The sequence below is a fragment of the Pedobacter planticolens genome (assembly GCF_014172375.1).
GTDB classification, from domain to species: Bacteria; Bacteroidota; Bacteroidia; order Sphingobacteriales; family Sphingobacteriaceae; genus Pedobacter; species Pedobacter planticolens.
In genome coordinates this window covers 1,671,426-1,729,096 of sequence record NZ_WNXD01000002.1, presented here as the reverse complement: position 1 = coordinate 1,729,096, position 57,671 = coordinate 1,671,426, and the positions used below count along the sequence as shown (strand labels likewise).

52 protein-coding genes (1 of these 52 only partly in view) are annotated in these 57,671 nt (G+C 35.0%); 27 read left to right on the top strand and 25 right to left on the bottom strand.

The genetic code is table 11. The features are described from left to right. Positions 1-322: 322 nt before the first annotated feature. From map to GM921_RS16415, 6 genes are all read left to right on the top strand, one after another. The gene (gene map / locus GM921_RS16440; RefSeq protein WP_182923720.1) at positions 323-1,087 is read left to right on the top strand and encodes a type I methionyl aminopeptidase; all 765 of its coding nucleotides are present in this window, start codon (positions 323-325) and stop codon (positions 1,085-1,087) included. Between the two features lie 5 nt (positions 1,088-1,092). Further along, positions 1,093-1,596: a GNAT family N-acetyltransferase gene (locus GM921_RS16435; RefSeq protein WP_182923719.1), complete on the top strand. Its 504-nt coding sequence runs from the start codon at positions 1,093-1,095 to the stop codon at positions 1,594-1,596. Positions 1,597-1,701: 105 nt separating this feature from the next. Further along, positions 1,702-2,319 carry a DKNYY domain-containing protein gene (locus GM921_RS16430; protein ID WP_182923718.1) on the top strand — a complete coding sequence of 206 codons (618 nt, stop codon included), beginning with the start codon at positions 1,702-1,704 and terminating at the stop codon, positions 2,317-2,319. Between the two features lie 177 nt (positions 2,320-2,496). Continuing rightward, positions 2,497-2,916 carry a VOC family protein gene (locus tag GM921_RS16425; RefSeq protein WP_235969854.1) on the top strand — a complete coding sequence of 140 codons (420 nt, stop codon included), beginning with the start codon at positions 2,497-2,499 and terminating at the stop codon, positions 2,914-2,916. Positions 2,917-2,940: 24 nt separating this feature from the next. Beyond that, complete coding sequence (gene arr, locus GM921_RS16420; RefSeq protein WP_182923716.1) at positions 2,941-3,378, top strand: NAD(+)--rifampin ADP-ribosyltransferase; 438 nt, start codon at positions 2,941-2,943, stop codon at positions 3,376-3,378. Positions 3,379-3,389: 11 nt separating this feature from the next. Continuing rightward, positions 3,390-3,578, top strand: a complete 189-nt coding sequence (locus GM921_RS16415; protein WP_182923715.1) for a hypothetical protein — start codon at positions 3,390-3,392, stop codon at positions 3,576-3,578. 593 nt (positions 3,579-4,171) lie between these two features. Here the strand turns inward: GM921_RS16415 and GM921_RS16410 are convergent. Further along, positions 4,172-4,780 carry a fibronectin type III domain-containing protein gene (locus GM921_RS16410; RefSeq protein ID WP_182923714.1) on the bottom strand — a complete coding sequence of 203 codons (609 nt, stop codon included), beginning with the start codon at positions 4,778-4,780 and terminating at the stop codon, positions 4,172-4,174. Positions 4,781-5,796: 1,016 nt separating this feature from the next. Between GM921_RS16410 and GM921_RS16405 the strand changes: the two genes are divergently transcribed. From GM921_RS16405 to GM921_RS16385, 5 genes are all read left to right on the top strand, one after another. After that, entirely contained in the window at positions 5,797-7,854 is a 2,058-nt protein-coding gene (locus GM921_RS16405) for a TonB-dependent receptor (RefSeq protein WP_182923713.1), read from the top strand. Between the two features lie 197 nt (positions 7,855-8,051). Next, a complete protein-coding gene (locus tag GM921_RS16400) occupies positions 8,052-8,441 on the top strand; it encodes a DUF1801 domain-containing protein (protein WP_182923712.1) in 390 nt (129 codons plus the stop codon). A gap of 160 nt (positions 8,442-8,601) precedes the next feature. Beyond that, complete coding sequence (locus GM921_RS16395; protein WP_182923711.1) at positions 8,602-8,964, top strand: DUF2200 domain-containing protein; 363 nt, start codon at positions 8,602-8,604, stop codon at positions 8,962-8,964. Between the two features lie 999 nt (positions 8,965-9,963). After that, on the top strand, positions 9,964-11,418 hold the full coding sequence (locus GM921_RS16390) for a glycoside hydrolase family 30 protein (RefSeq protein ID WP_182923710.1): 1,455 nt from the start codon (positions 9,964-9,966) through the stop codon (positions 11,416-11,418). Positions 11,419-11,671: 253 nt separating this feature from the next. Then, positions 11,672-12,142 (top strand): hypothetical protein, encoded by a 471-nt coding sequence (locus GM921_RS16385; protein WP_182923709.1) that lies wholly within the window; start codon positions 11,672-11,674, stop codon positions 12,140-12,142. Positions 12,143-12,305: 163 nt separating this feature from the next. Here GM921_RS16385 and GM921_RS16380 read toward each other — a convergent pair whose 3' ends face one another. Continuing rightward, positions 12,306-13,001 carry an RluA family pseudouridine synthase gene (locus tag GM921_RS16380; RefSeq protein ID WP_182923708.1) on the bottom strand — a complete coding sequence of 232 codons (696 nt, stop codon included), beginning with the start codon at positions 12,999-13,001 and terminating at the stop codon, positions 12,306-12,308. Positions 13,002-13,183: 182 nt separating this feature from the next. Further along, on the bottom strand, positions 13,184-13,999 hold the full coding sequence (gene panB / locus GM921_RS16375; protein WP_182923707.1) for a 3-methyl-2-oxobutanoate hydroxymethyltransferase: 816 nt from the start codon (positions 13,997-13,999) through the stop codon (positions 13,184-13,186). Between the two features lie 356 nt (positions 14,000-14,355). Between panB and carA the strand changes: the two genes are divergently transcribed. The 5 genes from carA to eno all read left to right on the top strand — a co-directional run bounded on the left by carA (position 14,356) and on the right by eno (position 19,681). Continuing rightward, complete coding sequence (gene carA / locus GM921_RS16370; RefSeq protein WP_182923706.1) at positions 14,356-15,468, top strand: glutamine-hydrolyzing carbamoyl-phosphate synthase small subunit; 1,113 nt, start codon at positions 14,356-14,358, stop codon at positions 15,466-15,468. A gap of 247 nt (positions 15,469-15,715) precedes the next feature. Further along, positions 15,716-16,483 carry an ABC transporter ATP-binding protein gene (locus GM921_RS16365; protein WP_182923705.1) on the top strand — a complete coding sequence of 256 codons (768 nt, stop codon included), beginning with the start codon at positions 15,716-15,718 and terminating at the stop codon, positions 16,481-16,483. A gap of 60 nt (positions 16,484-16,543) precedes the next feature. Continuing rightward, on the top strand, positions 16,544-17,638 hold the full coding sequence (locus GM921_RS16360) for an ABC transporter permease (protein WP_182923704.1): 1,095 nt from the start codon (positions 16,544-16,546) through the stop codon (positions 17,636-17,638). 27 nt (positions 17,639-17,665) lie between these two features. Continuing rightward, positions 17,666-18,229: an NADPH-dependent FMN reductase gene (locus GM921_RS16355; protein WP_182923703.1), complete on the top strand. Its 564-nt coding sequence runs from the start codon at positions 17,666-17,668 to the stop codon at positions 18,227-18,229. A 156-nt stretch (positions 18,230-18,385) separates the two neighbouring features. Further along, positions 18,386-19,681 carry a phosphopyruvate hydratase gene (eno, locus tag GM921_RS16350; RefSeq protein WP_182923702.1) on the top strand — a complete coding sequence of 432 codons (1,296 nt, stop codon included), beginning with the start codon at positions 18,386-18,388 and terminating at the stop codon, positions 19,679-19,681. Positions 19,682-19,747: 66 nt separating this feature from the next. Here eno and GM921_RS16345 read toward each other — a convergent pair whose 3' ends face one another. After that, positions 19,748-21,901, bottom strand: a complete 2,154-nt coding sequence (locus GM921_RS16345; RefSeq protein ID WP_182923701.1) for an alpha-N-acetylglucosaminidase — start codon at positions 21,899-21,901, stop codon at positions 19,748-19,750. Positions 21,902-22,091: 190 nt separating this feature from the next. On the opposite strand from GM921_RS16345, the gene GM921_RS16340 reads away from it, so the two are divergent. Both GM921_RS16340 and GM921_RS16335 read left to right on the top strand, forming a co-directional pair. Continuing rightward, positions 22,092-22,391 carry an FtsB family cell division protein gene (locus tag GM921_RS16340; protein WP_182923700.1) on the top strand — a complete coding sequence of 100 codons (300 nt, stop codon included), beginning with the start codon at positions 22,092-22,094 and terminating at the stop codon, positions 22,389-22,391. A 92-nt stretch (positions 22,392-22,483) separates the two neighbouring features. After that, the gene (locus GM921_RS16335) at positions 22,484-22,981 is read left to right on the top strand and encodes a hypothetical protein (RefSeq protein WP_182923699.1); all 498 of its coding nucleotides are present in this window, start codon (positions 22,484-22,486) and stop codon (positions 22,979-22,981) included. A gap of 76 nt (positions 22,982-23,057) precedes the next feature. Here the strand turns inward: GM921_RS16335 and GM921_RS16330 are convergent, their stop codons facing one another. Both GM921_RS16330 and GM921_RS16325 read right to left on the bottom strand, forming a co-directional pair. Beyond that, complete coding sequence (locus GM921_RS16330; RefSeq protein ID WP_182923698.1) at positions 23,058-23,669, bottom strand: trimeric intracellular cation channel family protein; 612 nt, start codon at positions 23,667-23,669, stop codon at positions 23,058-23,060. After that, on the bottom strand, positions 23,669-25,753 hold the full coding sequence (locus tag GM921_RS16325) for a hypothetical protein (protein WP_182923697.1): 2,085 nt from the start codon (positions 25,751-25,753) through the stop codon (positions 23,669-23,671). Before GM921_RS16325 ends, GM921_RS16330 begins: the two co-directional genes overlap by 1 nt. Before the next feature lie 69 nt (positions 25,754-25,822). Between GM921_RS16325 and GM921_RS16320 the strand changes: the two genes are divergently transcribed. Then, positions 25,823-26,560 (top strand): L,D-transpeptidase family protein, encoded by a 738-nt coding sequence (locus tag GM921_RS16320; RefSeq protein ID WP_182923696.1) that lies wholly within the window; start codon positions 25,823-25,825, stop codon positions 26,558-26,560. Between the two features lie 73 nt (positions 26,561-26,633). Here the strand turns inward: GM921_RS16320 and fabG are convergent, their stop codons facing one another. The 11 genes from fabG to sucD all read right to left on the bottom strand — a co-directional run bounded on the left by fabG (position 26,634) and on the right by sucD (position 39,555). Further along, complete coding sequence (fabG, locus tag GM921_RS16315; protein ID WP_182923695.1) at positions 26,634-27,377, bottom strand: 3-oxoacyl-[acyl-carrier-protein] reductase; 744 nt, start codon at positions 27,375-27,377, stop codon at positions 26,634-26,636. A gap of 112 nt (positions 27,378-27,489) precedes the next feature. Continuing rightward, positions 27,490-28,563 carry an agmatine deiminase family protein gene (locus GM921_RS16310; protein ID WP_182923694.1) on the bottom strand — a complete coding sequence of 358 codons (1,074 nt, stop codon included), beginning with the start codon at positions 28,561-28,563 and terminating at the stop codon, positions 27,490-27,492. Beyond that, entirely contained in the window at positions 28,553-29,428 is an 876-nt protein-coding gene (locus tag GM921_RS16305) for a carbon-nitrogen hydrolase (RefSeq protein WP_182923693.1), read from the bottom strand. The genes GM921_RS16310 and GM921_RS16305 overlap by 11 nt, the downstream gene beginning before the upstream one ends. 169 nt (positions 29,429-29,597) lie before the next feature. After that, complete coding sequence (locus GM921_RS16300) at positions 29,598-29,822, bottom strand: cysteine-rich CWC family protein (protein ID WP_182923692.1); 225 nt, start codon at positions 29,820-29,822, stop codon at positions 29,598-29,600. 114 nt (positions 29,823-29,936) lie between these two features. Further along, a complete protein-coding gene (locus GM921_RS16295; protein ID WP_182923691.1) occupies positions 29,937-31,316 on the bottom strand; it encodes a TlpA family protein disulfide reductase in 1,380 nt (459 codons plus the stop codon). 154 nt (positions 31,317-31,470) lie between these two features. Further along, a complete protein-coding gene (locus GM921_RS16290; RefSeq protein ID WP_182923690.1) occupies positions 31,471-33,855 on the bottom strand; it encodes a ribonucleoside-diphosphate reductase subunit alpha in 2,385 nt (794 codons plus the stop codon). 159 nt (positions 33,856-34,014) lie between these two features. Continuing rightward, the gene (locus GM921_RS16285) at positions 34,015-34,992 is read right to left on the bottom strand and encodes a ribonucleoside-diphosphate reductase small subunit (protein ID WP_182923689.1); all 978 of its coding nucleotides are present in this window, start codon (positions 34,990-34,992) and stop codon (positions 34,015-34,017) included. A 447-nt stretch (positions 34,993-35,439) separates the two neighbouring features. Continuing rightward, positions 35,440-35,826, bottom strand: coding sequence for a septal ring lytic transglycosylase RlpA family protein (locus GM921_RS16280; protein ID WP_182923688.1), 387 nt, complete (start codon positions 35,824-35,826; stop codon positions 35,440-35,442). 97 nt (positions 35,827-35,923) lie between these two features. Continuing rightward, positions 35,924-37,456 (bottom strand): arylsulfatase, encoded by a 1,533-nt coding sequence (locus tag GM921_RS16275; protein ID WP_182923687.1) that lies wholly within the window; start codon positions 37,454-37,456, stop codon positions 35,924-35,926. Between the two features lie 195 nt (positions 37,457-37,651). Then, positions 37,652-38,131 carry a methionine-R-sulfoxide reductase gene (locus tag GM921_RS16270; protein ID WP_182923686.1) on the bottom strand — a complete coding sequence of 160 codons (480 nt, stop codon included), beginning with the start codon at positions 38,129-38,131 and terminating at the stop codon, positions 37,652-37,654. Between the two features lie 551 nt (positions 38,132-38,682). Then, on the bottom strand, positions 38,683-39,555 hold the full coding sequence (gene sucD, locus GM921_RS16265) for a succinate--CoA ligase subunit alpha (RefSeq protein ID WP_182923685.1): 873 nt from the start codon (positions 39,553-39,555) through the stop codon (positions 38,683-38,685). Positions 39,556-40,102: 547 nt separating this feature from the next. Here sucD and GM921_RS16260 point away from each other — a divergent pair. Then, on the top strand, positions 40,103-40,540 hold the full coding sequence (locus GM921_RS16260; RefSeq protein ID WP_182923684.1) for a cupin domain-containing protein: 438 nt from the start codon (positions 40,103-40,105) through the stop codon (positions 40,538-40,540). 43 nt (positions 40,541-40,583) lie between these two features. On the opposite strand, the gene GM921_RS16255 is transcribed toward GM921_RS16260, so the two are convergent. Together GM921_RS16255 and GM921_RS16250 are read right to left on the bottom strand one after the other, a co-directional pair. Next, positions 40,584-41,261 (bottom strand): hypothetical protein, encoded by a 678-nt coding sequence (locus tag GM921_RS16255; protein WP_182923683.1) that lies wholly within the window; start codon positions 41,259-41,261, stop codon positions 40,584-40,586. Positions 41,262-41,560: 299 nt separating this feature from the next. Then, positions 41,561-42,835: a dicarboxylate/amino acid:cation symporter gene (locus GM921_RS16250; protein WP_182923682.1), complete on the bottom strand. Its 1,275-nt coding sequence runs from the start codon at positions 42,833-42,835 to the stop codon at positions 41,561-41,563. Between the two features lie 151 nt (positions 42,836-42,986). Here GM921_RS16250 and GM921_RS16245 point away from each other — a divergent pair, with 151 nt between their 5' ends. Next, positions 42,987-43,421: a hypothetical protein gene (locus tag GM921_RS16245; RefSeq protein ID WP_182923681.1), complete on the top strand. Its 435-nt coding sequence runs from the start codon at positions 42,987-42,989 to the stop codon at positions 43,419-43,421. 293 nt (positions 43,422-43,714) lie between these two features. Here GM921_RS16245 and GM921_RS16240 read toward each other — a convergent pair whose 3' ends face one another. After that, positions 43,715-45,505 carry an ABC transporter ATP-binding protein gene (locus GM921_RS16240; protein WP_182923680.1) on the bottom strand — a complete coding sequence of 597 codons (1,791 nt, stop codon included), beginning with the start codon at positions 45,503-45,505 and terminating at the stop codon, positions 43,715-43,717. 68 nt (positions 45,506-45,573) lie between these two features. Continuing rightward, entirely contained in the window at positions 45,574-46,320 is a 747-nt protein-coding gene (gene truA / locus GM921_RS16235) for a tRNA pseudouridine(38-40) synthase TruA (protein WP_182923679.1), read from the bottom strand. Between the two features lie 72 nt (positions 46,321-46,392). On the opposite strand from truA, the gene GM921_RS16230 reads away from it, so the two are divergent. From GM921_RS16230 to GM921_RS16210, 5 genes are all read left to right on the top strand, one after another. Continuing rightward, positions 46,393-46,851, top strand: a complete 459-nt coding sequence (locus GM921_RS16230; RefSeq protein ID WP_182923678.1) for a DUF4293 domain-containing protein — start codon at positions 46,393-46,395, stop codon at positions 46,849-46,851. A 68-nt stretch (positions 46,852-46,919) separates the two neighbouring features. Then, positions 46,920-48,332, top strand: coding sequence for a tetratricopeptide repeat protein (locus GM921_RS16225; protein WP_182923677.1), 1,413 nt, complete (start codon positions 46,920-46,922; stop codon positions 48,330-48,332). 11 nt (positions 48,333-48,343) lie between these two features. Further along, positions 48,344-49,117, top strand: a complete 774-nt coding sequence (locus GM921_RS16220) for a pseudouridylate synthase (protein ID WP_182923676.1) — start codon at positions 48,344-48,346, stop codon at positions 49,115-49,117. A gap of 139 nt (positions 49,118-49,256) precedes the next feature. After that, a complete protein-coding gene (locus tag GM921_RS16215) occupies positions 49,257-49,712 on the top strand; it encodes a hypothetical protein (RefSeq protein WP_182923674.1) in 456 nt (151 codons plus the stop codon). Between the two features lie 242 nt (positions 49,713-49,954). After that, complete coding sequence (locus GM921_RS16210) at positions 49,955-51,907, top strand: DEAD/DEAH box helicase (protein WP_182923673.1); 1,953 nt, start codon at positions 49,955-49,957, stop codon at positions 51,905-51,907. 143 nt (positions 51,908-52,050) lie between these two features. Here GM921_RS16210 and GM921_RS16205 read toward each other — a convergent pair whose 3' ends face one another. Further along, on the bottom strand, positions 52,051-52,383 hold the full coding sequence (locus GM921_RS16205; protein WP_182923672.1) for a hypothetical protein: 333 nt from the start codon (positions 52,381-52,383) through the stop codon (positions 52,051-52,053). Between the two features lie 125 nt (positions 52,384-52,508). Between GM921_RS16205 and GM921_RS16200 the strand changes: the two genes are divergently transcribed. Continuing rightward, positions 52,509-54,119: a GMC family oxidoreductase gene (locus GM921_RS16200; RefSeq protein WP_182923671.1), complete on the top strand. Its 1,611-nt coding sequence runs from the start codon at positions 52,509-52,511 to the stop codon at positions 54,117-54,119. Here GM921_RS16200 and GM921_RS16195 read toward each other — a convergent pair. The 3 genes from GM921_RS16195 to GM921_RS16185 form a co-directional block, all read right to left on the bottom strand. Beyond that, the gene (locus GM921_RS16195) at positions 54,116-55,114 is read right to left on the bottom strand and encodes an NAD(P)H-dependent glycerol-3-phosphate dehydrogenase (protein WP_182923670.1); all 999 of its coding nucleotides are present in this window, start codon (positions 55,112-55,114) and stop codon (positions 54,116-54,118) included. The genes GM921_RS16200 and GM921_RS16195 overlap by 4 nt on opposite strands. A 144-nt stretch (positions 55,115-55,258) precedes the next feature. Beyond that, positions 55,259-56,620, bottom strand: a complete 1,362-nt coding sequence (locus tag GM921_RS16190; protein ID WP_182923669.1) for an efflux RND transporter periplasmic adaptor subunit — start codon at positions 56,618-56,620, stop codon at positions 55,259-55,261. A gap of 32 nt (positions 56,621-56,652) precedes the next feature. Beyond that, positions 56,653-57,671, bottom strand: the 3' portion of a protein-coding gene (locus GM921_RS16185) for a TolC family protein (RefSeq protein WP_182923668.1). Its footprint extends 430 nt past the window's final position; only the last 1,019 of its 1,449 coding nucleotides appear in the window; its start codon lies off the right edge, out of view — the gene reads right to left on this strand; it ends in the stop codon at positions 56,653-56,655.

Genomic DNA, 57,671 nt, shown 5'->3' with positions numbered 1-57,671 from the left:
GTCCTACCATATGCTTTATTTCGCTTCGTAAACTCCGCTTCATGCTCGCTCCTGTCAGGTTTAAAATAGTTAGGCAAACCAAAGTAATTTAGACCCGACAAAATGTAAAGCCCACAGTCCCGATTCTTCATCGGGACGAGGACTTGAAATGGTGGCGGGACTATCGAAACCGATTAGCATTAGTTTTGCTCTTCAAAAAAGTTTATAATTTCGGGCGGTGAGACACCAACCGATAGAAAAAACAATAGCAAATTATATTGGTTTTAATTAATCAGCCCTAAAATTTAAGAAAAGCCCTACCTTTAACTAAACAACCACGAATATGTCTATAACCAATGCCGAAGAGCTTGCAGGAATGCAAAAAATAAGTGATGCAGTTGCTATTACACTCAAAGAAATGCGGGAATATGTGAAACCTGGCATGACCGCTAAACAACTAGATGATTTTGGTGGCAGCATTTTAAATGATTTAGGTGCAAAGTCTGCCCCACGCTTAACTTACGATTTCCCGGGTTGGACATGCATTAGTGTGAATAATGAAGTTGCGCATGGCATACCGAGCGAATTAAAAATATTTAAGGAAGGCGATTTGGTGAATATTGATGTATCTGCAGAGTTAGATGGTTTTTGGTCGGACAATGGAGGTTCTTTTGTACTGGGCGAAGATATTTATCAGTACCAAAAGTTGGTAACCGCTTCTAAAAACATTTTAAAAAAAGCAATCAGCCAAATTAAAGGAGGAGTTAGAATAAGCGAGATTGGAAAACTGATTGAAACTGAAGCAAAGAAATCAGGCTATACGGTAATTAAAAATTTAACCGGACATGGTGTGGGCAGAAGTTTACATGAAGAACCGCATGAAATTGCTAACTTCCAAGACCGTTATAACTTTGAACGGTTTAGAAAAAACACAACCGTTGCTGTCGAAACCTTTATCTCTACTAAATCTACGATAGCCAATACAGAAAAAGATGGTTGGACATTGGTAGGCAACAAAGGTGGTTTTGTAGCACAGCATGAACACACAATTATGGTTACAGATGGCATGCCGCTAATACTGACTAATCAAAATGAAATTTGGAACTAAACCCTATGATCGAAAGCAAACGCCTCATTCTACAACCTCTCACTCACAATCAATTAGTAAAATACATTAAAAATGATGATTCGTTAGAGGCTGAGTTACAATTAAACCCAACTCATAAAATAATTTCAGCAGCACTGAAAGAAGCTTTAGAAGAAACCATTTTACCAAATGTAGCCGATACTGGAAAAAATCATTTGTTCTCCACCTTGTGGACTCTCATTTTAAAAGCTGAGAACAGAATGATTGGCGATATCTGTTTTGTAGGGGAACCTGATGAAAATGGAGAAATTGAAATTGGTTACGGCACGTACGAAGAGTTTAGAGGTAAAGGCTACATGACCGAAGCCGTTGCTTGTATTATTGAATGGGCAAAAAGACAAGAAAACGTGAAATCTATATTTGCACAAACCGCAAAAGATAATCCTGCATCATTTGGAATACTAGAAAGAAATCATTTCGAAAAGGTTGGCGAAGTTGATAATTTGTTTAATTGGAGGTTGGGGTTTTAAAATTAAACTTTTCTTTTTAGTGCTTTAGTAATATTTTCAGAGAGTTTACACCCATGTTCGTTGAGTATATTTGAGAGTTACTACAATTTAAAAGACATCCATAAAATGACAACCAGACTTCTATTACTTGCAATTTTGGCAACATCACTCTTGATAAGCTGCAAACGAGGCTACAAGGTAGAAAATGACAAAGTTTATTATGAATATTGGAATGAAGGTAGCGGACAAGGAAAACGTTTTATTGAACAAGCTGACGCTACGACTTTCCAACAAATGAAATTTGATTGCGATTGTAACCTTGATTTTGGAAAAGACAAAAACCATTTGTTCATTGATGGAGAACCTATAAGAGACATAGATCCAAACGCTTTTAAATTTATCGGCAACTATATTTTTGTAGATAAAGACAGCGCATACTTTTTTGGGTTTTACAACAATATAAACGACTGCTCAATAAAAGGAATAGAATTGGACAAATTGAAACTTTTTGAATATCCCTGGTCTAGGGCTGGAAACATACTAATTCACGGCAATGACACATTAACTTTAAATGACATAGATGACTTTAATGCTATCGATGAAGATTGGGGCAAGACAAAAAAGCATGTAATAAATGATAACAAAATAGTTGATGGAGCTGACCCTGCAACATTTAAAGTAATTAATAGCTATTCAGGCAGAGACAAAAATAATGTATACGAATTTGGAAAAATAAAAAGATGAATAAAACTGCCACCAACATTGGTTTAGCAAAATAACAGAGATTTCATCTACACCTTTCTAATTTTCTTTAACTTTATTGAGCTATCAAACACGCGTCGAACTTCTAGCGCTTAATTTAAAACCACTTTATATTAAGATAAAACTATGGCACAAAACAAATTACTACGAATGGACAATATGGGCATCGTTGTAGAATCCCTCGATGATGCGATCTCATTTTTCACAGAGATAGGACTAAAACTAGAAGGAAGAGCCATGATAGAAGGAGAATGGGCTGGTAGCGTTACTGGGCTAGGCGATCAAAGTGTAGAGATTGCGATGATGGTTACTCCAGATGGCCACAGTCGGTTGGAACTTTCTCGATTTCTCACTCCACAAACCATTTCAGATCATCGGATTGCTCCTGTAAACTCTTTGGGTTATTTACGTGTAATGTTTACCGTTGAAGACATTGACGAACTGGTTGCCAGACTCATAAAGAAAGGTGCTCAGCTTGTTGGCGAAGTAGTTAAATATGGTGAAACCTATAAGCTCTGCTACATTCGTGGCACCGAAGGACTACTTGTTGGTTTAGCAGAAGAGCTTGGCAAAAAATAACTACCCAAAATAGAGCATTAAAGAATGAAAGACAACACTAACGGAATTGATGGGACTGATAGTTTAGATAATGGCCCCTTTTATCACGGAACAAAAGCAGATTTGAAACTTGGCGATTTACTCACAGCTGGCTTCAACTCTAATTACTACACTGAAGTGATCATGAATCACATTTATTTTACAGCCTTACCTAATGGTGCTGGGCTTGCTGCCGCCTTGGCCAAAGGCGACGGAGAAGGACGGGTTTACATTGTTGAACCAACGGGGAGTTTTGAAAATGACCCGAACGTTACCGACAAAAAATTTCCAGGCAATCCGACACGTTCCTACCGCAGCCAAGCGCCACTGAAAATAGTTGGCGAAGTAACAGATTGGGTAAGACTAACACCTGAAGAACTGCAACAATGGCGAGAAAGGATAGCAAACCTTAAAGCAGATTCGAACGCAAAAATTATTAATTAAACTTAAAACTCATGAGCACTAAAAAAGGACTATCATTTCCACTCATCATTATAGCTATCGTTTTGGGAGCAACCATTTTTAAACAGTTCGATTTTAAAACTTTTAAGTTTGAAAGCCCTGCCATGGCAGTTATCTATATTTTAACTTTTATAATGACGGTTTACTTTCTTTTTAAGAACAATAAAGAAAAACAAGAGTAGCTAAACAAAAGGTTACTTCAAGTGAGTCTTCTATTAACTGGTTTCTCAAAACATCGCGTCATGCTCAGCTTGACTGGGCATCGTAATGCACTAGTTCTCTTTTTAACGCTTTACGATTCCCGTTTTCACGGGAATGACGCATAACTAGAGATATGGAGATTGCTTCGTGCCTCGCAAAGACGAACAGGGAGGTAATACGACCGCCATACAACCTCACACAAAACCACAATCCTTTCCCAAGAACGAGGACTGGCCTTGTAGCATCCCGAAGGAGAAAGCAATTCAAACTTCCCCCACAAACTTTCAAAAACCACAATCCAAAACAATGAGCTAAACCCGATTTTTCATCGGGTCTGCTGCTTGTTGCCCTAAAAGTTTGGATTGCTTAATCCGAGAGATGATACTAAGCCTTGATCTTTTGTTTCTTTTCTATCAAGAGAAAAGAAAGAGCCATAGCGGCGGCGAGCTAAAAAGAAAGGTCCTTCACTTCGACTATGCTCAGTGCAGGCTAGCTCAGCATGACAAGCACAGAGGATAAAAAAAAGCCACTCCATACACAGAGTGGCTTTTTATATTAAATAGTTACCCCTCCCTTACAACACAAAGCTTTTAAGCTCATCGCTATAAATTCGTTCTACGGCACTGCCTATTGCAGCTACCCTAAACTCAAACTGCGAGCCGCTTGGTAAATTAGTTAAGGATAAAGAGCTTTTACTTTGCACACGTATTATCCATGTTTCATCGCCCAGTAAACGATACTCAAACTGATAGCTATTTGCACCTCGAATGGCAGCTAATCTTAAACTTATAGTGCCTTTATCTATAGATTGAACTGTAAAACCTTCTGGCTTGGGTAAAATACCAATCGGACTATACCCTTTTGCTAAACTAAATCCAGAACTTAACAAGATTACCTCGTCATCTTTACCATAGGCCTCTACATACAATGCTAGTTTGTCTAGTAATCCTTCCAAAATTTTGCGAGTTTGGTTTCTTATGGCCATTTGAGATTTTCCTCCCCCTTCAGCATTACTTAATGCTTCAATGTAGTTAGTTGTTGCAGCTGTAACATCAGCTAAGGAAGGAATGGGCGTTACAAAATTTGCATTGTCTGTCATACTGTCAACAATAAATTTTGCTTTAACATCTAGTTCTGTGTGATTGTAACGTTTAAAACCCGTTATAATTTTTGGTTTACTCATAATTTTGTTTTTTAAGCCTTGATCATCCCCTATTCAATTAAAAATGAATAAAGAACAAACAGTGGGATATGAAATTGATAGATAAAATGTTTTATACTGAATGTATCTGATTATTTGAGTTATTGATATAGGCTAGCAACGGTTAACCCTAGTTAAACTACAGTTGACAATTCAAAAAACACAGTTGACAATTGTTCTTTGACAGTTGTAAATTCAAAAAATACAGCTGTAAATTGTTCTTTGTCAACTGTAAATTCAAAAAATACAGTTGTAAATTGTTCTTTGTCAGTTGTAAATTCAAAAAATACAGCTGTAAATTGTTCTTTGTCAACTGTAAATTCAAAAAATACAGCTGTAAATTGTTCTTTGTCAACTGTAAATTCAAAAAATACAGTTGTAAATTGTTCTTTTTAAAGCTTCAGCCGTAGTCTTTAAGCCGCATAACTACCTTTTAAGGTTACATCCTTTGGCGGTAGTCGTCCTCTTTTTTCTGGTAACGTACCAAATGAAGAGAACAAAGTTGTTTTTAATAAAAGATTGGTCATTATATAAATTTTAATTTTTGTAGTTCATTCTTGTCCCCGAGCAAAGCGTATGTAACAACGCTAGTCGATAAAAATATGCCTGATTGTTTTGCAAAAACCATCCATTTCTTCTGCTCGCAATGTAGAGATAAAGAAGATACCACACAAGTAATTTCTAACGATAACTAATTAACTATCAGTTAATTATAATTTTACTATTACGATAATTTATTAAGAGAAAGTTAAATTGTTGACCATTTTAACGCAAAGGCGATTAACGGAATAACACGCCATACGTACTAAGAACATCCCGTCATGCCCAGCTTGACTGGGCATCGTAATGCTTAATTGTCTTTTTATCGCTTTACGATTCCCGTTTTCACGGGAATGACGCATGTGAACTAGAAATAAAGATCCTTCGCTGCGCTCAGGATGACAAAATGCAATAACAGCAATCGTAATTAATTTTTAAATTGCAACATTTAAACAGCTATGTCAAAATCATCCCTTACCCTTTTACTTGCCCTACTCTCTTTTTCAGTTGCCGCCCAAGTTACACCGACAGATAGCGTTAAAAAATTAAATGAAATTGTAGTTAAAGGTTACTACAATCCGCAACCTTTACTAAGAGCCATTGGTGCGGTGAGTGTTTTAGATAGCAATCTATTGCAAAACCAGCCAACCAGCTCCTTAGTCAGCAGTATGAACACAGCACCCGGAGTACGGATGGAAGAACGATCGCCAGGTAGTTATCGTTTATCCTTATGTGGCAGCTTATTGCGTTCGCCTTTTGGCGTAAGAAACATTAAAATTTATATCGACGATTTCCCTTTAACCGATGCCAGCGGAAATACCTATCTCAACTCTTTAGACATTGCAGGGATTGGTTCCATAGAAATTTACAAAGGACCAGAAGCCAGTATATTCGGTGCCAATACAGGCGGAGTGGTGCTTTTAAATTCTCCTTTAAAAAGAAATAACGAAGTTGAAGTTTCTTTAACCGCTGGTTCGTATGGCTTGCTCCATCAAACTGCGAGCGTACAGCAACTGTATAAAAATTATAATTTTAGCATTACCCAAGGGTACCAGCAAAGCGATGGCTATAGAGAAAACAGCGCCTTAAAAAGAAAGTATATTCAAACCGCACACCAATGGAACTATAATGCAAAAGGTGTTTTAAAAGCTTTTCTTTTTTACAGTGATTTAGGATACGAAACTCCAGGCGGATTAACCGCAGCACAATTAGCAGCAAATCCGAAATCTGCCCGACCGGCAACCCCAACGCTACCAAGTGCAGTGCAACAGCAAGCAGCCATTTATAACAAAACCTTTTTTGGAGGTTTAGCACACAGTTATAGTTTTAATCAGCATTTTAAACATGTACTCGCACTTTTTACTTCCTTTACCGATTTTAAAAACCCTTTTATCACTAATTACGAAAAGCGAAAAGAAAGCACCATCGGCTTAAGAACTTTTGTAGAATATGCAGCTGTTCATCATAACATCAACTATACCATTCAGGCAGGTGTAGAAAGTGCACAAACAAAAAACGACATTAAAAACTATGGCAACGATAAAGGCATAGCAACTGCACTTATGGCATCAGATGATTTAACAGCGCATCAAGATTTTGGCTTTCTACGTTTCAACTTCGATGTTAATCATCGCCTGCTAATTGAATTAGGTTCGAGTTTAAATTTCTTCAATTATAACTACCAAAGTTATTTCCCTTTGGCTATTGCCGAAAAGAATAGAAGTTTTAAAACGAGGTTGATGCCAAAGTTTGCCGCTTCTTATTTAATCAACCCTAATTTTACGGTGAGAGGATCATTAAGCAAAGGATATTCGCCACCTACTTTGGCCGAAGTACGTTCATCAGATAATATTATTAATAATAGTTTGCAAGCAGAAGCAGGTTGGAATTATGAAAGCGGTGTTCGCTATTTAGCTAACAATAAACGTTTTTATGCTGATGGAAGTCTATTCTATTTCCATTTGCAAAATGCGATTGTAAGGAGATTGAATGAAAATGCTGTAGAATATTTTATTAATGCAGGCGGTACCAAACAGCTAGGTACAGAAGTACAACTTTCAGGATGGTTATTGCAAACGAATGCTAATCGTTTTTTAAATGGAGTACAATTACGCAGCAGTTATACTTACAGTCATTTTAGGTTTGAGGATTTTAAAAATGCAGCACAAGATTACTCGGGCAACAAATTAACTGGAGTGCCCAATACTACTTTAATTAATAGCTTGGAGTTTACTTTTAAAAAAGGATTTTATCTATTTGCTCAACATAATTATACCGCTGCTATTCCACTAAACGATGCAAATACTGTATTTGCGACAAAGTATCATTTGGCAGATGTAAAAGCAGGACTTCGTAATTTACAGTTAGGTAAAACTGCATTAAACATTTCGGCAGGAGTTAACAACGTTTTCAATCAGCGTTACAGCTTAGGCAACGATTTAAATGCCGCAAACAATAGATATTTTAATACCGCAGCTGGGGTTAATTATTATACAAGTTTAGCGGTTAAGTTGTAAAGATTTTTGCCACAGATTTCACAGATAAACACAGATTTTGCATCCATCCTTTTTAACGCCACGTCATTGCGAGGCACGAAGCAATCTTTCTTGCTAAGGCTTTCCACTAAAACCTTATATGAAACTTATATGCCTTATATGGTTTAAAATGATAAACGTTTCATTTATATTTGAGTAAGCGGTAAACCAGTAAAACAATGAACTCGGAAATTCAACCCTACAACGACAAACAAAACACTGTCGACAAAGAAATTTGCAACCTCCTTGCAACACGAATTAACAGCGAACTCGCCGAAGCCGAAAGTAAAGTTTGGCATGCACATCCTGTTTGGTTTTTAAATGGCAACCCAATTGTTGGTTACAGCAAACAAAAAGCAGGAATTAGATTGATGTTTTGGAGCGGAGCTGACTTTGACGAACAGGAATTAAACGTACTAGGTAAAAAATTTAAAGATGCTTCTATCTTTTATACTAACCTTCCCGAGATTAAAGAAAGCGACTTAAAACGTTGGTTACAAAAATCAAGAGAAATTCAATGGGATTATAAAAACATAGTGAAAAGAAAAGGACAATTAGAACGACTATAATTTTTATCAGTCTGAACGCGGCTTTGTCAGTCTGAGCGTAGTCGAAGACCCTTTATATAAATCCTTCACTTCGACTTCGCTCAGTACAGGCTCGCTCAGGATGACATCGACTTTCTACTTGAATGAAATCTAAACACTTGTTAACCTAAAACTACATAACATGAACAGCACAAATAATCACGACGGACGTATTCCAAAAATGATCTTCGCCTCGGTATACCCACATTATGTAACAAAAGTTGAAAAGAAAGGTAGAACGAAAGAAGAACTACATCAAGTAATTGAATGGCTAACTGGTTTCGATGAAAAAAAACTACAAGAGCTCATTGAAAAAAGAGTAACGTTTGAAGAATTCTTTCAGCAGGCTACATTAAACCCTAATGCTCACCTCATTACTGGTGTAATTTGTGGCTATCGGGTAGAAGATATCGAAGATCCTTTAACACAACAGGCAAGATATTTAGACAAAATAATAGATGAGTTAGCAAAGGGACGCAAGATGGAAAAGATTTTACGAGTTTAGAATTCAACTTACCGTTCTTCCATATCTAGATCATTTAATAGACTAATTACAATGACAGAACACGATATTATTAATAATTTAGTTTCGGCTTAATACAACATTATATAAGAGAAGACACTCATTAATAGGACTGCACAATAAAGGCTTGGTAATGAAACTATAATCAGCGCTGAGTAGGCTACTATTTTTCTGCGTTGCTTTAATTTAAAAGATGCATATAGCAATACACCATTCAGAACCAATAAAACTAAAAGAAAAAAGGATTGAGTATTGGTTAATAAAAAATGTCCAAAAGCAATATAAAGCAGGTAAGTGAACAAACAAGTTATCAGCACATTTACAGACCACAAGCATTTGAAAATCATTATTATTATGTTTTATAGCAATACAAAATATGTTGAAATTCAGCCAACTATAAAAACCATCCCTAACTTTCATCGCAGAACGCGGAAGCTGGCTGAATCGATCAACACTTAGCAAAACTAGGGTAAAGCATTCTTCTGTAAAATCATCTTTTAGGTGGTTTATTTATCCTAAAATCTAAAGAAAAGGATTAGAAAGGGTTATTTTAATACCAGTTATATTAATCTTTTAACTATATAACTATTTGGTTGACAGTTCAGCAACAAAAAACATATTTAACCTAAATGAAGAGTAAGGTTACGATGGGTTAGTTTTGGCAAATTAGGATAGAACGAATTATAAGGGTAAATTTTATTGAAGATTAAATGATTCTGCTAGTAGAAACAAACTATTTTCATGTTATTTAAGCGTATCAAAATAAAAACTTCAAAAAATCAAAAGCTTTTTTCACACCTAATAAAGCAAATAATCAACTACAAGCCTTTGCGAATAAAACGTATTAATGCTTAAAAACCCCGAAATAAAGAATTTTTAACATTCAAATATATTATCTAGCTTACAGTAGTTTAACTTAAAAAGGCAGGCAAAAGCTGCCGTTAAAAAATCAAATCCAACTCTATTCCTTAACCAATTTCCATGAAACTATTCTCCACTACCTTTTTTGCATTAGCCCTCATCTTTGTTTCATGTGCTTGTAAAAAAGCCGTTAAAACTACTACCAATAACGGCGGCCCTACTACACCACCAGTTACAACACCTGTAACCAGCGATGTAAGTTTTTGGTTAACCACAGGTGATAAATCAGCTTTGCTACAAAAACAAAATATTGCTTTAAACTTTACTGCAACAAATAATAGCAACCCCACTATAACAGTAGATGAAGCACAAGTTTATCAAACCATTGATGGGTTTGGCTATACCTTAACAGGAGGAAGCGCTACGTTAATTAATAGTTTAGGTACTACTGAAAAGGATGCATTATTAAAAGAATTGTTTTCTACCGAAGAGGGAGCAATTGGGGTAAGCTACCTACGAATAAGCATTGGCGCATCAGATTTAAGTGCGAACGTTTTTACTTATAATGAAAGACCAACAGGACAAACAGATATCAATCAGGATAATTTCTCTATTGCAGCAGAAATGACAGATTTAGTTCCCATCCTTAAAAAGATTTTGGCGATAAACCCAAACATCAAAATTTTAGGTTCACCATGGACAGCACCAACATGGATGAAAACAAACAATGCTTACAAAGGCGGAAGTTTAAAACCAGAATACTATTCATCTTATGCCAAATACTTTGTGAAATATATTCAAGCGATGAAAGCACAAGGTATTCCTATCGATGCCATTACCATACAAAACGAACCTTTGCATCCGGGCAATACCCCAAGTATGTATATGGAAGCAGCAGATCAAGCTATCTTCATTAAAACGGCATTAGGCCCAGCGTTTGAAACTGCAGGTTTAACTACTAAAATTATTGTATATGATCATAATGCAGATCGCCCAGATTACCCAATGGCTATATTGGCAGATCCCGCAGCAAGTAAATATGTAGATGGTTCGGCTTTTCATTTATATGGAGGTAGCATCTCGGCACTTAGTCAAGTTCATGATGCTTATCCTACTAAAAGCGTGTATTTCACCGAGCAATGGGTTGGTGGGCCTGGCAATTTCGCCGCAGATTTAAAGTGGCATGTTTCTACTTTAATTATTGGTGCTACACGTAATTGGAGCAGAAATGTGTTAGAATGGAATTTAGCAGCAGATGCAAGTTACAATCCACATACACCAGATGGCGGTTGTACTACTTGTTTAGGCGCTTTAACCATTAGTCCAGCAGTAACCAGAAATGTAGCCTATTATATTATTGCGCATGCTTCTAAATTTGTTAGACCAGGTTCGGTACGCATTGGTTCTACCTTAAATAGTACATTAGCCAACGTTGCTTTTAAAACTACCGATGGCAAAAGAGCATTAATTGTAATCAACACCAGCGCTACAGCACAAACATTTAACATTATGCATAATACTAAAATAGTAACCAGCACTTTACCAGCAGGCGCAGTTGGTACATATGTGTGGTAATTGAAGATTTTTCATACGGTGTATGATTGGTTTAGTTAGTCCCGGTTTTTACTGGGACTTTCTAGTTTAGCAGTGCATGTGACCATATCGTCATTCCCAACTCGATTGGGAATCGTAATGCAATAGCAAATCTTTTTACCGCTTTACGATTCCCGTTTTCACGGGAATGACGTAGTAAGTGCTTTACAGTTACAAGCAACCCAAAACTTTAACACCTATAAATTGTTGCTATATTAGAATTAAAATAATTAGCATGAAAAAAATAACCTTCCTTTTAATTGGCTTTGCCGGATTAATCTTTGCTTGCCAAAGTAATAAAACTGAGCAAAAAGAAACTGAAACCGTTGCATTAGACACTAATGTGCAAGCAGGAACACAACAATTTTGCTATTCGTATATCAAAGATAAAGATACTGCAACCATCAAGTTAATGAACAGCGGCACCATTACTACTGGTGAATTAGCGTATAACTTATACGAGAAAGATAAAAACAATGGCATTGTAGAAGGTGAACTTCATGGTGATACATTACTTGCCGAGTATACTTTTAATTCTGAAGGAAAAGAATCGGTTAGGCAAGTAGCATTTCTAAAAAAAGGAAATCAATTGCTAGAAGGCTTTGGTGATGTTGTTGAAGGAAAAAACGGTAAAATGATGTTTAAGGATACTTCTAAATTAACTTTTGGACAGTCGATTGTTTTTACTAAAGTAGATTGTAAGTAAAGGTAGTTGATGGTTAATTGTGGATAGTTAATTGCTTGGATGCTTAAACTATGAGCCTATTAGTTGATGGTAATAGTTGATTGCTTGGGCGCTTTAACCTTAGCACATTAACAATATACATCCAGACTATTAACTATTAATCATGGACTACCAACCATGGCTATCAACTTATCTTAAACCCTTCATATCTTTCCCAAAAACCATCAACTGGTAATTTGGCAAATATTTTAATAGGTTCTTTTTGCACAGGGTGGATAAATTCTAATTGCCTAGCATGTAAACAAATGCTTCCTTTTTTGCTGCCGCGAGGATAACCATATTTATTATCGCCCACAATTGGGCAATCCATTGTAGAAAGTTGTACTCTAATTTGATGCGAACGACCTGTTAATGGATTTACTTGTAATAAATAAAAACCTCCAAGCTCCCCTATCAGTTTATAATCCAATTCAGAACGTTGACTATCGGGCACTTCTTTATTATAGGCCGTTACCACATTCTTCTGTGGATTTTTAATTAACCAATGCACTAAGTTTCCTTCTAATCGGGCAGGCTTATTACGCACCACAGCAAAGTAAGTTTTACGCACTTCACGATTTTTGAAAATAGCATTCATCCGTTCTAAAGCTTTGCTTGTTTTAGCAAATAAAATCACACCGCTTACAGGTCTATCTAACCGATGAATAACACCTAAAAAAGCGCCATTTGGTTTATTGTATTTAGCAGCAATGTACTTCTTAACCTGTTCATCTAACGGTTCATCGCCAGTTTCATCAATCTGTACAATATCGCCAGCACGTTTATTAACGGCTATTAAGTGGTTATCTTCGTATAAAATATCGGCTTCTGTAATTGGCATTTTTAGTATAAAGTAGTTAGTATTGAGTAGTTAGATTAATGAAATATGAACTGTTTTTTGTTAACTAAACCCGATTGGATGAAAAGCCTCAATTCTTCATTGAGCTTGAAAGGAAAGCGGGGCTGATGTATCCGATGAGTACAGGAACTGCTTTTCAAATCATTATTAAATCCTTAATCCAACTAGTACTGTTCTTTCTCGTTAGGGAAATCTTTTGCTTTTACATCTTTAATATATGCTTGTGCTGCACTTAAAATTCCATCGTATAAATTTACATACTGACGTAAAAAGCGAGGTTTAAATCCTTTAGTTAAGCCAATCATATCGTTCACTACCAAAACCTGACCGTCGCAATTTGGTCCAGCGCCAATACCAATTGTTGGAATGCTTACACTTGCCGTAACCTCCTTAGCCAACTTAGCAGGAATTTTTTCTAACACAACTGCAAAACAACCTGCATCTTGCAAAGCGATAATATCAGTCTTTAATTTATTAGCTTCTTCTTCGTCTTTAGCTCTAACCGTGTAGGTTCCAAATTTATAAATAGATTGCGGCGTTAAACCCAAATGCCCCATAACAGGGATGCCTGCAGTAATAATTCGCTGAATAGATTCTACCACTTCCACTCCGCCTTCTAACTTTACGCCATGTGCGCCAGACTCTTTCATGATACGAATAGCAGAGTTTAAGGCTTCTTTTGAGTTTCCTTGATACGAACCGAAAGGTAAATCGACCACTACAAAAGCACGACTAGCACCTCTTACTACGCCTTGTGCATGGTAAATCATTTGATCTAGTGTAATTGGCAAAGTAGTTTCGTGACCAGCCATTACATTAGATGCAGAGTCGCCAACCAATAAAACATCTAAGCCAGCATCATCTAAAATGGTTGCCATAGAATAATCGTAAGCAGTTAGCATCGCGATTTTTTCTCCGCGTTGTTTCATTTCTTGCAAAATGTGAGTGGTAATCCGCTTTATTTCTTTGTTTACAGACATGTTCTTTGTTTTGTTAAACAAAATTAGGTTTTATTATTGTAAAAGGAACTAAGATTTAACCGCGTAATTGAATTGAAACATATAAGAAATATAAGGGCATATAAGTTTATCACATCAACTTATATTTCCTTCAATGCCTTATATGATTAAAAGTTATCACCACTGCGTTAAAAATAACTAGAGTTGATTAAAAATTTCAAAAAAATCCTTGAAAAAACCGCTGAAAAAACTAGCTTTGTATCCTGAAATGAATGAGTTCGGTCAGATTTCTTTACCTTCTTACAAAAACGGCATAACCGTTACGAAATCCCATTCTTTTTTCTCTTTTTTCACCCTCTATATTTATTGTAATACACATGACTAACTACACCAAGTTACCTGCAATCTTGTTATTGGCCGATGGCACCGTTTTTTATGGCAAAGCTGCCGGTAAAATAGGAACTACTACTGGCGAAATTTGTTTTAATACAGGCATGACAGGCTACCAAGAGGTATTTACAGATCCTTCTTACTTTGGTCAGATTATGGTAACTACCAATGCACATATTGGTAATTATGGTATGCATAAAGATGAAATTGAATCGGGATCGATAAAAATTGCTGGTTTGGTTTGTAAAAACTACAACATTGTATATAGTAGAAAAGAAGCGACTGAATCAATACAAGATAACTTTCAAAATGAGAATATTGTAGGGATTTCAGAAATTGATACGCGTGCTTTGGTTCGCCACATTCGTAATAAAGGAGCGATGAATGCAATTATCTCTTCAGAAATTACAGATTTGCAAGAATTGAAAAAGAGATTAGCTAATGTACCAGATATGGATGGATTAGAACTTTCATCTCAGGTTTCTACAACCGAGCCTTATTATTACGGTAATCCGGATGCTAGTTATAAAATTGCTGCTTTAGATTTAGGTATCAAGAAAAACATTTTGCGCAATTTTGATGATAGAGATATTTACGTAAAAGTATATCCTGCTAAAACTACGTTTGATGAAATGAACAAATGGGGTGCAAATGGATATTTCATTTCTAATGGTCCTGGAGATCCGGCAGCTATGGCGTATGCAATTGATACGGTTAAATCTATTTTAGATGCAGATAAACCATTGTTTGGGATTTGCTTAGGTCATCAGTTATTGGCAGAAGCGAATGGAATTGGTACCATGAAAATGTTTAACGGACATCGTGGATTAAATCACCCTGTGAAAAACATTATTAAAAACCATTGCGAAGTAACTTCTCAAAATCATGGTTTTGGTGTAATTCCAGATGAAGTTAGAAAATCTGATAAAGTAGAAATTACCCACATCAACTTAAACGATCAATCGATAGAAGGTATTCGTGTGAAAGGCAAAAAAGCATTTTCGGTACAATATCACCCAGAATCTTCGCCAGGCCCACATGATTCTCGTTATCTATTTGATGATTTTGTAGACTTGATCAAAGGCGATTTAGTTTGGTAAACTGCTAGTTATAAGTCTTAGCAAAGATATTTAAATGAAGGATGTTAGCATTAAAAACCTAACATCCTTTTTGTTTTAGTACAGATTAGTTAATTGTCATCCAGACTGACATATCTTAATCCTAAAATCTTATAATCCTACTTATCCTGATCCAATTTACCTTACTTAAACATCATTTCACCGACATTTTTAGCTTTTTAGTAAAAATTCATTTTCTATTCATATAAACCTTCTTACATTTATCCCCATGGAAAATAGAAATGCCATTATCAGTGTGAAGAACCTGGTAAAAAATTACGATGATTTTAAAGCAGTTCAAGGGTTAAGCTTTGATGTGTATGAAAACGAAATCTTTGGTTTACTTGGCCCTAACGGAGCAGGAAAAACAACTACACTAGAAATTATTGAAACGCTCCGTCCAAAAACTTCGGGTGAAGTAACGGTAGATGGTTTTTCTATTGATAAAGATCAAAATGCCATTAAACGAATTATTGGTGTGCAGTTACAAGCCGCAGGTTATTATCCTAATTTAAACTTGGTAGAATTGCTTGAATTATTTTCTGGTTTATACGGTGTAAATGTTAAACCCATGGAAATGTTAGAGAAAGTAAATTTGCAGGATAAAGCCAAAGCACGATACAAAGCTTTATCTGGTGGACAAAAACAACGTTTTTCTATTGCAACTACACTTATCAATTCGCCAAAGATTATCTTTTTAGATGAACCTACAACTGGCTTAGATCCACAAGCACGTAGAAACCTTTGGGATTTGATTACCGAAATTCGTAATAATGGAACTACAGTTGTGATTACGACACATTATATGGACGAAGCGGAGCAATTGTGCGACCGGGTTGCTTTTGTAGAACGCGGACAAATTATTGCAGTAGATACACCAGACAAATTAATAGATAATTTAATTGCAGGTGGTTTTGAACGCAAGAAAGAAGTAAAAAAGGCTAATTTAGAAGATGTTTTTATTCATTTAACAGGCAAAGAGTGGCGTGAAGATTAACCCCAACCATTGAACTTTTCAACATTACAACCTTACAACTTTTTTAACCCTTAACAAAAAATGCAAACACCATACAGTAATACCAAAGCCACTTTAGCATTAGCAAAAGCAAGTTTCAGATCAATTATGCGCAGCCCATCTGCGGTAGTCTTCACCTTAGCTTTTCCATTAATTTTTATTTTAGTATTTGGATTTTTAGGTGGTGGTGGCACTAAAATAGATGTCGCAGTAGCACCAGGTTCAGATTTACAAAATCCAATTATAGCTGCATTAGAAAAAATTCCTGTCATCAGATTAACTAAAGATGATAACTTAGCAACCATTAATAAAGGATTAGAAAAAGGAGATTTTGATGCAGTGATTGGTGTAGAGAAAAACCCAGCTCATGTACCAGCCTATTTTACAAACGTTAAATATACCTCAGCATCTTTAGATAAAGGCAATATTTTAAAATCGGTTTTAAACGAGCTTTCGTATAATTTAAATACTCAGAATTTAAAACCAACCATTACAGAAATTAGAGCAAGTACAGTAAACGGTCGTTTGTATCGCACTATAGATTTTATTTTACCAGGACAATTAGGTTTCTCTTTATTAAGTACAGGTGTGTTTGGTACAGCTTTCGTATTCTTTAGTTTACGTCAAAATTTAGTGATAAAGCGTTTCTTTGCTACCCCTGTAAAACGATCAAGTATTGTATTGGGTGAAGGTATAGCTCGTATTGGTTTTGCTTTATTAGGCGCTTTGTTTATTATTTTAATCGGGCACTTTGGCTTTAAGTTCACCTTAATTAATGGCGCCGTCACGGTTATAAATATGCTCGTTTTAGCAACGATGGGAGTAATTGTATTTATGGGATTTGGTTTCGTTGTTTCCGGATTAGCAAAAAGCGAGAGTACTATCCCGCCAATATCTAATATTATTACATTACCTCAATTTTTACTATCGGGTACTTTCTTTTCGATAGATGCATTTCCAACGTGGTTACAACCCATAAGCAGAGCTTTACCCCTAACCTATTTAAACGATGCGATGCGCAAAGTAGCCTTTGAAGGCGCTAACCTTTGGGATGTAAAACACCAAATGCTCATTATGCTAATTTGGGGTATCGGAATTTATGCAGTAGCGGTTAAAACATTTAAATGGGAGTCTTAATTTAAAAGTCTAGTCGTATCTTAGGGTATGAAAAATATTGCCATCATCTCCGCTAGTGTTAGAAATGGTCGAAATAGCCATCGTGTTGCACTTTATTTTAAAAAGTTTTTAGAAGAAAATAAATTAGCAAACGTCAAGATTCTTGATCTAAAAGAATATAACTTTCCAATTTTTGAGGAACGATTACGATTTATTTCCAATCCTTCAGAAGCTATGCTTTCTTTTGCTGATGAAGTAACCAAAGCCGATGGTATTATCATTGTAACTCCAGAATACAATGGTGGTTATCCTGCTAGTTTAAAAAATGTTACCGATTTATTGTATGCAGAATGGAAACGTAAACCCATTGCTATTTCAACAGTTTCGGCAGGAGCATTTGCTGGTGCACAAGTACTTACATCCTTACAATTTACATTATGGAAAATTGGCGCATTAACAATTCCGGCAATGTTCCCAGTAGGTACTGTAGAAAAAACATTTGATGAGAATGGCTTACCCAGTGACGAAGCAGCTACCGATAAAAGAGCTGCCATTTTTGTAAATGAATTACTGTATTGGGTAGATGCTAAACATAAAATGGAAATCGAATAATTAGAATTTATTTCGTCTATACAACTGATTTTCTTCGATTTATTAAAAAATTAAGCGTATCCCTCCTTATAATTTAAAAATTATTTTAACTTTGAAAACGCCCTAGGTAATTGTACTTTTTACACTAAGGGAATTTTTAATCAAAACCAAAATAAAATGAGTTTAATAATTGATGTCCACGCAAGACAAATCCTTGATTCAAGAGGTAATCCAACAATAGAAGTAGAAGTAGTTACAGAAAATGGCCAAATGGGTCGTGCAGCTGTTCCATCAGGCGCAAGTACTGGTCAACATGAGGCAGTTGAATTGCGTGATGGCGACAAAAAAACCTATATGGGTAAAGGTGTTTTAAAAGCTGTTGAAAATGTAAATACCAAAATTGCTCAAGCTTTACAAGGTGTTGATGTTTTTGAACAAAATTTAATCGACAAGTTAATGATTGACTTGGACGGAACTGAAAATAAAGGAAATTTAGGTGCAAATGCAATTTTAGGTGTTTCTTTAGCAGTAGCAAAAGCAGCAGCTGCCGAAAGCAGACAACCTTTATACCGTTACGTTGGTGGTGTAAATGCAAATACATTACCAATTCCAATGATGAATATCATTAACGGCGGTTCTCACTCTGATGCTCCAATTGCTTTTCAAGAATTTATGATTATGCCAGTTGGCGCTCCTTCATTCTCTGAAGCATTACGTTGGGGAACTGAAGTATTTCATAATTTAAAAGCGATTTTACACGATAGAGGTTTATCAACTGCTGTAGGTGATGAAGGTGGTTTTGCTCCAACTTTTGAAGGTACTGAAGATGCAATTGAAACTGTTTTAAAAGCAATTGAAAAAGCAGGTTACAAACCAGGATCAGATATTTATTTAGCATTAGACTGTGCTTCATCTGAATTTTATAAAGACGGAAAATACGATTACACTAAATTTGAAGGTGCCACTGGCGTAATTCGTTCAAGCGAAGAACAAGCACAATACTTAGCAGATCTATCAGCTAAATATCCAATTATCTCTATTGAAGATGGTATGGATGAAAATGACTGGACTGGTTGGAAAAGCTTAACCGATAAAATTGGCGATAAAGTTCAATTGGTAGGTGATGATTTATTTGTAACTAATGTAAAACGTTTACAGCAAGGTATTGATACGCAAACTGCAAATTCAATCTTGGTAAAAGTTAACCAAATTGGTTCTTTAACTGAAACTATTAATGCAGTGAGTTTAGCTCAAAACAGCGGTTATACTTCTGTAATGAGCCACCGTAGTGGAGAAACTGAAGATACAACTATTGCAGATTTAGCTGTGGCTTTAAACTGTGGTCAAATTAAAACTGGTTCTGCTTCACGTTCTGACAGGATTGCAAAATACAATCAGCTTTTACGTATTGAAGAAGAACTAGGTGCTGCAGCACGTTTTATTGGTAAAAACTTTAAATACGCTAAAAAATAAGCCTACTACAGGTTTAACATATATAAACTTAAAAGCCGCTGGAAATTAAATTTCCAGCGGCTTTTCTTATTTCATAATTTCGGTAATTAAACTATTTAACTCTTTTTCATTTAGTTTTTTAGGTTCAAACATTTCTTTACTTTCTGACCATTCTTTTTCCATTGTAAAATAGTCAGGAACTTTCGCTTCTTTTCCATCCATTAACTCCAATTGATAATTAATAAATTTCTTCCATCTATCTAAATACAATGAACCTAGAATTCCATTCCATTCCTTGTTAGCATAATCTCGTAAGTTCGTTTCTGGATTATCAGCACCCCAATACGTAATTTGAACCTTAGCATTTTTTAAGGCATTCGTTTGTTCAACAGCATCTATTCCAGCCATGTTTTTTGCTTGTTTAAGCCATCTATTCACTGTAAAAAATTGATTATTACCCAATAATGCATCTTGTTTCAAAATCATCATGGTAAATAATTTACTATTTTGCTTAAATGCATTTACATCTTTAGCTTTAATCGCATTGCACATTTGCTGATAAACATTTAATGCTTTATTAGCTAAAACCTGTCTAACAAAGTCGATGCGATCTACCTGATAGGTTTCACTGTTTCTAAATTTATTTGCCGGCAGCACAAAGAGCCGAACAGCTTCTTTAAATTTTAAAGTATCGTAATTTCTTGTTATAGTTCCCCATGAAGATACTGTTTTGATATCTAGAGCTGGTCTAGCACATAAAACAGATTCAGAGGGTCCTTCTTGATATCCTGTAGGGCTATTATAGGCAGTTGCTAAGAGCTGTTGCCAAGCTTTTGAAACAGTCGCATCGTTTGGGCCATAACGGTACAGTTGGTATTGATTTAACCACTTACTTACATCTACCTTTTCATCATGCCAACCTAATTCTAGCATCAAATCGTATGCCACAGGATTATTATAAATACCTTCGGGAATAATACCTACTCCACTTAAATAAGGTCCATACTCACTGTTTTTTGCTTTATATATTTCATCTGCAAAACGCTGCAAACGACCATAAACTCCATTCTTTTCACCAAAATTGCTCACATTACTCCATATAAAAGGTGTACCCTGATAAGCTTTTGTTTTTTCGTAATTGCTGGTGTTTTCGCCAAAAAGTTCAATAATCAATGCATTTTTTTTATTCAGCCCTGCTAACAGTTTGGTAGATGGATTTGCTCCCCAACCTTGTAAAACCCAAGTACTATTTGGAAAATTGAACTGCATTGTTTCTTGAATTTTACTGGCAGCAAGCGATACATCAAGTCCTGCACTAGAGCCTCCCTCATGAAAAGGATCTCCACCAAAATAATGAAGATTTTTACCGTATAATTTTCTCATTTCATCATAATAGATGTTGGCTATCTGAGCAAATTGTGGATCACTTGGATTTAAAAAATCAGGCCTTGCAAAACCTCCTGCCCATTTTCCTTGAGAAACTACTTCAATTTTTAATTTCTGTTTTAAGCTAGTCGGAATCATCCCATAAAAACCATGCATTACAGGTTCAATACCAACTTCTGCCATTCGTTTTAAAATTTGTTGCTCTAACAACACTTGTTTGTTAATGTGCTGTTGCGTAACTGGCCCACCCCAACCTTCTAAATTCCCCATTAACCACCAAGCAGAAAATGCTGGGCCTGGGATAAATGCCAGTGTTTCATCTTGCGTATAACCAACTTTTTTAAGGGTATTTTGCCAAACGGCCTCCATACCAACAGGAGCTAGCATTAAATTAACACCGTTTAATGCCATCCAATCTAACTCCTTTTCCCAATCTGCCCAAGTATAAAAGCTCATCGAATAATTAATGGTGCAATAGTTTAGTGCATATCTGAAACGATAAGGAGAACTAATTCTAACCTTGTTTTTAAGGATAGGCAATGTTTTAGGGGCTGAAAGGTTATCGCCCATGTGCGACAAACTTTTATGACAATAATATTTAAGATACCAACCCAACGCTTGCGATGCTGCATTTGCATTGGAGGCGGCGATATAAACATTTTTCTGATCAGCAGAAAGCTCAAAAACATCTTTTTCTGTTGAAGCAAGCTTTGAAAATTTAAGTGCTGAGGCTAACCATGGAACTCTTCTTTGCGCAATTGCTTTAACGGAACTAAAATCTTGTGCGTAAGTAAAAGAGAGACTACTAAAAAATAAAAAAAGGGCAATTAATGTAATTCTGGTTAAAATCTTCATGAATGGGAATAATTAAAAACGCCTTAAACTACTAAAATAATGCTATTTATCTAATTTTAAGCGTTGATATTTTGTTTCAATTTTAGAATAACAAAATAATTAAGATGTTAACAAGTTGATAAACACATTTGCAAAACATCAGAAGATTTAAAACCTTCGGAAGTTTTTATTTAATACTATATTTGTCTTAATGAAGCGGTTATTAGAACTTTTGCGTAATAAATACTTTTTAGCTGTTGTGGCTTTTGCAGTATGGATGTTGTTTTTTGATAAAAATGATATGCTTTCTCAATATGAATATCGTGCAGAAGTAAACAAATTACAGCAGGAAAAAGATTTCTATACAAAGGAAACTGCTTTGGTTAAAAAAGATCTTAAAGAACTAGACAGCAATTTAGTAACTACAGAAAAGTTTGCTCGTGAAAAATATTTCATGAAAAAAGACAATGAAGATGTTTTTGTAATTGTTAAAGGCGACACCAAAAAATAACCATCCGGTTAATAAAATATTTTCAACATAATTTTCATTGTAATGCTTTATATTCGCATAGAAAGAATATGAATTAACTCTGCAAGAGTGTTATGAAAAAAATAATCCTATTTTTCTTGTTGCTTTCCTCAAGCATTTATTATTCTTACTCGCAAGAATTACCCAACTTAAAGCACATTAAGTTAAATAAAAGCGCTCATTTTAAAGATACTGAACCAGTAGCTTTAAAAGTTACCACTTACCTATTTGATACACCAATTAATAAAAAGAACAGTTCAAGAACAGAAGCTGGACAGTTTTTAATTAAATGGATGAACGGTACGCTTGATTATACTTTTTTTCTTGAAGATAAAGACACAAAGTTTTTTAATACTGATTCTGATTTGATGTTAATGTACATGGCGAGCTTAACCAAATTCACTTTAGAAAACACTACGATTAAAGATCAAAAGACATTAGTTTTAGGTGCCATGCGTTTAGTACTTCCTTATTTAGATAAACAAGATGATAAGAAAAGTTGGTCTAAAGAGTTATGGCAATTAAATGATGCCAACCAAAAAGGAAAACTAGAAGAGTTTTTATACCCTTAACAGGATCAGGATTTATAGGATTAACTGATTTACAGGATAACAGTTAGTGATTTACATCCTCCTTCTTCCATTATTGTCAGTACCCAAATCTTGGCAAGGCTAATTTATAGCGAACCACGATTATCCTTAAGGTAAAAATAAAAGCAATTACAATAATTTTAGCAACGTCTGCTTTGAGATTAAAATACAGTAGAGCAAAGTAAAGTACACCACCTAAAATGCAAGCTGTTGCATAAATTTCTTTTCTAAAAATTAAAGGAATTGTATTTAATAAGGTATCACGAATTACCCCTCCAAAACATCCAGTAATTGTTCCGAGTGCTACACAAATACCTGGACTTAATCCAAAAACAATTCCTTTTTGCACTCCAACTAAGGTAAATAAGCCTAACCCCAGCGAATCGAATAAGAAAAGAGTAACCTTAAACTTTTTAATTTGAGTTTTGAAAAAAATAGTAAGCAAAGACGTAACTAAAATAAGTAAGCAATAATTTACATCTCTCATCCAAGCTACTGGTGTATCTCCAAGCAGTAAATCGCGAACTGTTCCTCCTCCAATAGACGTTACAAAAGCAATAATAAGTACGCCAAAAGGATCTAAGCGTCTTTGCATAGCCGCAAAAGAACCAGAAATGGCAAAGGCGACAGTTCCTAATATTTCAATTACATATGTAGTGTTACCATCCATTATATTTCTCCATTACGTTTTCTTAAAAACCATTCTGTGGTTAATAAAAGTACAATTAATCCAAATAACCATTTTAAATTAATGAGCTCTTCATATTTACGGTCTTCATAACTTATTGTTTTTAGTTGTCCACTTTTTTCCAATTCATTAACCAAACTTAACAAATTAGCTGGCATAACCATTTTACCACCAGTTTGCTGTGCCATAGTGTACAATAATTGATGATTAGCAGTAGTTTGTTGGTATTCGGCTATCAAAGCATTTACATAAAAAGCACCAGAAGAAGTATATTTCTTATCGCCCAAAACAGTGCTGGCTAGGTAAGTATAATTTCCTTGCGGCATAGTGCCAGCATCTAACCGATACGTAGTGCCGAATTTAGAAAACGTATAATTAAACGTCTTCCCGTCAGTGTTTTTAACTTGAACATTTACGTCTGGTGTATTTACAGGTTCGTAAGCATCATTATATAAAGTTGCGTTTAAAACAATGTTTTCATTTTCATCAAAGGTGCTTTTTGTACTGTACACTTTAAATTTTCGTTTATCATCCTTAACAGAAAGATATTGTACAGTTTTAGAAATCAACTCATTAACCAATGGCAGACTTTGTTCATTTTTTGCTTCTTCCAACTTCCATTTCCAAATGCCCTCTCCTAGTAAAAATCCTAGTTTTCTGCCATTATCATCTATAAAAAACAGCAACGGACTTTGTGTGTTAATTTTACCAATCCGTTGATTTAAAGCGGCAGTGTAATTTCCATTAATGCTTAAATTGGCAAAAGGAATTTGTAAAGGATCATACGTATTCAATTGCTTTAATGCTGTGGCATCCAAATTAAAAGTTGTGAAATTAGCATCAGGATAAGGAAAAACTTCCTGTAAAGAGCCATTTGCTCTACTAAAATTGAGTGTTTTTTGCACCTGATTAAAAGCACCAATATTGCTTTGTGCGCCTAAAATATACCAAAGGGATAATTTTGCTTCTTGAAGTTTAGTAATCAAAGTTGTAGCCGTATTTCCAGTATTGGGCAATTGATATAAAATGGCTAAACTGTATTTATTTGGGTCAACTGTATTCAGTTCATCTGCCAAAGCAATGGTAACTTCATAATGTTTATTTAGTTCAATAGCTTGTTTTATTGTAGCTAGATCGGGATGAGGAGCCGCAGCCGCTAATAATACTTTTTGACGAGCATCAATCACTTCTATAAAAATAGTTTGGCTATTGTTTTTGGTCGTGATCTCGTTTTTTAAGGATGACAAATTGATAGTGTATTTCTGTATGCCAATTTTATTTGCCTTTAGTTTTATCTGTACATCTTTCACAAAGCTATTTGAGTTAATAACTATACTTTGTTCTTTAACTTTCGCACCATTTTCTAAAACCGAAAGCTGAGTGGTTTCTCCTTTACTTTCATAGGCTTGCACCTGCACATCCAACGTAAATTCATTATCTAAATAAACCAAATTGTTATAGTTCACATTGGCAATTAAAACATCTCGTTTTGGAATGGTATCGCCCATGGCAATAGTATAAACGGGTATTTTTATTTTATTTAATTCATATAATGGATTACCACCACGATTAAAAATACCATCACTAGCTAGAATGATAGCTCCGACATTTCTATTTAATAATTCATCATTTAACTGATTGAATAATAACGAAGCATTGCTCAATTTACCTTGTCCAGAAAAATTTAAGCCACTTTTAATACTGTCACTAAAACTGTACGTTTTCACTTCGTACTTAGCAGAAAGCTGATCTGCTAACTGTTTTAAATCTTGTTGGTATTTAAGTTTATTAAATCCTACTGGTTCAATTTCATCAACAGAAATAGAGTTATCATGAGCTAAAACAACAATTGGTTTTTCGGGCGTATAAGAAATCCGTTTTACTAAAGGGGCGAAAAGCAACCAAGCAATAGCCGCAATTACCAGTATTCTTAAAATTGTAAGTGCGTATTTTAAATTCTGATGAAGATTTCTATTTTTTCGATATAAAAGCCAAGCATACAAACAACCTAATAAAAGGCAGGCAAGAAAAGTAAGTATAGAATATGCTGAAAAATAATTGCCCATAAGCTTAAACGTAAAGATGCTAATTTTCTAAAAAAATCAACGTAATTTGTTAGCGAAATAGATACGCTCATGAAAATAGTTATAAAGTTAATGCTCATTCTTATGATGACCATACCTGCATTTGCTCAAAACACTTTTAAGCAAAATCAATTAAAATTTGAACGTGTTAAAAATGCCTATGCTGAGAAATGGACATCTCTGCAAAGCGAATTACAAAAAGCAGGAGTGAATGGTAGTTTTAATCTGTATATCGCAGCTTATAAAAGCGAGGGGAAATTAGAGTTATGGTTAAAAACACCTGATAAAAAGCACTATAAATTATTTAAAACGTATGATTTCTGTGCACACTCTGGCACTTTAGGTCCAAAAGTAATTGAAGGTGATGGGCAAACGCCAGAAGGATTTTACAAGATTAATGTATTTAATCCGGAAAGTAGTTTTCATTTATCTTTAGGAGTTGATTACCCAAACAAAGTTGATTCAATTAGAACTGGAAAAGGTAATAAAACTGGTGGAGATATTTACATTCACGGCAATTGCGTAACCATTGGTTGTATTCCTTTAACCGATGAAAAGATAAAAGAAGTTTACGTTTTGGCAGTAGAAGCTCGCAATGGCGGACAAGAAGAAATTCCTGTAAATATTTTTCCTTTTAAAATGACGAATGCTAATATGAAAAAATATAGCACTCAATTTCCTCAGCAAACTAGTTTTTGGCAAACATTACAAAAAGGATACGCTGCATTTGATAAGGATAAAAACTTAGCAAAAGTTGACCAAGTGAATGGAAATTATATGGTAAAATAAAAGCTCTCCAAATTGGAGAGCTTTATGTTATAGAACCAGTCTTTATTCCTTGTTCTTTTATCTTTATTCTTACTTACAGCATTCCACCACAAACCGAAATAGTTTGTCCAGTTACGTAAGCGCTCATATCTGATGCTAAGAAAACACAAACATTCGCGATGTCTTCTGTTTCTCCAGCACGTTTTAATGGAATATCTTTTTCCCAACCTGCAACTACTGCTGGATCTAAAACTTCAGTCATTTCGGTACGAATAAAGCCTGGTGCAACCACATTTGCGCGAATATTACGAGAACCCAATTCTTTAGCAACTGATTTAGTGAAACCAATAATCCCTGCTTTTGAAGCTGCATAATTTGCCTGACCAGCATTACCAGTTACACCAACTACAGAACTCATATTAATGAAAATGCCTTTACGAGCTTTCATCATTACTTTAGAAACTGCTTTGGTTACATTAAAAACAGATTTCAAGTTAACATTCATTACATCGTCCCAATTTTCCTCTGTCATACGCATTAACAAACCATCTTTTGTAATCCCTGCGTTGTTAACTACGATGTCAATAGTACCAAACTCAGCTACAATATCATTTATCAATTGCTCCGCTTCGTTAAATTTAGAAGCATCAGAGCGGTAGCCTTTCACTTTAGTGCCAAAGCTTTGTAGTTCTTGTTCTAAAGCTTGCCCTTTTTCTACTGATGATAAATAAGTAAATGCAACGTTAGCACCTTGTTCTGCAAATTTTTCGGCTATTTTGCGACCTATTCCTTTTGAAGCACCTGTAATGAGTGCGGTTTTTCCTTCTAGTAAACCCATATTGAAATGTTGTAAAAATTGTAAAGTTGTAAAGTTAATACTAATTGGTTAATTGTTTGAATTGGCTAACTGTAAATTGTTTCGGTCTGTACTGAAAACTTCAAACTGCCAACTAAACTAAAGGTTCTTGTTGGCTTAAACAATGAAAACTTCCTAAGCCCCAAATAATATCAGTAGAATCTATACCAACAACAGGTCTATCAGGAAAAGCTTTTTGAATAATTTCTAGTGCAATTATATCATTTACATCTCTAAACGTGGGCACGATAACCGCAGCATTGGCGATGTAAAAATTAGCGTAAGATGCAGGTAAGCGTGTATCTTCATGGATTACTGGCGATGGCATTGGCAATTTGATAATATTCAATGGTCTTCCATCGAGCAATCTCATTTCCTTTAATGCTTCATAGTTTTCTTGCAACAAGATATGGTTTTCATCTAGCGGATTACTTTCCAAAACCGTTAAAACTGTGTCTTCGTTTACAAAACGAGTAATATCATCGATATGACCATCAGTATCATCTCCAATAATTCCATCTCCTACCCATAAAACCTGTTCTGCTCCGTAAAATTCTTTTAAATAGGTTTCAATTTGCTCTTTATTTAGATGAGGGTTTCTGTTTTCGTTCAGTAAGCAAGCCGTACTCGTTAAAATAGTTCCAGCTCCGTTAAATTCTACAGAACCACCTTCCATTACGATATCTGGAGTAAATAATGGTAGATTAAAATGTTTAGCAATTTTGGTTGGTATTACATCATCCAAATCAAATGGCGGATATTTTCCTCCCCAAGCATTATAACCCCAATCTACAACAGCTTTTTCATTTCCTTTAACCACAAATGCAGGTCCGTGATCTCGACACCAAGCATCATTGCTTTCGTTGAAGTAGAATTCAATCTGACTTAAATCTGCATTAACTTTTTGCAAATGAGCAATAGCTGATATTTTCATCACTTCATCTCTTACATTAATGCGCACTTTTTCGCCTGTTGCAACAATCTTGATGAATTGGCAATACGGTTCGTAAATAGTTTCGATTTTACCAGGCCAACTTTCTTCTTTATGTGGCCAGCTTAACCAAGTCGCTTCATGTTTAGCCCACTCCGCAGGAAAAGAATAACCTTGTTTTTTCGGCGAGTTAACAAACTCAGGTTGTTCTGAAGTATTTATCACACTAATCCCCATCAATATATCTTTTTGTAATTGGCTGATACGAATCAATTCGTCTATCTCTTAAAAATGGCCAATGTTTACGCATGTAGTCACTTTGACTTAAATCTAACTCAACCACTTCTGTTTCTTCTTTATCATGTGAAGCTAAGTAAAGCAACTTACCTTGGGCATTGGTTGCAAAACTTCCACCCCAAAATTTCATAGCCCCATCTTGCTCAAAACCAACGCGATTTACACTTACCACAGGAACTCCATTTGCAACCGAATGCGAACGTTGTATGGTTTGCCAAGCATTGTATTGATCTTGATTGGTTTCTTCGTCTTGTGTAGTGTTCCAACCAATGGCAGTTGGATAAAACATGATATCTGCGCCCATTAAAGCTGTAATACGAGAAGCTTCTGGATACCATTGATCCCAGCAAATTAAAATACCGATTTTAGCAAATTTAGTTTCGAAAACCTTATAACCTAAATCGCCTGGCGTAAAATAAAATTTCTCATAAAAAGCTGGATCATCAGGAATATGCATTTTGCGATATTTGCCTAAATAACTTCCATCAGCATCTAAAACCGCAGTTGTATTATGGTATAAACCTTCAGCACGTTTTTCAAATAAGGATGCAATAATCACCACACCTAGTTCTTTAGCAACCACTTGCAAAGCATCTGTAGATGGGCCAGGAATTTTCTCTGCTAAATCAAAGTTGTCATAATCCTCTACATCGCAAAAATATAAAGAGGTAAACAGCTCTTGTAAGCACACAATCTGTGCACCTTTTGCCGCTGCTTCTCTAACTTTAACAATCGCTTTATCTAAATTTTCTTGCTTATCCTTTGTACAGGTCATCTGCACTAAGCCAACTTTTACTTTACTCATGTTTTTCAAAATGATTGAATGATATAATTAGAGAAGGATTGAATGTTTAATTGCATTTTGCAAATCATTCATTCATTCAAAATTTACTCATTCTAAATTACACAACAAAGTTAAGGAAAAAGGTGGAGGGTAAAAAGGTAAAAGGTTAAGGTTTGTGAGACTTTGCAACTTAACTCGCGGTTAGGCTCTCTCTATATTCTTGTTGCAACTCAAAAAGACATTTAGCGCATAAGCAACCATCGTACAACTCACTAATGTGCTGTACTTCATTAATGGTGAGTTGTACTGCACTGCATTGGCATTTTGTATAAGAATTTGCCTTACATTCTATTGCAGTTCCGCAACGTTCACATGGAATGATTTCGTGTTTGCTATGTAATAAGGCTGAAGGCATAATTAAAGTTCATTGGTTCACTTGTTCATTAGTAACTCAATGGATTAACAAAAATAGGAACAAAAAATAAGGTTCAGAGTATTTGTACAGAACCTTACAATATTATTGCTTATTTTATTTCTCTGCGAGTTTAATCAACTGTTCATAAACTTGACTTGGTCCGTTTGCATTTCTACTAATAATAGTGCCATCCTTGCCAATAATCACATATCTTGGCACTCCTATTATTTCAAATAAATCATTTGCTTCATCTATCAGTTCAGCGCTTAGCAAATAATGCTCTCCTTCTATTTTTAATTCTTTCTGGGTGGCCAACCACTTCTTTTTGGTGTCTTTATATCCAAAATAAACAAACACTACATCCTTACCCTTTAACTTAGCTCTCAATTTCGCTGCATTTGGCATTTCTTCCTTACATGGCGCACACCAACTTGCCCAAAAATCTAGGTAAATAACCTTTCCCTCATACTTTTGCAAAATCTCATTTAAGCCTTTAGCCTTACTAATGTTTTCTTTTACAGCATTAGAAATTTGATTTAAGTGCCCTTTTCTAGAATCGGTAACTATTTTTAATAACTCTGCATCATTTACCCGCTCCTTAAATTGCTGAAAAATAGAGTTGTATAAGCTATCATTTTTTAACCCTCTAAAATCCATCATTCTACGCGTTAAAGTAACTGATTTTGTTGTAGCACTAAAATTTGTATTACTTACAAAATCAAAAAACTTCTCCATATCAATAGGGTAACTTAAGTTATTAAATTTATAATGCATGTAGTATTCTAAAAGATTGTTGTAGTCAACTGAGTTTTTTGCGGCATAATTATCATCACTTAATTGTGCGGTTAATAATTTAAATATCTCTGGGTCTTTTATTTTCTTTTTAGCTCTTGCCCTATTGATTGCTTCATTATAAGGACTATATTGATATGCTGTTTTTAACCAATTGTAATATTCATCTGTTAACTTAAAAGATTTGCGATATTCATCTAACATCTTTAAATCGTACTGCGAAATTTCTTTTTGAAATTTTAAATACTCCAAAATATCTAATGTATCTGTGCGAACTGCATAAGTTTCTATAGGATTTTTCTCTCTACTCTTTTTTAGATAATAAGAGAAGTAATTAAAATTAGCTGCGTGGGGTCCTTTGGCTATTGTATTCATCATCAACCCCGTTTCTATAGCGTCTATTACAATACTAACATTTTCATTCGGAATAAGTACAAATACATCAAAACGATCACTGCCAACTTCTACCAACCATTTCGAAATTTCATCAACGGGTAAAATAATATCGAATTTGCCAGCATCTCCCAATTTCACCTTGTATCTTTTTTCTGAAAAAACGCCAGTAACAGCTGCTTCATCATTCCTTATAAATGTGATGGCACTCTCCTTTGAATTGATAACCGTCCCTGTAATTTTTACAGTTTGTGAAACAGCTGGCCATGCAAAAAGCAATGAGTAAATTATTATCAAATATCTTTTCATACTTTTTTATTTGAAGCAAGATAAACAATACAATAAGTAACCTCTACTGATTTAACAGGCCTTAACAATTTTAACTTTCATTAACAAAAAAGGTTTTGAGCATTTGCCCAAAACCTTTAATATTATTGCATTTACAAAGTCCCCTTTAGGGGGTTTATCCCGAACAACTGATACAGCCTTCTTCCATCGAGCAAACTGGTCCGTCTACAATTTCTTCAGCAACTTGGTCTTGCGTCATTTCTGCTGGAATTACAGCTTCAATTGCTTTACCACCTTGATTTTCTACCGTGAATTTAACAGCTTGAGAAGCAGCTTGTGTACGTAAATAGTACATACCTGTTTTCAATCCTTTTTTCCATGCGTAGAAATGCATTGAAGTTAATTTTGAGGTATTTGGCGCATTGATAAACAAGTTTAGCGATTGCGATTGGCAGATATAAGCACCTCTATCGGCAGCCATATCAATGATGTTACGCATTTTAATCTCCCAAACTGTTTTGTACAATTCTTTAATGTAATCAGGAATTTCTGCAATATCTTGAATTGAACCGTTAGCTAAGATAATTCTATCTTTCATTTGTGGGTTCCACAAGCCTAAAGAAACTAAATCTTTTAACAAGTGTTTGTTAACTACTACAAACTCTCCACTTAATACTCTACGAGTGTAAATATTTGAAGTGTATGGTTCAAAACATTCGTTGTTACCTAAAATTTGTGAAGTAGATGCAGTTGGCATTGGTGCAACTAATAATGAGTTGTACACACCAGTTTTAACTACACGTTTGCGTAAAGTTTCCCAATCCCAACGATTGCTTGATGGTTTTACATTCCAAAGATCGAACTGGAATTTACCTTTAGATAATGGAGAACCTTTAAAGCTTTCGTAGTGACCATTTTTAGCAGCTAAATCGGCAGATGCTGTCATACCAGCAAAGTAAATGGTTTCGAAAATTTCTTTGTTCAATTCTTTAGCGGCATCGCTCTCGAAAGGTAAACGCATTAAGATAAATGCATCTGCCAAACCTTGTACGCCTAATCCAACTGGACGGTGACGGAAGTTAGAGTTTTGCGCTTCAATTACTGGATAATAGTTATAATCGATGATTTTATTCAAGTTTAAAGTAGCTTGATAAGTTACATCGTATAATTTTTGGTGGTCAAACTCACCGTTAATTACAAATCGTGGCAACGCTAATGAAGCTAAGTTACAAACTGCAACTTCGTCTTTAGAGGTGTACTCGATAATCTCTGTACACAAGTTAGAACTTTTAATGGTTCCTAAGTTTTGCTGATTAGATTTACTGTTTGCAGCATCTTTATACAACAAGTAAGGCGTACCAGTTTCAATTTGTGCATCTAAAATAGCGAACCAAAGTTCTTGAGCTTTAATTGTTTTACGAGCTCTACCTTCTTTTTCGTAACGAGTATATAGTTCGTTAAACTCTTCACTGTGGCAATCTGCTAAACCTGGTGCCTCATCTGGAGAGAATAAGCTCCAATCGCCATTATCTTCTACACGTTGCATAAATAAATCGCAAATCCAAAGGGCATAGAACAAATCACGAGCACGCATCTCTTCTTTACCATGGTTTTTACGCAAGTCTAAGAAAGCAAAAATATCTGCATGCCAAGGCTCTAAATAAATAGCAAAAGCACCTTTACGCTTACCTCCACCTTGATCTACGTAACGAGCTGTATCGTTAAATACTTTTAACATCGGCACGATACCATTACTTGTACCATTTGTTCCGCCTATATAAGCTCCTGTAGCACGGATGTTGTGAATACTTAATCCAATACCACCAGCACTTTGAGAAATTTTAGCAGTTTGTTTTAAGGTATCATAAATACCTTCAATGCTATCGTCTTGCATAGTTAACAAGAAACACGATGACATTTGAGGTTTAGGAGTTGCAGCGTTGAATAAGGTAGGCGTAGCATGTGTAAACCAACGCTCGCTCATTAAGTTATACGTTTTAATGGCGCTATCGATATCTCCTTTGTGGATACCAACAGATACACGCATAAACAAATGTTGCGGACGCTCTACAATTACACCATTTACTTTTAATAAATATGATTTTTCTAAAGTTTTGAAACCAAAGTAATCAAAGCCAAAATCTCTATCGTAAATGATGGTACTATCTAAAATATCAGCATTTTCTTTAATCACTTCCCAAACATCTTCTGCAATAAGCGATGAAGGTTTATCTGTTTTAGGGTCGATATAAGTGTACAGCATTTCCATCGTTTTAGAGAACGACTTTAATGTGTTTTTGTGTAAGTTAGAAACTGCAATACGCGATGCCAACAATGCATAATCTGGGTGTTTTGTAGTTAGGGAAGCTGCTGTTTCTGCTGCAAGATTATCAAGTTCTGAAGTAGTAACACCGTCATACAAACCCTCAATTACTTTTCTAGCAACATCAATCGGATCAACTAATTCGGCATTAAAACCATAACACAACTTCTCAATGCGAGCGGTTATCTTATCAAACTTTACCGCTTCTTGGCGGCCATCTCTTTTCAGTACAAACATATTTTCATCAAATTTTAGATTTGAGATGTGAGATTTGAGACAAATCGAACATGTTAAATCTTATAAATAGTATTTTATTATTTTGGTAAAACAGCTCCCTAACCTTCTGTTTTAGCCTGTAGTATTTTAGCTTTAGTCTTTTTGCTTTAAGCTTTCGGCTTAAAAGTCATCATCTAGTGAAAATGCAGCCGCTTTATCTTCTGTAGAGGTTAACACTCCACTTTTTTGATAATCACCTACTCTTTTCTCAAAGAAATTTGTTTTTCCTTGTAGTGAAATCATCTCCATAAAATCGAATGGATTTGACGCATTGTATATTTTTTTATAGCCTAATTCACTTATCCATCTATCAGCTACAAACTCAATGTATTGGCTCATTAATTTAGCGTTCATTCCAATTAGTGCCACTGGCAAAGCATCTGTAATAAATTCTTTTTCAATTTCTACCGCATCGCGGATGATACCGTGAACTTGTTTCTCGCTCAGCTTATTTTCTAACATGCTGTAAAGCAAGCAAGCAAATTCGCAGTGCATACCTTCATCTCTAGAAATTAATTCGTTACTAAAAGTTAAGCCTGGCATTAAACCACGTTTTTTCAACCAAAATATAGAGCAGAAACTACCACTAAAGAAAATCCCTTCAACCGCAGCAAAAGCTACTAATCGCTCTGCAAAACTTCCATTTTCAATCCAACGTAATGCCCATTCTGCTTTTCTTTTTACTGCCGGAACAGTATCAATTGCATGAAATAAACGATCTTTTTCGTCTGGATCTTTGATATAAGTATCAATTAACAAAGCATAAGTTTCAGCATGGATATTCTCCATCATAATTTGGAAACCATAAAAACAACGTGCTTCTGGTAACTGCACTTCACTCATAAAGTTTACAGCCAAGTTTTCATTTACAATACCATCACTAGCAGAGAAAAATGCTAAAATGTGAGAAATGAAATGTCTTTCGCCATCATTTAAATTATCCCAATGTTTTTGATCATCTGATAAGTCAATTTCTTCTGCCGTCCAAAAACTTGCCTCGCTTTTCTTATACATTTCCCAAATGGCGGGATATTTAATTGGGAGTAGAACAAAACGATCTTTGTTTTCTTTTAATAGTAATTCTTGTTCTTGCTGCATAGTTTAGTTTTTTAACGTTTAGAAGTTGCTAGTACAGGCTGATGAGTTTTATAGTGCAAACGTAAATTCGCTTTATTCTTTAAAACCGTGTCAAATCCCTTAACCTAAAAGCTTTATCAAAATCACGCCGCCAACGTCTTGAGTACTTAGCTCAAACATTTAAAAAACATTGATTTTTCAATGCTTTTTAAACAACTAAATATTAAGTACTTAAATAATATTAGGAGTGATTTCTTTTAAAGAACTTTCTTTAACAAATATAGAAGTTGGGCGATTTTTTGAGCTACAAAGTTGTTAACATGTTGCCGCTTTATGTTAAAATCCTAATCAAAATTCGGTCATAAACAACATAGAAAAAAGCTAATTATTTCTTTTTAAGGACTTAGAGAATCAAAACGAGTGTTAATAATTTTAAAAAATGAGTTGTAACAGGCGAATTATTGAAAATTATTTCCACAACACATAAGTGATTTCTACTTTGGCATAACCAAGTCTGTAAATGCCTATGGCTTTGGCTGCTGACTGTGATAAGTCTAATGAAAATTTCTTGCTATGCGGTCCACGATCGTTCACTCTTACAATAACCGTTTTACCATTTACTAGGTTTCTTACTGTAATTATGGTACCAAATGGAAGTGTAAGATGTGCAGCTGTAAGTTTGGCTGCTCTATACCTTTCGCCACTAGTTGTTCTTCTACCTTCAAACTTTTTAGCATAGTAAGATGTGTAAATAGTTTTTACAACTGTATCGGGTTGTTTTTCTGTTAAATGCTGCGCTTTAGCCGCAAAAGATGCGAAGCACAGGAACAGCAAAATCCTTATTTTATTTTTCATAGGTAAATCAAATATACAAAATGACTTTTGAACCTAGTATTTCATTAAGGGTTGATTTTAAACAATAAAGGTTCGAAATTATCGAACCTTCCAAAAATTATTTCATTTCGTTTTCCAACACGGGAATAATAAACCTAGAAAGTGCGGGCGTTTGATGCTCCCTTTTGCTGATTTCTTGCATCTTCTTGATAATATCTGGATGGGCATTTGCTACGTCATCCTGCTCCTGAATATCCTCTTTGAGATTATATAACGACCATTTGGCATTACCTTTCAGCATATTCAATCTCACACCCTTCCAATCTCCAATCCTAATCGCTTGTTGTCCGCCATATTCTGGATATTCGAAATACAAATACGAATGTTCTTTAGTTTGTGGCTTGCCTAAAATAGCTGGCAAAATGCTTATTCCATCTATATTTTTTGGTGTTTTAAGCCCTAATAAATCGCAAAAAGTTGGCATCATATCCATTGTCGAGGATATAAAGTCTGATGTTGAACCAGCTTTAATTTTTCCTGGCCATTGTACTAAAAAAGGTTCTCTAATTCCACCTTCGTGTAAAAATCCTTTACCCCAGCCATATTCGTCTTTAAAAGGACCTGCGCTATTAAAAAAAGTAGGATCAACACCACCATTGAAAGTTGGCCTATTATCACTACAAAACATAATAATGGTATTTTCGTAAACACCCTCTTTTTTTAATTTATCAATTAACTGACCTACTTGCTGATCTAATAAAGTAATCATAGCCGCATAAGTTGCCCGAGGGTAACGGCATGGGAAATATGAACCTCCAAGAAATGGTTTTTCATCACCAAACTTTTTATGATAATAATCTACCAAGTTTTTTGGTGCTTGTAATGAAACATGTGGTAACGGAGTTGGATAGTATAAAAAGAAAGGCTGATTCTTATTTTTATCAATAAACTTCAGCGCTGCTTTAATTAAATAATCTGGCGCATAATCTTTCTGTTGATATATTTCGTAATTTTTTTCATCCAAAGGATCCAAATCTTTTGGAAATTTCACAGCAGGATCAACAATCTTATTATCCATTGGCACACGATTTTCGTTCTCCCAAAGGTGTCCGTTATAATAGGTATGATCTTGTCTTTGGCAGTTAAAACCATAAAAATAATCAAACCCTTGGTTATTGGGCTGTCCAGCACTCATTGGCGAACCTAAACCCCACTTACCTACCAATCCTGTAACGTAACCTGCGCCTTTTAATACTTTTGCAATCGTAATTGTAGAATCTGGTATTGGATATTGACCTTCTAAATACGGGTTTTCTTCCATTGCTTTAAAATCCCAAACTGGACCACGTTCTCCCCATTCATGATTACCCCGTATAAAAGCTTTACCAGAATTTTGACCAGTCATTAAAATATACCGCGATGGTGCGCAAACTGGATAGGCATAATGCTGCGTAAATTTCTTCCCATTTTTTGCAATCGCATCAATATTTGGCGTTTCTATTTTGGTTTGTCCGTATGCTCCAAGCTCGCCATAACCCATATCATCTGCCAAAATGTAAATGACATTTGGCTTTTTCTTAGTTGCATTTTGTGAAAAGGCAGTAGTTGCTAGTAGCAATAGAACAGGCAAAAGCTTTAAACTTATTCTCATTGTTGTGGAGTTAAGATAAATTGATAATACAAGTAAAATCAATTTAAGCCACACTTCAAATAACTAGTTTAATTAATCTTCACGCAAACGCTTGATATTTAGCCTAAAAGCTTTCATTAAAGAAAATTCACACAATGATCTTCCAAAAAAAATGCCCAGATAAATCTGAGCATTTATAAAATCGATTAAATCGAATTACTTTTTATCTGGCACAAAATTCATTGAGATTGAATTTACACAATGACGTGTGTTTTTTGATGTTAAACCTTCCCCTATAAATATGTGACCTAAGTGAGCGCCACAATTTGCACAAACAATTTCTGTACGTTGTCCATCAGCATCTGGTATACGCTTTACTGCACCTTTAATTTCATCATCAAAAGATGGCCAACCACAATGGGCATCAAACTTAGAATCTGATCTATACAAAGCCGCATTGCAACGCTTGCAAGTATAAGTACCCTTTTCGTTAAATTTATCATATTTACCCGTACCCGGATATTCGGTTCCTTTACGAACAATTACATCTTCTTCTTCTTTGGTTAATTTATTGTATTCCATTTTCTTGGTGGTTTTAGATGGAGCTATTTTTTCTTGTTTCTGTGCACAAGCAACTAAGCTTGTTAAGAATAACAGACTTAATGCTAATACTGTTTTATTGATTATTCGTTTCATGTGTGTTATGTTTTTAAACATATACGTTTTGCGGCAAGGTTTGGATTTTAATGCAGCTTATACAAATATAAATAATTGCAAGGCTTTGTTTTTCATGTAAACGTAAGGTTTTGATAACGTTTTGAAACTAAACACAGAGAAAGGGAGTTCACACAGAGAAAATTGTGAGCAGTTAATAATTTAAACCTCTGTGCCTTTCTCTGTGCGCTCTGTGGTAAAAAATCAATTTAACCGCAAAGACGCAAAGTTTTCGCAAAGAAACTAAACACAGAGAAAAGGAGTTCACACAGAGAAAATTGTGAGCAGTTAATAATTTAAACCTCTGTGCTTTTCTCTGTGCGCTCTGTGGTAAAAAATTAATTTAATCGCAAAGACGCAAAGTTTTCGCAAATAAAACTAAACACAGAGAAAAGGAGTTCACACAGAGAAAATTGTGAGCAGTTAATAATTTAAACCTCTCTGCCTTTCTCTGTGCGCTCTGTGGTAAAAAATCAATCATAAAAAAAGCGCTCCACAAATGTGAAACGCTCTTAAATATATTTGGTTATAAACTATTTCTTTAACAATTTGGCCATTGCTTCACCAATTTCAGCTGGGCTTTCTACTACAGTAATTCCGCACTCAGCCATAATTTTCATTTTAGCAGCAGCTGTATCATCGGCACCGCCAACAATTGCACCAGCGTGGCCCATTCTACGTCCTGGAGGCGCAGTTTGACCAGCGATGAAACCAACAACTGGTTTAGTACCATTTGCTTTAATCCACAATGCAGCTTCAGCTTCCATACCACCACCAATTTCACCAATCATGATGATACCTTCAGTTTCTGGATCGTTCATTAACAATTCTACCGCTTCTTTAGTCGTTGTTCCGATAATTGGATCACCACCAATACCGATAGCAGTTGTAATACCTAAACCAGCTTTTACTACTTGGTCTACTGCTTCGTAAGTTAACGTACCAGATTTAGAAACTACACCAACTGTACCTTTTTTGAAGATAAAGCCTGGCATGATACCAATTTTAGCTTCATCAGCAGTAATTACACCTGGACAGTTAGGACCGATTAAACGGCAATCTCTACCTTTTATATAAGATTTTACAGCAATCATATCCTTAGTTGGGATACCTTCTGTAATACAAACAATTACTTTAATACCAGCTTCTGCAGCTTCCATAATTGCATCTGCAGCAAATGCTGGTGGTACAAATATAATAGATACGTTAGCGCCAGCCTTATCAACCGCGTCTTTTACTGTGTTAAATACAGGTCTGTCTAAGTGCGTTTGACCGCCTTTACCAGGTGTTACTCCGCCAACAACGTTTGTACCATAAGCTATCATTTGCTCTGCATGGTACGTACCTTCATTACCCGTAAACCCTTGAACAATTACTTTTGAATCTTTATTTACTAAAACACTCATTCTATCTATTTTTTGTGATGCAAACTTAAGCTAATTGAAATAGATTGTCAAATGCAAAACACAGATAATTGAATAATTTATGATAAAGAAGAGAAATAGGGCATAGGAAATTGATTACATGAATTAGCAAATGGAAATTAGAAAACAAGAACCAACACAACTTAATAAACTTGGACTTATACAACGGAACAAATTAGGAGTTATAACAGCTAAAACCTAAATATATTTGGCTGATGAAAGAATGACACCGAGATTATATCAGGTTAATTACTAGTTCCTGCTTCATTCGCATTTAAGTCGGACTTAGTTCGGGTACAATTGTCACAAGTCCGAACCAACTCCGAACTAACCCCGAACTAAGTCCGAACTAACCCAGTCTCAAAGGTTAATGTTTTATGGGGTATTTACGATGCAGATGTAAAGAAGTTAAGAAAGAAAACAACATGGTTTTTTGCTAAGGAAAATTGATAGACTTATTTGTTTAACCATATACTTTTGACAAATGACGGCCAAATGCCTATTTTTATTCGAATCAAAATTATACCCAATGAAAATTTCAACTCGCTTTTATGCTGTCTTATTTTTTGTAATCTTTCTATTAGCTTTTAATTGTGCTGCTAAATCACAAACCATAGATACGAGTAAATATATTCTTCAGAATGATAAGGACGTTGCCAAGGAAGAAGCTGGCACACACAACGGTGGAGGAAAAACCATTGGCTATAACTTTTTTGGTGATGCTAAAAACTTAAAAACTGTTTTTAGGAAAAGGACGTTAAAAGCTGGTTCATCTATTGGATATCACTTGCAAAAGGAAGATGAAATTTATTATGTGTTGAGTGGGAATGGTAAAATGAAAATGAATGGTGAAACTTTTGCTGTTAAACCCGGCGATGCTATTTTGACCAGACCAGGAAGTTCGCATGGTATTGAGCCAAACCCTGATAATGATTTGACGATTTTAATTGTTTATGCGAAGAAGTAAATATTTATTTCGGTCGGTGAGACACCAACCGATAGATAAAATGTTAATATTTCGAATAGTTAAATTTCTGTGCTTCCTCTAAATAAAAATGGTCTGTAATAAGACTGTTTAATTCATTAACTTTTTTGAGCAAAGAACCTTTTCTTGATTGCTTCTCATTTTGAACAACTTCCATATTATATTTTTCATCTTCATTTATCAATTGCTTTAATGAACCAATGAAGAATGCTTTTTGAGGCGAAACAGAATAACTCTTTTCATAATCTTTTCCATAATGAATTCTTAAATAAACTGAATATTCAGCATAACCATAAATACGAGAATACTGATGTCCAAAGTATGTTCCTCCTTGTTGTAATTCACCATAAATTGAATTAATTAACCTGTATATATTAATAAAGTTTTTCCTATTTCTTTCAGCTTGTTTACCTAAATTTCGTTGTTTCAAGAAATAGGTATACATCAACATATAATCATCCTGACAAACCTCACACCCAAAACTTAAAAAATCTTTCTCTTCAGTATTTTTAGTTATAGATGGGTTTGGCCTGCCGCTATAAGCTACATCAGGGCTTTCCACAATTTCATCTCTAAACTGAGGGATAAGTTTATACGCCAAGCTTAATCTTTTTCTTGAAAAACGAATGGTATCATCTTCATTATAAACTTGAACCACCTCATCTTTTAATAAACTGTCTGGTTTACTTGTTCTAGATTCCACTTTTAATTTGGCAATAGATTTAGAAACACTAATTACTCTTTCTGGTTTACTAGAATTGTTGCACGCTAAAAGAAAAAATAAAGATATTATGCTAAGAAAGTTTCTTTTAAACTGGGGCATTTAGATAATTCATTAATAAAAACACAAGATAATGATTTAGGAATATTGATTGTTTATTAGAAGAAGTAAATATTTATTTCAGTCGGTGAGACACCAACCGATAGATAAAAGAGATTCTTCGCTGCGCTCTGAATGACAAACTTAAAACTCCCTCTCCGAAGGAGAGGGTTGGTGTGAGGCTAAAAATGATCTTCCTCTGCCTTTTCTATTGCTGCTGGACTAATCGCTTTTAAATACTTTTCTTGATCAAATTCGTTTTCGCTTTTGGCAATTACAATGGTTGCAATTCCGTTTCCAATCATGTTGGTAATTGCTCTTGCTTCGCTCATAAAACGATCAACGCCTAATAAAATAGCAATATGCTCTACTGGCATAATTTTCAAAGCTGTTAATGTACTTGCTAATACAATAAAGCCACTGCCCGTAACGCCAGCTGCCCCTTTAGAGGTTACCATTAATACGGCCATGATAGAAATTTGTTCGCCAATGGATAAATCAACATTAAAAACTTGGGTTAAAAAGATAACCGCCATCGCCAAATAAATTGCAGTTCCATCTAAATTAAAAGAATACCCTGTCGGGATAACTAGGCCTACCACAGATTTATCGCAACCTATATCTTCCATCTTTTTCATCATACTCGGCAGTACAGATTCGGATGAAGATGTGCCTAAAACAATTAATATTTCTTGTCGGATGTATTTTAAATATTGCCATAAGCTGAATTTGTAATATCGGCAAATGCCGTTTAGCACCACAAAAATAAACAAGAAACAGGTGAGATAAACGGAGCCCATTAATTTCGCCATTGGCAGCAAAGTACCCAAACCGTATTTACCAACGCAAAAAGCCATTCCACCGAAAGCACCAATCGGCGCAAAACGCATCACCACTTTCATAATGTTGAATAACACTTTAGAGATTTTATCGAAGCTGCTAATTAAAGAATGTCCCTTCTCTCCCATTTTACTTAACCCATAACCAAACAAGATGGCAAAGAATAAGATTTGTAAAATTTCACCTTTGGTAAATGCTTCGAAAATATTTTTAGGAATGATGTGGGCGATAAATTCTAGCCAATTAATCTCACCAGCTTGTGCGGTATAGGTAGCCATTTTGGTTACATCGCCTGGTGGCACTTGTACATTTACACCTGGTTTTAAAACATTTGCCACTACAAGGCCGATGATGATGGCAATGGTGGTTACGATTTCGAAATACAATAATGCTTTACCGCCTACACGACCAACTTTCTTCATATCGCCCATGTGGGCAATACCTAAAACGATGGTAAAGAATATAATTGGGGCAATTAACATGCTAATCATGTTAATAAAACTCTTGCTAATTAACTCGGCGTGGGGCGCAAATGCGGGATAAAAAACGCCCACCAAAACACCTAAAGTGATGGCTACTAAAACTTGAAAGGTTAAATTAGATAAAATCGACTTCATTTAAGTTGAATAAGAATTGAAGATAGGAACATTTTTTATGGACTTATTGTTTTTTTGACAAATTGCATCTGTATTGGATAAGATAGTATTGTTTTATGGGCTAATTTGAGCTATTGAACAAATGAACTAATACATTATCTTTGCACTTACCATGAAGAACCTGAACGTTATACTTACTCTTTTAGCTGGCTTAGCATTTACTATTTACGGATGTAAAAAAGAGACTATTAATGCTAAGAATTTGGTGCAACAACAACTTATTGGGAAGTGGCCGCTTAAGTATACGATTAAAACTATTTACACAAATAACGTTGCTGGCAGCCCTGACACGGTAAAATACAACCCAATTGATACATTAGTTTTTAGTGCTGACGGCAAATTAGTTAGACAAAATACTACTGTAATTTCTACTGGCACATATAGTATCGATGGGACTGGAGATAATATTACTTTTTCTGGAACGCCTGCTATTACGCAAAAGTTGAGTTTTGTAAGGAATACGAGTATTGGTTTGGCTACGGAGACTACAGTAACTAGCGGTAGTATTACGACTAAAACTGTTGTAGAAGATCAGTTGATTAAGTAATCTTAGCTTTTTTGCTACAACACTAAGCTTTTGCTAAAAAAGCAATCTTTTTGTGGTTATTTTTTGTGATTCTGTCGCTTCGCGGACAAACTTTTTTCCTGTAGATGAAAAAAGTATGCAAAAAAATCCACGACTGCGCCCAGCGCTATTAAAGTTTCTGCGAAGGGTAATTGGTGCTTTCCGCACTGGACAAGGTCGATTTTAGGTTAACGAAGAAACATTGCTTAGGCTTGATATGTTGCAAACACAAAGAGGTTAACCCGAGGTTCATATTAAATTGACAGTTTTCTAGGTTAGTTTTTAGCAATACCAACTGATGAAAATTGTAAATCGTATAAACGCTTGTAATAACCATCTAGTTTTAACAGTTGTTGGTGCGTACCTTTTTCTTTGATTTCTCCTTTATCTAATACGATAATTAAATTGGCTTTTTGAATGGTAGATAAGCGATGGGCAATTACAATTGAAGTTCTGCCATGCATTAATTTTTCTATGGCGCTTTGTATTAACATTTCGGTTTCGGTATCAACCGATGAAGTAGCTTCATCTAACACTAAAATTGAGGGCTGATAAACTAATGCTCTAATAAATGAAATTAGCTGTGCTTGCCCTGCAGAAAGTGTTGCGCCACGCTCCATCACATTATAATGATAGCCTCCTGGCAAACGCTCAATAAATTCATGCGCTCCCACTTTTTTAGCTGCATCAACCACTTCATCAAATGTAATTGTAGGATTGTTGAGTGTTATATTATTGAAAATTGTATCAGAAAACAGAAAAACATCTTGTAATACAGTAGCAATATGACTGCGTAAATAACCTAATTCATACTCCTTGATAGGTACGCCGTCTACTTTTATTTCTCCTTTTTGTATTTCATAGAAACGATTTAAAATATTAATAGTTGATGATTTTCCTGCGCCCGTTGCGCCTACCAAAGCAACAGTTTGTCCAGCTTTAACTTCGAAAGAAATATCTTTTAGCACATAATTCTCTTGCTCTGCTTCTTCATCTTGATTATAGCTAAACCAAACTTTATCGAAACTAATAGCTCCCGGCATTTTCTCTGGAGTGTATGTTCCTTTATTCTCGGTGGTTTCTTTAGTATCTAAAACTTTAAAAACACGTTCGGCTCCTACCATACCCATTTGGAGGGTATTAAATTTATCGGCAAGCTCTCTAATTGGTCTAAAAAGCATGTTGATACACATTATAAATGTAGTAATCACTCCAGGTTTTACATCAATTGGGTTTTTTAAAATACTATTTGCTCCGTACCAAATCAACAAACCTAATGACATGGCAGAAATTAATTCTACAACAGGAAAAAAGATAGAATAATACCAATTAGAACGAATATTCGCATCGCGATAGCGAGAATTAATTTTTTTAAACTTTTGATATTCTTGGTTTTCTCTTGCAAAATATTGGATGATGGAAATACCGCTGATATGTTCTTGCAAGTAAGTATTTAGATTCGAAACTTCTGTTCTTATTTCTTGAAATGCAACTTTAATAGATTTCTGAAAAATACGGGTTGCTACAATTAAAAAAGGAACTGGTAATAAAACCACAATTGTCAATTCCCAATCTTTCCAAAGCATAAATCCTATAATTACAATTACTTGCAATAAATCGCCAATCATGGCAATTAAACCTTCAGAAAATATATCCGCAATGGTTTCTAAATCAGAAACAGTTCGCGTAATGAGTTGACCAATTGGTGTTTTATCAAAATACTTTAGTCTCAAATTACTAATGTGGTTAAACACATTTATACGTAAATCTTTAATAGCCGATTGACCTAAAGTATTGGTTAACAACGTTTGGCTATATTGAATAATCGTTTGTAAAACCAGTAGCAATAGCATTAAAATCGTCATTTGCACCAGCCCATTGTAATTGCTTTTTAAAATAAATTCATCTAAAGTATAACCAATTAAAAATGGTCTAACTGGAGCAATTATGGCTAATGAAAGTGTTAAAACCACTGACCATACAAATGTTTTGCGATACGGTTTTACATACTCAAAAACTCTTTTAAGTAAACTAACATTAAACGCATCTCCAGTTATCTTAGACATTCTATATTGTTAAATTGTTGCATTGTTATATTGTTGGTGTTATCTATCTAAATACTAACTACTATATACTAATTACTAATAAATGGATATTCAATTGCTACTAAATACAACCCACAAGCTGGTACCGATTGCCCTGCATTGCTTCTGTTTTTACTTTCTATAATTTGCTCAACTTCTTCTATTTCAATATCTCTTTTGCCCACCAAAATTAAGGTTCCAACAATGGCTCTTACCATATTTCTTAAAAAGCGATCTGCTTTAATGGTAAAAATTAATCCTCCGTCTATTTTTTCAAAGCTTGCTTTGGTTATTTTACAGTTGTTGGTAAAGGTTTGGGTTTTCGATTTGCTAAAGCAAGAGAAATCAGTAAAATTCAATAACAGTTGAGCTGCTTGGTTCATTTTATCGAAATTCAATTCTCCTTTATATAACCAAGAACGATTGATTTTAAAAGGATCTTTCTCAAAATGTAGATGATATCGATAAGCTCGAGCTGTGGCACCAAATCGGGCATGCGCTTCATCACCTACAGCAAAAATCCGCTTTACTGCAATGGTGTAAGGCAATAATGAGTTTATGTTGGTTACCGAATTTGTAACCGTTGCTTCTGGTAAATCCACTACATCAAAATGCGCATAAAACTGAGTTGCATGTACACCTGCATCTGTTCTGCCGCAGCCAAGTGAAATAATATTTTGTCTAAAACATGTGGTTAATGCTTTATCTAAACACTCTTGCACAGTTATCCCGTTAGGTTGTGTTTGCCAACCATGGAAATCTGTACCATCATAACTTAATTCTATAAAATATCTCAATAGTGCAAAAATAGTTTTTTCTAGTTTGCTAGTGTTGTTGATTTGATATATTTGTTAAAATATTTTAGACTTATGATACAAAGAATACAATCGATATGGCTTTTATTGGCAGGCGTAACAATTTGCTGCCTACTTTTTATTCCTATGGTTACAGCAACTGCTGGAAATACTGAATATTATATCAATGCTAATGGTTTATATCAAAAATTAGATGGGGTAAGTACGCTTTTAAAAGGATCTATCCATTTGTTAATTATGACTATTGCTGTTGCGGTTATGTGTTTGATTAACGTTTTTAACTACAAGAACAGAACTTCTCAAAAGCGAATTGCTTATATCAACATTGTTTTTATTATTGCTTTATCTTTTTGGTGTAGCATTTTTGCAAAGAAAATTCCTGGGGGATTAGAAACAGCTAATTATAACATAGGCATGTTTTTACCAGTTATTGCTATTTTCTTCTGCATTTTGGCCATAAGAGGAATTAATAATGATGAAAAATTATTAAGAAGTGCTGATAGATTGAGGTAGAAGGAAAGAGCTTTAATGAACAATATTTCCGTCATCAACCAACTTAGTACGGACAAACAATCTAAATTATGCCTCAAAATATAGCTAGAATTAAGCCCTCTTTAATTATCCTATTCTTCCTATTTACAACACTTTCTGCTGTTGCACAAAATAAGCTCGCCGATAAATTTATTAACGAGTTAAAACAACAAAAGATAGATAGCCTACAAACAAATATTGTACTTGCTTGGGTGAACCTTGAAAATAATGGGCTATACGACTCCCCTTTTTATCCAAGACAAATTATAGCGATAGGTCAAAAACAGAAAAACACTGATGTTGAGGCCCTTGGACTGGCTAATTTGGGTTATTATTTTTATACTACTGAAAATCAACCTCTAGCTTTAGAACAATTCCTAAAAGCAATGCAGTTGGGTGAACAACGAAATAGTCCAAGGGTTATGCTTCGTTTGTATCATCTTATGGGCGTTCATGATGAGCCAAACAGATTAAAATATTTCCAAAAAGCCCTTATGATTGCCAAACAAACTAAAGAAATCAATTGGCAAACATTGATTACATTGGGAATAGGAGACATTTACTTCTTCAAATTAAAGCAATACGATCTGGCTTTACAGCATTATCAACGGGCTTATGAAATGAACTTCCAGTTAAATAAAATGGGAAAGCAGAGCTTTGACCTAGATGTTGATATCCTAACGAGTCTCGGATCTACCTATCAAAAGCTGAATAACCCTACTTTAGCAATAGCTTATTTCCGACTTGGATTACAGGCGGTTTGCAAAGTAAATACAAACCGAGAGTTTACAATGGTTTACGAGAGCTTAGCCAGCTATTTTAAAGAAACCAAAAATGTAGACTCTGCTTTCTATTATGCTTCCAAATTTTACAACTTAACACAAAACAACCCCTCATATATTAAGAAAGCAACAGCCTCACAAATGCTGTACGAAATATATAAAGAAAGAGGAGATACAGGCAATGCGTTAAAATACCATGAAATTTTCACGATAGCCAAAGATAGCTTAAACAGCATTTCCAAAACAAAAAAGCTGGAAAGTTTACTTGTCCAAGAAAAAGAACGACAAAAAGAACTCACTGAAAAAAGAGAACAGGAACAGGAAAGAAATAAAAGAAACCTCCAATATTCGGCCATTGCCTTGGGATTGATTTGCTTTGTTATTTTGTTTTTATTGCTTAGCCGGACAGTAATCGTCAACCAAAAACTTATTAGTTTTTTAGGCACTCTCGCTTTGCTTATTATCTTCGAATTTCTAAACCTATTGCTTCATCCATACTTAGGCGACCTAACACATCATTCTCCAATACTTATGCTGATTACAATGGTTTGTATTGCGGCCATACTCGTTCCCTTGCATCACAAAATAGAACATAAGGTAGTTCACCAACTGATGGAAAAAAACAAACAAGTGAGGTTAGCAGCTGCAAAGAAAATTATTGAACAACAGGAAGACAAGTAATATAATTACAGTTGATAGCGAAACCCCTCTTTTTTACACGATTTATAAAACCTATTGGAGATACTGTTCTTCCTACACAACTAACTTTAATACAGAATAATGAAGCTCCTCATCCACTTTGTGCGTTAGCAGCTAAAGAGTTACAAGATTACCTAGAAAACCAAACGGAATGGCAGCATAATTTTGGTTTAGATGAAAGTGGGCAAGGAACTGTAATTGGTAAAATGTTTGGGGTTTTGGTTGTTCAAAACACAGCAAAAGAGATTGGTTACTTAGCCGCATTTTCGGGCAAATTAGCAGGCTCAAATAGTCATTCAAAATTTGTTCCGCCCGTATTTGATTTATTGACTGAAAACGGTTTCTTGAATAAAGGAATGGAAGAATTGACAGCTATCAATATAGAAATAAAGGCGTTAAAAGAGTTGGATTTTGAAGAGAATAAAGAAGAAATCAACAAACTTAAAGCCAAACGCAAACAACATTCCATCGCCTTACAAAAGGAAATATTTAATCAATATCACTTTTTAAATGAAGCTGGAGAAGAAAAAAGTTTAATTGATATTTTCGCAACGGCTGGATATAAAAACCCTCCGGCAGGTGCTGGTGAATGTGCTGGACCAAAATTATTACAATACGCCTTTCAACATCATTTGAAACCATTAGCATTAACAGAATTTTGGTGGGGATTATCACCTAAATCTGCTACATGGAAACACAAAGAATTTTATCCATGTTGTAAAGAAAAATGTGGGCCGATATTGGCGCATATGCTTAAAGGAATATAGTTAGAACTCTCTTACCAGAACAGGTATTACCATTGTAATTCGTATATTTAAGAGTCTAAGCCACATTATGAAAGTTTTACATTTCATTTTAATTCTATTCATAATACAGTTTTTTACGGCTTGTAATAATAAAAAAATTATGAAAGATGAAGAACCTATTGAAGTAATACATGGATCATTTACAGTAGAAGAGGATGATTTTGAACCGCCTCCACCAGAATTTATTTCTCGTTTTAAGACAGTAAATGAATGGCTTTCTTTTATAGCTGATAATGAAAAACCAAAAAAAACAATTATGAACTATGATATAAATGTCTTTGAAGGTGAGGACGATTATACACTTGCATTAACCGGAACAAATACCTACGAAATTTCAAATACATATCAGCGAATTAAGATTGAATACACTCCCAATCAGATGTATTTTAATTTACCTAAAAGTGAACATAAAGGATTGACAAAAGAGCAGGTATTTGAACATTTAACCGACCAATTAAACAAATTTATTTCAAGTGCTAAATTCAAAAACTCTTTTTTTACTGAAGCAAAATCCATCACTACTGGTTGGAAAGGTAAAATTTGGTCAAGCAAATAATCATTCCATTATCTACCCGTCATACCCAACTCGATTGGGTATCTTAATGCTATAAAAATGCAAATTAGATAGCTTAATGCTTTACGATTCCCGTTTTCACGGGAATGACTGCAAAACAGAATTATGCCCAAAAGTCCAACTCTCTCTTTATCAATAAATTCCTTCCAAAAACTATTTACTTAACACTCAGTAAAATACCGATTATTAACCGTACCTTTGCGGCTTAATTAAAAAATGTTATAATGATAAACCCATTTAGTAAATTGGGGATAAGTGATGACGTTGTTAATGCCGTAAAAGAGCTAGGTTTTGAAAACCCTACGCCTATTCAGGAGCAATCTATTCCTGTACTGTTAGAAGGCAATAACGATTTTGTTGGTTTGGCCCAAACAGGAACAGGAAAAACAGCCGCATTTGGTTTGCCGCTGTTAGAATTAATAGACTTTAAAGTAAATAAGCCGCAAGCACTAATTTTGTGCCCTACGCGTGAACTTTGTCTACAGATTACGAACGACATCAAGAATTTCTCTAAAAACACGCCTAATGCCCATGTAGTTGCCGTTTACGGTGGTGCAAACATTATGCAACAACTACGTGAAATACGCAATGGCGTACAAATAGTAGTGGCCACGCCCGGCCGTATGTTAGATATTATTGGCCGTAAAGCCATTGATTTTACTAACGTTAAATATGTAGTATTGGATGAGGCAGATGAAATGTTAAATATGGGCTTCCAGGAAGACATAAACGACATTTTATCAACTACACCAGACGATAAAAAAACATGGTTATTCTCTGCAACTATGCCTCCAGAGGTACGTCGCATAGCTAAAAACTACATGGAAAATCCTGTAGAATTAACCATGGGTACTAAAAATGCAGGTAATGTAAACATCGAACACGAATATTATATTGTTCGTGCTAGAGATAAATACGCTGCTTTAAAACGGATTGTAGATTTTAACCCTGAAATTTTTGCCGTAGTATTCTGTAAAACCAAGTTGGATACACAGGATGTTGCTGAGCACTTAATTAAAGATGGCTACAATGCTGATGCTTTACACGGCGATTTATCGCAACAACAACGTGATAAAGTAATGCAACGTTTCCGCGATCGTAACATGCAATTATTAATTGCTACAGATGTTGCCGCTCGTGGTATCGATGTAAACAATGTAACTCACGTAGTTAACTATTCTTTACCTGATGAAATAGAAAGTTATACTCACCGTTCTGGCCGTACTGGTCGTGCTGGTAAAACTGGTATCTCAATCTGTATCGTTAACTCAAAAGAAATTGGTAAAATTCGCCAGATTGAACGAATTATTGGTAAACAATTTACAAAAGCAGAATTACCAACAGGTTTTGATGTTTGCGAAAAACAATTGTTCTCATTAATTCACAAAGTTCACAATGTGGAAGTAAATTCTGAGCAAATTGATCAGTATATTCCAAGAATTATGGATGAATTTGCTGAGTTAAGCAAAGAAGATATCATTAAGAAATTTGCTTCATTAGAGTTTAATCGTTTCTTAGATTACTATGCTAACGCACCAGATTTAAACTCTTCTGCAGACGATCGTGGTGATAGAGGTGAGCGTGGCGAAAGAGGAGAACGTGGTGAACGCGGTTCTAGAAATTTCGACAACAGCAATTATACTCGTTTATTTATCAATGTTGGTTCTGTAGATGAATTTACTAGAGGTGATTTATTAGGTTTTGTGTGTAACAACGGCAAAATTTCTGGTAAAGCAGTTGGTAAAATAGATTTGAAAGGTGTTTATTCTTTCATTGAAGTAGAAAACGATACAGTTGATGCTTTGTTCACCAACTTTAAGGATGTTAAATTTAACAACCGTGAAGTAAGAATTGAAAAAAGCGGCGATGCTCCAGTTGGTGGCAGAGGCGAAGGTGGCGAGAGAAGAAGTGGTGGCGGTGAGAGAAGAGGTGGCTTTGGCGGTGGCGAAAGAAGAAGCGGAGGCGGTGGTTTCGGCGGTGGCGAGAGAAGAAGTGGTGGTGGAGATAGAAGAAGCAGCGGCGGAAGCGGAAGACGTGAAGGTGGTAACAGTGGTGGCGGAAGTACTGGTGGCGGTTTCAGAGATTTCTCTGGTCGTAGCCGTGACGATAAAGGTGGAAACACTGGCGGTAGCGGAAGACGCGAAGGCGGTGGTGGTGAAAGAAGACGTAGATCTTAATACCCACAGACCTTATATAACAGAAAAGCCTCGACAAATTGTCGAGGCTTTTCTTGTTTACACACATTCGTCACCCTGAACTTGTTTCAGGGTCTCTCTAGCAAATCAGATGCTGAAATAAATTCAGCATGACGAAGAGCAAATTACTTCCCAGCTGGCCTATTTCTAATCTGACTAGCTTTTAAATAAATCTTCGCTCCTTTGCTATTAATGTAATACTTATTGCTTTTACCATCAATGTAAACATCAGAACCATCTGGTGCCATTTTACCTTTAAATTTTGCATCAACAACTTTCGCAGTGCCTTTTACAGCAACTTCGGCAGTTTTATTTCCTACACTTTTAGCAACCTTGCCTGTTTTTTGTAAAACTTTTCCTGCTTCGGTTTTTTTCTCTTGTGCACTAGCCGTAAAGGTTACCGAAGCTATCATTGCCATGGCAGCTAAACTGCCTATTAAATATTTTTTCGTTTTCATGATATTTCATTTTTCATGTATAACAGAGTGGATAACATATTGTTTCAAAATCTCTTTGAAAAACAAATACAACAGCTATAAAAATCGGGTTTTCATTGTATATTTAATTTGATTTATCTCATATTATGACTTACGATTACATTATTATTGGCGCTGGTAGTGCTGGCTGCGTATTAGCCAATCGTCTTTCTGCCAATTCATCAAATAAAGTATTGTTAATTGAAGCTGGAGGAAAGGATAAAAAACTGGAAATCCATATCCCGGGAGGTTACTCTAAATTACATAAAAGCAATGTAGATTGGGGAGGTTATTGGACAGAACCACAAGAACATGCTTTAGGTAGAAAAATTTATTTACCCAGAGGGAAAGTATTAGGTGGATGCAGTTCTACCAATGCAATGGCTTATGTGCGTGGCGATAAACACGATTATAATGATTGGGCTGCGCTAGGTAATAAAGGTTGGAGTTACGATGAGGTTTTGCCTTATTTCAAGAAATCGGAGCATAACGAAGATATTCATAACACCTACCACGGTCAAAATGGTGAGTTAAATGTAAGTTTTGCAAAGCAATTTAAAACACCATTTGCTACTGCTTTTGTAAATGCTTGTCAGGAAGTTGGTTTTGCTAAAAACGATGATTATAATGGCGAAAATATAGAAGGTGCTGGCTTTTTTCAATTTAATATAAAAAATGGAAAGAGAAATAGTGCAGCTGTAGTTTTTTTAAAACCTGCCCTTAGCCGAAGTAATTTAACGGTGCTTACCCATACACATACTAAAAAAGTAATTGTAAAAAATGGTAAAGCGATAGGCATTGAAATACTAACTGGCAAAAATGCTACACAAGAAATCTTTGCCAATAAAGAGGTTATCCTTTCTGCTGGTGCATTCGCATCTCCACAATTATTAATGCTTTCGGGCATTGGCGATAAAGAAGAATTGAACCGTTTCGGAATAGAATGCATGCAGCATTTACCTGGTGTTGGTAAGAATTTACAAGATCATTTGTTTTTCGCAGTAAGTGCTTTAGCAACGGTTAAAGAAGGGCAAAATCATCACATTAAACCTTTAAATCAAGTACTAGATATTGCAAATTACCTACTTTTTAAAAAAGGCGCATTAACTATCGGACCGTTAGAAGCAGTAGCTTTTGGCAGCACTTCGATAAATCCAGATCGAGTAGATTATCAATTTCAGTTTACAGCAGCTCATGTTGGCGGTGAATATTTGACTGATGTATATAATTTAAAATCATTTCCCGTAAATGAAGATGGTTTCACTATTTTACCTACTTTATTACGACCAAAAAGCAGAGGTTATTTAACTTTACGAAGTAATAACCCACTTGATTTTCCAGTTATACAGCCTAATTTTTTAAGTGATGAACACGATAAAAAAGTAATGGTAGAAGCTGCTAAAAAAGCGATAGAAGTTTTGCAAGCACAAGCATTTTCTCCATATCGAAAGCAGATCATTTGTCCGCCAGATTTTAGTAGTGACGAAGCTATTTTACTGCACATTCAAAAAATTATGGAAACCGTTTATCACCCTGTGGGCACCTGCAAAATGGGAAATGATGAAATGGCAGTTGTAGATGAGCAGTTACGCGTTAAAGGTATTTCAAATTTACGCGTGGTTGATGCTTCAATAATGCCAACTATTGTATCGGGTAATACTAATGCACCTGTATATATGATTGCAGAAAAAGCTGCGGATATGATATTAACAACCTAACTCAATTGCTCAGTCAGCAATACCATTTCAATATGTGGAGAATGTTTTTCGTATAAAATCGCATATACAGCACGACTGATTGGCATATGTACTTTGTATTTTTGATTGATATAGTGCATGCAATTTGCTGCATAATAACCTTCAGCAACCATATTCATTTCTAATTGAGCAGATTTAACCGTGTACCCCTTCCCTATCATATTACCAAAAGTACGATTGCGGCTAAATTGTGAATAGGCAGTTACGAGTAAATCGCCCAAATAAGCAGACTCTTTAATATCTCTATCTATTGGATGCACAGCATCTACAAAATCTTTTATTTCTTTTATCGCGTTAGAAATTAATACGGCTTGAAAATTATCGCCATATCCCAACCCATGACAAATACCACTTGCTACCGCATAAATATTTTTAAGCACCGCAGCGTATTCTGTTCCAAAAATATCATCAGATACATTGGTTTTGATATATCTAGTATTTAAAAGCTTGGCAAAGCGATCTGCCAAATCCACATCTACACTTGCAATGGTTAAATAAGATAATTTCTCTAACGCAACTTCTTCGGCATGGCATGGGCCGCTAATTACCAAAATATCTGTTAGGGGAACATTGTATTTTTGATTGATAAACTCTCCAATGATTTGATTTTCATCAGGCACGATACCTTTAATTGCTGAAATAATCTTCTTCCCTTTTAAATCTGCAGGGCTTACATCTTTCAGGGTTTCCTTTAAAAAAGCTGCTGGAACATTTAGAATTAGGTAATCTGCAGCTGCAATAATAGAACGAATATCTGCCGAAATATTTCCTTCGGGCACTTTAATTTCTACGGAGCTTAAATAATTAGGGTTGTGTTTAAACGCCTTAATATGCGCTATTGCTTCTTCATTACGCATCCACCAAAAAATCTCTTTCTCAGTTAAATTATCCGACAACATTTTAATAATCGCGGTAGCCCAACTTCCGCCACCAATCATTGCAATTTTAGGTATCATAATTTATTAAGGTTAAGAATAAGGGTAAATACTTATGCTCAAAACTAGCTGCAAAGGCAAAAGGTTTAAAATAAACGCCATCTGAGCATTTATTTTAAACCTTACCTAAGCGTCAAAAATACTTAATTAATATGATTTTGGATATTACTTTTTCTTCTCAGTACTAAACAGCTTATCCTTAGTTGTTTTCTCTACTTTCATGCCGTCTTTTAACTTGTTTTGAATAGCAGAGTATGGACCAGAAATAATTTCTTGACCATCTTTTAGTCCTGTTTTAACAATTATAAATTGATCATTCTGAATACCGGTTGTTACTTCCGCTTGTTTAACTGTTGAAGTTTTGCTATCAAATAAATACACAAACTGTTTTACTTTTTTATCAGTCAATTTAGTTTTTTGTTTATCCTGATTTTGATCGTTTCCAGCATTTGCCATTGGATCAGTTGATTTATCTTTATCACTAGTAAATACAGACTGAATTGGAACCGCTAATGCTGTTACCGATTCGCTTTCAATATCAACCGTTGCCGATAAACCTGGTCTAAATGGAGATGGCAAATCTTTTGCGCCACCTTTAACTGTGCTATATGAATCTGCAATTAAACGAACTTTTACAGAGAAGTTAGTTACTTGATCTACTGAACTTGTAGCCGTACCCACGCTTGTTGATGAACTTGCAATTTCGGTAACAATACCTTTAAATTTCTTATCTGCAAAGGCATCAATTTCAACTGAAGCACTATCGCCTACATTTACACGGTTAATATCATTCTCATTTACATCCACGTTTACTTCCATGGTTGTTAAATTAGAAATACGCATAATTTCGGTACCTGCCATTTGCGAAGTTCCTAAAATACGATCTCCTAATTCGATAGACAATTTAGAAACCACACCATCAACTGGGGCATAAATAGTTGTTTTAGCTAAGTTTGCACCTGCTTCTTTCACATTTGCACCATTTTGCTCTAATCCGAATTTTGCACCAGTAACATTTTCTTTTGCGCTAGCTAAATTTGCTTTTGCAGTTAAATAAGCTGCTTTTGCTGCATCAAATTCTGAAACTGAAATTACTTTTTTATTGTACAACTCTACATTACGTTTGTAAGTAGCTTCTGCATTTACAAAATTTGCTTGTGTTTGTATTAACTGTTGTTGAGAAGATGCCACGCTTGCTTTTTGAGAATTATAAGAAGCAACCGCTCTTTCATAACCAGATTGTAAAACGTCTGGTCTAACTTTACAAAGTAATTGACCTTTCTTAACTACATCACCTTCTTTAACCAAAAGTTCGGTAACCTCTCCAGAAACTTCAGAACTTAATTTAACTTCTGTTTCTGGTTGTATTTTTCCACTAGCGGTTACTGTTTCTACTACTTTTTTCTCGCCTGCTTTTTCTACAGTTACCTTTTCAATTTGTTCGCCACCAATAAGGCCAGTAAATTTTGCAACTAATAACAGTACCAGTAGTACACCAACGCCAATTAAAATGTGTTTAAGTTTCATAATTATGTATAAGTATTATTTATTATTCTTTATTAAAATACAATTTGTTTACCCAAATAGTAGTCAATCACTTTAGCTCTAAATATTAAATCATATTTAGCTTGTATCATATCTATTTCTGCCTTGTTTTTGTTCGTTAAAGCAGTGCTATAATCTAACGAATTTACTAAACCCACGTTATAACGTTGTTCAATTACATAATAAGCATCTTTTTGCGCTGTAAATGCATTTGTTGTAGAAGAATAACGGCCTTCTGCTGCTTTTAAATCGGCAACTGCTTGAGAAATAACTTTACTTAAATTGTTTTTAGTTAACTGCTCTTGAACTTGCGTATTTTGATAGTTAATTTTTGCTTTTCTAACAGCCGAACGAGCAGAAAAACCATTGAAAATTGGAATTTGCAAACTTAAACCAATAGATTGATTAAAGTTATCTTGAATTTGACTTTTAAATTTTTGATTAGCATAAAGGGTGGTAAAATTTGGTATAACTACAGCTTCGTTAGTTATAGCCGTTCTTCCAATTTCTCTTGTTCCGTTTGGCGTAGATGAAATTAACTCTTGTCTACCACTCGAATAGTTTGAGCCAAGTCCTGCACCCAAAGACAATCTTGGTGAGTAATTTGCTTTTGCTAGATCAATTCCTTTTGCAGCGGCTGCAGTTCTTAAAGCTGCCAATTTAATATCTGGAAACGTATTCACTGCACTACTATAAATTTCATTGATATCATAATTGTTCTTTGCCGCAACATTATCGTTAACCAAAGGAGCCTGAACTTCAAATTTAGAATTCGAAGGCATTTCCATTAGTTGATTTAAGTTTAAGTAAGATATTGACAAATTATTTTGTGCATTAGTTACATTTAATTCGGCCGTAGCTACCTGAGATTTGGCTTGAGAAACATCTGCTAAAGTTTTATTTCCAGCATCAAGCAATGCTTGTTCTCTATTTAATGTTTGTTTAGCAACTGTTAATTGCTGATCAGATGCTGCTAATAAATCTTTATTATACAGAATTTGCATATAAGAGGTAACAACCGATAAAATTAGAT

Coding starts and splice junctions, on each gene's coding strand:
- map (WP_182923720.1), top strand. CDS start 323: ATGTCTATAACCAATGCCGAAGAGCTTGCAGGAATGCAAAAAATAAGT.
- GM921_RS16435 (WP_182923719.1), top strand. CDS start 1,093: ATGATCGAAAGCAAACGCCTCATTCTACAACCTCTCACTCACAATCAA.
- GM921_RS16430 (WP_182923718.1), top strand. CDS start 1,702: ATGACAACCAGACTTCTATTACTTGCAATTTTGGCAACATCACTCTTG.
- GM921_RS16425 (WP_235969854.1), top strand. CDS start 2,497: ATGGGCATCGTTGTAGAATCCCTCGATGATGCGATCTCATTTTTCACA.
- arr (WP_182923716.1), top strand. CDS start 2,941: ATGAAAGACAACACTAACGGAATTGATGGGACTGATAGTTTAGATAAT.
- GM921_RS16415 (WP_182923715.1), top strand. CDS start 3,390: ATGAGCACTAAAAAAGGACTATCATTTCCACTCATCATTATAGCTATC.
- GM921_RS16410 (WP_182923714.1), bottom strand. CDS start 4,780: ATGAGTAAACCAAAAATTATAACGGGTTTTAAACGTTACAATCACACA.
- GM921_RS16405 (WP_182923713.1), top strand. CDS start 5,797: ATGTCAAAATCATCCCTTACCCTTTTACTTGCCCTACTCTCTTTTTCA.
- GM921_RS16400 (WP_182923712.1), top strand. CDS start 8,052: ATGAACTCGGAAATTCAACCCTACAACGACAAACAAAACACTGTCGAC.
- GM921_RS16395 (WP_182923711.1), top strand. CDS start 8,602: ATGAACAGCACAAATAATCACGACGGACGTATTCCAAAAATGATCTTC.
- GM921_RS16390 (WP_182923710.1), top strand. CDS start 9,964: ATGAAACTATTCTCCACTACCTTTTTTGCATTAGCCCTCATCTTTGTT.
- GM921_RS16385 (WP_182923709.1), top strand. CDS start 11,672: ATGAAAAAAATAACCTTCCTTTTAATTGGCTTTGCCGGATTAATCTTT.
- GM921_RS16380 (WP_182923708.1), bottom strand. CDS start 13,001: ATGCCAATTACAGAAGCCGATATTTTATACGAAGATAACCACTTAATA.
- panB (WP_182923707.1), bottom strand. CDS start 13,999: ATGTCTGTAAACAAAGAAATAAAGCGGATTACCACTCACATTTTGCAA.
- carA (WP_182923706.1), top strand. CDS start 14,356: ATGACTAACTACACCAAGTTACCTGCAATCTTGTTATTGGCCGATGGC.
- GM921_RS16365 (WP_182923705.1), top strand. CDS start 15,716: ATGGAAAATAGAAATGCCATTATCAGTGTGAAGAACCTGGTAAAAAAT.
- GM921_RS16360 (WP_182923704.1), top strand. CDS start 16,544: ATGCAAACACCATACAGTAATACCAAAGCCACTTTAGCATTAGCAAAA.
- GM921_RS16355 (WP_182923703.1), top strand. CDS start 17,666: ATGAAAAATATTGCCATCATCTCCGCTAGTGTTAGAAATGGTCGAAAT.
- eno (WP_182923702.1), top strand. CDS start 18,386: ATGAGTTTAATAATTGATGTCCACGCAAGACAAATCCTTGATTCAAGA.
- GM921_RS16345 (WP_182923701.1), bottom strand. CDS start 21,901: ATGAAGATTTTAACCAGAATTACATTAATTGCCCTTTTTTTATTTTTT.
- GM921_RS16340 (WP_182923700.1), top strand. CDS start 22,092: ATGAAGCGGTTATTAGAACTTTTGCGTAATAAATACTTTTTAGCTGTT.
- GM921_RS16335 (WP_182923699.1), top strand. CDS start 22,484: ATGAAAAAAATAATCCTATTTTTCTTGTTGCTTTCCTCAAGCATTTAT.
- GM921_RS16330 (WP_182923698.1), bottom strand. CDS start 23,669: ATGGATGGTAACACTACATATGTAATTGAAATATTAGGAACTGTCGCC.
- GM921_RS16325 (WP_182923697.1), bottom strand. CDS start 25,753: ATGGGCAATTATTTTTCAGCATATTCTATACTTACTTTTCTTGCCTGC.
- GM921_RS16320 (WP_182923696.1), top strand. CDS start 25,823: ATGAAAATAGTTATAAAGTTAATGCTCATTCTTATGATGACCATACCT.
- fabG (WP_182923695.1), bottom strand. CDS start 27,377: ATGGGTTTACTAGAAGGAAAAACCGCACTCATTACAGGTGCTTCAAAA.
- GM921_RS16310 (WP_182923694.1), bottom strand. CDS start 28,563: ATGGGGATTAGTGTGATAAATACTTCAGAACAACCTGAGTTTGTTAAC.
- GM921_RS16305 (WP_182923693.1), bottom strand. CDS start 29,428: ATGAGTAAAGTAAAAGTTGGCTTAGTGCAGATGACCTGTACAAAGGAT.
- GM921_RS16300 (WP_182923692.1), bottom strand. CDS start 29,822: ATGCCTTCAGCCTTATTACATAGCAAACACGAAATCATTCCATGTGAA.
- GM921_RS16295 (WP_182923691.1), bottom strand. CDS start 31,316: ATGAAAAGATATTTGATAATAATTTACTCATTGCTTTTTGCATGGCCA.
- GM921_RS16290 (WP_182923690.1), bottom strand. CDS start 33,855: ATGTTTGTACTGAAAAGAGATGGCCGCCAAGAAGCGGTAAAGTTTGAT.
- GM921_RS16285 (WP_182923689.1), bottom strand. CDS start 34,992: ATGCAGCAAGAACAAGAATTACTATTAAAAGAAAACAAAGATCGTTTT.
- GM921_RS16280 (WP_182923688.1), bottom strand. CDS start 35,826: ATGAAAAATAAAATAAGGATTTTGCTGTTCCTGTGCTTCGCATCTTTT.
- GM921_RS16275 (WP_182923687.1), bottom strand. CDS start 37,456: ATGAGAATAAGTTTAAAGCTTTTGCCTGTTCTATTGCTACTAGCAACT.
- GM921_RS16270 (WP_182923686.1), bottom strand. CDS start 38,131: ATGAAACGAATAATCAATAAAACAGTATTAGCATTAAGTCTGTTATTC.
- sucD (WP_182923685.1), bottom strand. CDS start 39,555: ATGAGTGTTTTAGTAAATAAAGATTCAAAAGTAATTGTTCAAGGGTTT.
- GM921_RS16260 (WP_182923684.1), top strand. CDS start 40,103: ATGAAAATTTCAACTCGCTTTTATGCTGTCTTATTTTTTGTAATCTTT.
- GM921_RS16250 (WP_182923682.1), bottom strand. CDS start 42,835: ATGAAGTCGATTTTATCTAATTTAACCTTTCAAGTTTTAGTAGCCATC.
- GM921_RS16245 (WP_182923681.1), top strand. CDS start 42,987: ATGAAGAACCTGAACGTTATACTTACTCTTTTAGCTGGCTTAGCATTT.
- GM921_RS16240 (WP_182923680.1), bottom strand. CDS start 45,505: ATGTCTAAGATAACTGGAGATGCGTTTAATGTTAGTTTACTTAAAAGA.
- GM921_RS16230 (WP_182923678.1), top strand. CDS start 46,393: ATGATACAAAGAATACAATCGATATGGCTTTTATTGGCAGGCGTAACA.
- GM921_RS16225 (WP_182923677.1), top strand. CDS start 46,920: ATGCCTCAAAATATAGCTAGAATTAAGCCCTCTTTAATTATCCTATTC.
- GM921_RS16215 (WP_182923674.1), top strand. CDS start 49,257: ATGAAAGATGAAGAACCTATTGAAGTAATACATGGATCATTTACAGTA.
- GM921_RS16210 (WP_182923673.1), top strand. CDS start 49,955: ATGATAAACCCATTTAGTAAATTGGGGATAAGTGATGACGTTGTTAAT.
- GM921_RS16205 (WP_182923672.1), bottom strand. CDS start 52,383: ATGAAAACGAAAAAATATTTAATAGGCAGTTTAGCTGCCATGGCAATG.
- GM921_RS16200 (WP_182923671.1), top strand. CDS start 52,509: ATGACTTACGATTACATTATTATTGGCGCTGGTAGTGCTGGCTGCGTA.
- GM921_RS16195 (WP_182923670.1), bottom strand. CDS start 55,114: ATGATACCTAAAATTGCAATGATTGGTGGCGGAAGTTGGGCTACCGCG.
- GM921_RS16190 (WP_182923669.1), bottom strand. CDS start 56,620: ATGAAACTTAAACACATTTTAATTGGCGTTGGTGTACTACTGGTACTG.